This is a genomic window from Acinetobacter sp. SFA (genome assembly GCF_001647535.1).
Classification (GTDB): domain Bacteria; phylum Pseudomonadota; class Gammaproteobacteria; order Pseudomonadales; family Moraxellaceae; genus Acinetobacter; species Acinetobacter pecorum.
On sequence record NZ_LSZI01000003.1, the window covers coordinates 115,344 to 165,587 of the forward strand.

The 50,244-nt window shown below is 43.1% G+C and carries 47 protein-coding genes, 2 tRNA genes and 1 pseudogene (1 of these 50 cut by a window edge); 30 read left to right on the forward strand and 20 right to left on the reverse strand.

Translation table 11 applies throughout. The features are described from left to right. Together AY607_RS02795 and AY607_RS02800 are read right to left on the reverse strand one after the other, a co-directional pair. Positions 1–28: transfer RNA gene (locus AY607_RS02795), tRNA-Gly, on the reverse strand (it extends 48 nt beyond the left edge of the window). Between the two features lie 48 nt (positions 29–76). After that, a tRNA-Gly gene (locus AY607_RS02800) sits at positions 77–149 on the reverse strand. Positions 150–382: 233 nt separating this feature from the next. Between AY607_RS02800 and AY607_RS02805 the strand changes: the two genes are divergently transcribed. The 5 genes from AY607_RS02805 (at position 383) to AY607_RS02825 (ending at position 3,223) form a co-directional block, all read left to right on the forward strand. Beyond that, positions 383–691: a BolA family protein gene (locus AY607_RS02805; RefSeq protein WP_064096927.1), complete on the forward strand. Its 309-nt coding sequence runs from the start codon at positions 383–385 to the stop codon at positions 689–691. A gap of 9 nt (positions 692–700) precedes the next feature. After that, positions 701–1,093, forward strand: a complete 393-nt coding sequence (locus tag AY607_RS02810) for a SirB2 family protein (protein ID WP_064101703.1) — start codon at positions 701–703, stop codon at positions 1,091–1,093. A gap of 96 nt (positions 1,094–1,189) precedes the next feature. Next, a complete protein-coding gene (locus AY607_RS02815) occupies positions 1,190–2,026 on the forward strand; it encodes a ParA family protein (RefSeq protein WP_064101704.1) in 837 nt (278 codons plus the stop codon). 13 nt (positions 2,027–2,039) lie between these two features. Further along, positions 2,040–2,432, forward strand: coding sequence for a hypothetical protein (locus tag AY607_RS02820; RefSeq protein ID WP_064101705.1), 393 nt, complete (start codon positions 2,040–2,042; stop codon positions 2,430–2,432). A gap of 197 nt (positions 2,433–2,629) precedes the next feature. Then, positions 2,630–3,223, forward strand: a complete 594-nt coding sequence (locus AY607_RS02825; RefSeq protein ID WP_064096931.1) for a hypothetical protein — start codon at positions 2,630–2,632, stop codon at positions 3,221–3,223. 21 nt (positions 3,224–3,244) lie between these two features. Here AY607_RS02825 and AY607_RS02830 read toward each other — a convergent pair whose 3' ends face one another. Continuing rightward, on the reverse strand, positions 3,245–3,883 hold the full coding sequence (locus tag AY607_RS02830) for a DedA family protein (protein WP_064101706.1): 639 nt from the start codon (positions 3,881–3,883) through the stop codon (positions 3,245–3,247). A gap of 271 nt (positions 3,884–4,154) precedes the next feature. On the opposite strand from AY607_RS02830, the gene AY607_RS02835 reads away from it, so the two are divergent. Then, positions 4,155–4,517, forward strand: coding sequence for a NirD/YgiW/YdeI family stress tolerance protein (locus AY607_RS02835; RefSeq protein ID WP_064096933.1), 363 nt, complete (start codon positions 4,155–4,157; stop codon positions 4,515–4,517). A 191-nt stretch (positions 4,518–4,708) separates the two neighbouring features. Continuing rightward, positions 4,709–6,277, forward strand: coding sequence for a glutamine-hydrolyzing GMP synthase (gene guaA / locus AY607_RS02840; RefSeq protein WP_064101707.1), 1,569 nt, complete (start codon positions 4,709–4,711; stop codon positions 6,275–6,277). Positions 6,278–6,418: 141 nt separating this feature from the next. Here guaA and AY607_RS15355 read toward each other — a convergent pair. Together AY607_RS15355 and AY607_RS02850 are read right to left on the reverse strand one after the other, a co-directional pair. After that, positions 6,419–7,636, reverse strand: a pseudogene (locus tag AY607_RS15355) (GGDEF domain-containing protein). A 193-nt stretch (positions 7,637–7,829) separates the two neighbouring features. Further along, complete coding sequence (locus AY607_RS02850; RefSeq protein WP_064101708.1) at positions 7,830–9,152, reverse strand: GGDEF domain-containing protein; 1,323 nt, start codon at positions 9,150–9,152, stop codon at positions 7,830–7,832. A 501-nt stretch (positions 9,153–9,653) separates the two neighbouring features. On the opposite strand from AY607_RS02850, the gene AY607_RS02855 reads away from it, so the two are divergent. Both AY607_RS02855 and AY607_RS02860 read left to right on the forward strand, forming a co-directional pair. Beyond that, on the forward strand, positions 9,654–10,601 hold the full coding sequence (locus AY607_RS02855) for a pirin family protein (protein ID WP_064101709.1): 948 nt from the start codon (positions 9,654–9,656) through the stop codon (positions 10,599–10,601). 159 nt (positions 10,602–10,760) lie between these two features. Continuing rightward, on the forward strand, positions 10,761–11,411 hold the full coding sequence (locus tag AY607_RS02860; RefSeq protein ID WP_064101710.1) for a glutathione S-transferase family protein: 651 nt from the start codon (positions 10,761–10,763) through the stop codon (positions 11,409–11,411). Between the two features lie 48 nt (positions 11,412–11,459). On the opposite strand, the gene phoR is transcribed toward AY607_RS02860, so the two are convergent. The 3 genes from phoR to AY607_RS02875 all read right to left on the reverse strand — a co-directional run bounded on the left by phoR (position 11,460) and on the right by AY607_RS02875 (position 14,484). Beyond that, positions 11,460–12,818 (reverse strand): phosphate regulon sensor histidine kinase PhoR, encoded by a 1,359-nt coding sequence (phoR, locus tag AY607_RS02865; protein WP_064101711.1) that lies wholly within the window; start codon positions 12,816–12,818, stop codon positions 11,460–11,462. Between the two features lie 26 nt (positions 12,819–12,844). Next, the gene (gene phoB / locus AY607_RS02870; RefSeq protein WP_064096938.1) at positions 12,845–13,555 is read right to left on the reverse strand and encodes a phosphate regulon transcriptional regulator PhoB; all 711 of its coding nucleotides are present in this window, start codon (positions 13,553–13,555) and stop codon (positions 12,845–12,847) included. A gap of 251 nt (positions 13,556–13,806) precedes the next feature. After that, on the reverse strand, positions 13,807–14,484 hold the full coding sequence (locus AY607_RS02875; protein ID WP_064096939.1) for a TetR/AcrR family transcriptional regulator: 678 nt from the start codon (positions 14,482–14,484) through the stop codon (positions 13,807–13,809). 224 nt (positions 14,485–14,708) lie between these two features. Between AY607_RS02875 and AY607_RS02880 the strand changes: the two genes are divergently transcribed. Beyond that, positions 14,709–15,557 (forward strand): SDR family NAD(P)-dependent oxidoreductase, encoded by an 849-nt coding sequence (locus AY607_RS02880; RefSeq protein WP_064101712.1) that lies wholly within the window; start codon positions 14,709–14,711, stop codon positions 15,555–15,557. A gap of 118 nt (positions 15,558–15,675) precedes the next feature. Here AY607_RS02880 and AY607_RS02885 read toward each other — a convergent pair whose 3' ends face one another. Both AY607_RS02885 and AY607_RS02890 read right to left on the reverse strand, forming a co-directional pair. Continuing rightward, positions 15,676–17,040, reverse strand: coding sequence for an MATE family efflux transporter (locus tag AY607_RS02885; RefSeq protein ID WP_064101713.1), 1,365 nt, complete (start codon positions 17,038–17,040; stop codon positions 15,676–15,678). Between the two features lie 132 nt (positions 17,041–17,172). Beyond that, positions 17,173–18,327 (reverse strand): methionine aminotransferase, encoded by a 1,155-nt coding sequence (locus AY607_RS02890; protein ID WP_064101714.1) that lies wholly within the window; start codon positions 18,325–18,327, stop codon positions 17,173–17,175. Positions 18,328–18,573: 246 nt separating this feature from the next. Here AY607_RS02890 and AY607_RS02895 point away from each other — a divergent pair, with 246 nt between their 5' ends. The 3 genes from AY607_RS02895 to AY607_RS02905 are packed head-to-tail and all read left to right on the forward strand — an operon-like array spanning position 18,574 to position 24,459. Further along, the gene (locus tag AY607_RS02895) at positions 18,574–21,375 is read left to right on the forward strand and encodes a type VI secretion system Vgr family protein (protein ID WP_064101715.1); all 2,802 of its coding nucleotides are present in this window, start codon (positions 18,574–18,576) and stop codon (positions 21,373–21,375) included. 15 nt (positions 21,376–21,390) lie between these two features. Beyond that, on the forward strand, positions 21,391–23,577 hold the full coding sequence (locus AY607_RS02900; RefSeq protein WP_064101716.1) for a LysM peptidoglycan-binding domain-containing protein: 2,187 nt from the start codon (positions 21,391–21,393) through the stop codon (positions 23,575–23,577). Between the two features lie 9 nt (positions 23,578–23,586). Beyond that, a complete protein-coding gene (locus AY607_RS02905; RefSeq protein ID WP_064101717.1) occupies positions 23,587–24,459 on the forward strand; it encodes a hypothetical protein in 873 nt (290 codons plus the stop codon). Between the two features lie 44 nt (positions 24,460–24,503). Here the strand turns inward: AY607_RS02905 and AY607_RS02910 are convergent, their stop codons facing one another. After that, positions 24,504–25,424, reverse strand: coding sequence for a Dyp-type peroxidase (locus tag AY607_RS02910; protein ID WP_064101718.1), 921 nt, complete (start codon positions 25,422–25,424; stop codon positions 24,504–24,506). Between the two features lie 161 nt (positions 25,425–25,585). On the opposite strand from AY607_RS02910, the gene AY607_RS02915 reads away from it, so the two are divergent. After that, positions 25,586–26,206: a LysE family transporter gene (locus AY607_RS02915; protein WP_064101719.1), complete on the forward strand. Its 621-nt coding sequence runs from the start codon at positions 25,586–25,588 to the stop codon at positions 26,204–26,206. 89 nt (positions 26,207–26,295) lie between these two features. On the opposite strand, the gene znuB is transcribed toward AY607_RS02915, so the two are convergent. Genes znuB through AY607_RS02930 form a run of 3 tightly spaced genes read right to left on the reverse strand, consistent with a single transcriptional unit; the run spans position 26,296 to position 28,361 of the window. Further along, positions 26,296–27,096, reverse strand: a complete 801-nt coding sequence (gene znuB, locus AY607_RS02920) for a zinc ABC transporter permease subunit ZnuB (protein WP_064101720.1) — start codon at positions 27,094–27,096, stop codon at positions 26,296–26,298. 3 nt (positions 27,097–27,099) lie between these two features. Further along, complete coding sequence (gene znuC / locus AY607_RS02925) at positions 27,100–27,882, reverse strand: zinc ABC transporter ATP-binding protein ZnuC (protein ID WP_064101721.1); 783 nt, start codon at positions 27,880–27,882, stop codon at positions 27,100–27,102. After that, positions 27,864–28,361 (reverse strand): transcriptional repressor, encoded by a 498-nt coding sequence (locus AY607_RS02930; protein WP_064096950.1) that lies wholly within the window; start codon positions 28,359–28,361, stop codon positions 27,864–27,866. The genes znuC and AY607_RS02930 overlap by 19 nt, the downstream gene beginning before the upstream one ends. 147 nt (positions 28,362–28,508) lie before the next feature. Here AY607_RS02930 and AY607_RS02935 point away from each other — a divergent pair, with 147 nt between their 5' ends. The 10 genes from AY607_RS02935 (at position 28,509) to AY607_RS02980 (ending at position 36,700) form a co-directional block, all read left to right on the forward strand. Further along, a complete protein-coding gene (locus tag AY607_RS02935) occupies positions 28,509–29,345 on the forward strand; it encodes a metal ABC transporter solute-binding protein, Zn/Mn family (RefSeq protein ID WP_064096951.1) in 837 nt (278 codons plus the stop codon). A 174-nt stretch (positions 29,346–29,519) separates the two neighbouring features. Further along, positions 29,520–29,912: an ATP synthase subunit I gene (locus AY607_RS02940; RefSeq protein ID WP_064101722.1), complete on the forward strand. Its 393-nt coding sequence runs from the start codon at positions 29,520–29,522 to the stop codon at positions 29,910–29,912. Between the two features lie 111 nt (positions 29,913–30,023). Then, entirely contained in the window at positions 30,024–30,899 is an 876-nt protein-coding gene (gene atpB, locus AY607_RS02945) for a F0F1 ATP synthase subunit A (protein ID WP_064096953.1), read from the forward strand. 83 nt (positions 30,900–30,982) lie between these two features. After that, a complete protein-coding gene (gene atpE / locus AY607_RS02950; protein ID WP_000424060.1) occupies positions 30,983–31,228 on the forward strand; it encodes a F0F1 ATP synthase subunit C in 246 nt (81 codons plus the stop codon). A gap of 39 nt (positions 31,229–31,267) precedes the next feature. Then, positions 31,268–31,738 (forward strand): F0F1 ATP synthase subunit B, encoded by a 471-nt coding sequence (locus AY607_RS02955; protein WP_064096954.1) that lies wholly within the window; start codon positions 31,268–31,270, stop codon positions 31,736–31,738. A 12-nt stretch (positions 31,739–31,750) separates the two neighbouring features. Then, positions 31,751–32,287 (forward strand): F0F1 ATP synthase subunit delta, encoded by a 537-nt coding sequence (locus AY607_RS02960; RefSeq protein WP_064101723.1) that lies wholly within the window; start codon positions 31,751–31,753, stop codon positions 32,285–32,287. A gap of 43 nt (positions 32,288–32,330) precedes the next feature. Continuing rightward, positions 32,331–33,875, forward strand: a complete 1,545-nt coding sequence (gene atpA, locus AY607_RS02965; protein ID WP_005094547.1) for a F0F1 ATP synthase subunit alpha — start codon at positions 32,331–32,333, stop codon at positions 33,873–33,875. Positions 33,876–33,963: 88 nt separating this feature from the next. Further along, the gene (atpG, locus tag AY607_RS02970; RefSeq protein WP_004280996.1) at positions 33,964–34,833 is read left to right on the forward strand and encodes a F0F1 ATP synthase subunit gamma; all 870 of its coding nucleotides are present in this window, start codon (positions 33,964–33,966) and stop codon (positions 34,831–34,833) included. A 26-nt stretch (positions 34,834–34,859) separates the two neighbouring features. Continuing rightward, complete coding sequence (gene atpD, locus AY607_RS02975; RefSeq protein WP_064101724.1) at positions 34,860–36,254, forward strand: F0F1 ATP synthase subunit beta; 1,395 nt, start codon at positions 34,860–34,862, stop codon at positions 36,252–36,254. Positions 36,255–36,280: 26 nt separating this feature from the next. Further along, positions 36,281–36,700, forward strand: coding sequence for a F0F1 ATP synthase subunit epsilon (locus AY607_RS02980; RefSeq protein ID WP_064096955.1), 420 nt, complete (start codon positions 36,281–36,283; stop codon positions 36,698–36,700). A 50-nt stretch (positions 36,701–36,750) separates the two neighbouring features. Here AY607_RS02980 and AY607_RS02985 read toward each other — a convergent pair whose 3' ends face one another. Next, positions 36,751–37,389, reverse strand: a complete 639-nt coding sequence (locus AY607_RS02985) for a hypothetical protein (protein ID WP_064101725.1) — start codon at positions 37,387–37,389, stop codon at positions 36,751–36,753. Positions 37,390–37,751: 362 nt separating this feature from the next. Between AY607_RS02985 and AY607_RS02990 the strand changes: the two genes are divergently transcribed. After that, complete coding sequence (locus AY607_RS02990) at positions 37,752–39,128, forward strand: NAD-dependent succinate-semialdehyde dehydrogenase (protein WP_064101726.1); 1,377 nt, start codon at positions 37,752–37,754, stop codon at positions 39,126–39,128. Positions 39,129–39,529: 401 nt separating this feature from the next. Further along, complete coding sequence (gene adhP / locus AY607_RS02995) at positions 39,530–40,561, forward strand: alcohol dehydrogenase AdhP (protein ID WP_064101727.1); 1,032 nt, start codon at positions 39,530–39,532, stop codon at positions 40,559–40,561. Positions 40,562–40,637: 76 nt separating this feature from the next. Here the strand turns inward: adhP and AY607_RS03000 are convergent, their stop codons facing one another. Next, the gene (locus AY607_RS03000; RefSeq protein WP_064096959.1) at positions 40,638–41,213 is read right to left on the reverse strand and encodes a hypothetical protein; all 576 of its coding nucleotides are present in this window, start codon (positions 41,211–41,213) and stop codon (positions 40,638–40,640) included. Positions 41,214–41,625: 412 nt separating this feature from the next. Then, the gene (locus tag AY607_RS03005) at positions 41,626–42,171 is read right to left on the reverse strand and encodes a glutathione peroxidase (RefSeq protein ID WP_064096960.1); all 546 of its coding nucleotides are present in this window, start codon (positions 42,169–42,171) and stop codon (positions 41,626–41,628) included. A 189-nt stretch (positions 42,172–42,360) separates the two neighbouring features. Between AY607_RS03005 and AY607_RS03010 the strand changes: the two genes are divergently transcribed. Beyond that, positions 42,361–43,269, forward strand: a complete 909-nt coding sequence (locus AY607_RS03010; protein ID WP_064101741.1) for a DMT family transporter — start codon at positions 42,361–42,363, stop codon at positions 43,267–43,269. A gap of 432 nt (positions 43,270–43,701) precedes the next feature. Here the strand turns inward: AY607_RS03010 and AY607_RS03015 are convergent, their stop codons facing one another. Genes AY607_RS03015 through AY607_RS03025 form a run of 3 tightly spaced genes read right to left on the reverse strand, consistent with a single transcriptional unit; the run spans position 43,702 to position 46,662 of the window. After that, positions 43,702–44,271: an L-threonylcarbamoyladenylate synthase gene (locus AY607_RS03015; protein WP_064101728.1), complete on the reverse strand. Its 570-nt coding sequence runs from the start codon at positions 44,269–44,271 to the stop codon at positions 43,702–43,704. Between the two features lie 40 nt (positions 44,272–44,311). Next, a complete protein-coding gene (dprA, locus tag AY607_RS03020; protein ID WP_064101729.1) occupies positions 44,312–45,451 on the reverse strand; it encodes a DNA-processing protein DprA in 1,140 nt (379 codons plus the stop codon). 56 nt (positions 45,452–45,507) lie between these two features. Then, complete coding sequence (locus AY607_RS03025) at positions 45,508–46,662, reverse strand: LysM peptidoglycan-binding domain-containing protein (protein ID WP_064101730.1); 1,155 nt, start codon at positions 46,660–46,662, stop codon at positions 45,508–45,510. Positions 46,663–46,783: 121 nt separating this feature from the next. Here AY607_RS03025 and def point away from each other — a divergent pair, with 121 nt between their 5' ends. The 3 genes from def to AY607_RS03040 all read left to right on the forward strand — a co-directional run bounded on the left by def (position 46,784) and on the right by AY607_RS03040 (position 49,929). Next, the gene (gene def / locus AY607_RS03030; RefSeq protein WP_004644875.1) at positions 46,784–47,314 is read left to right on the forward strand and encodes a peptide deformylase; all 531 of its coding nucleotides are present in this window, start codon (positions 46,784–46,786) and stop codon (positions 47,312–47,314) included. A 91-nt stretch (positions 47,315–47,405) separates the two neighbouring features. Then, the gene (locus AY607_RS03035) at positions 47,406–47,825 is read left to right on the forward strand and encodes a DUF2946 family protein (RefSeq protein WP_064101731.1); all 420 of its coding nucleotides are present in this window, start codon (positions 47,406–47,408) and stop codon (positions 47,823–47,825) included. Between the two features lie 73 nt (positions 47,826–47,898). Beyond that, the gene (locus tag AY607_RS03040) at positions 47,899–49,929 is read left to right on the forward strand and encodes a TonB-dependent copper receptor (protein ID WP_064101732.1); all 2,031 of its coding nucleotides are present in this window, start codon (positions 47,899–47,901) and stop codon (positions 49,927–49,929) included. Positions 49,930–50,244 lie beyond the last annotated feature (315 nt).

A 50,244-nucleotide genomic window follows, 5' to 3' on the forward strand; every position in this document is an offset into this window, starting at 1 on the left:
TATGCTCTACCAACTGAGCTATTCCCGCGGAGTCTATAAAGTTTTTTAAATGAAAAAACTAAATGAAAAAATTTTGAGCGGGAAAGGAGACTCGAACTCCCGACCCCAACCTTGGCAAGGTTATGCTCTACCAACTGAGCTATTCCCGCATGCCGTGTATAATACAGCATGCAAAAATGAGGTCAACACCTTTGTTAAAAATCTTGCATCAATTGCATAAAATAAAATCAAAATCCTTTGGATTAGACATTAAATAGCCAATATTTATCTGGTAGTTTATAAAACTTAGCCACAATCAACGGATTGCACCCATATAGACTGCCAAAATACTTCGCAGAACAAGGTATACTGAAACCATATTTTTCAAAATTGGAGTCCGGCCATGAGCTTAGAACAACAACTGAAAGACCGTTTGGCACAATTATCCCCAACCTATTTGGAAGTAGTTAATGAGTCCTCGGGCCATGGCGGTTATTTCCCGGGAAAAGAATCGCATTTTAAAACCGTCATTGTCAGTCAGGCTTTTGCCGGTTTGCGCCCCGTCCAGCGTCATCAGAAAGTTTATGCTGCTGCGGGTGATCTGCTGTCGAAAGACAAGATTCATGCGCTGGCGATTCATGCATTTTTACCTGAAGAATGGACAGGACAGGATACGAGCAGTCCTGCTTGTGCCCATGCACCAAAAAACTAAGAGGAAATGATGGAAACCCAACTTTTAGTCAAGATTATCCATATGTCGGTAGCAGGACTGGCAATTGTCGCCATTCTTGCCCGTGCCTTGACCTTGTTTGTCGGCACACAGGGAAATATGCCTAATCCGGTAGCACGCACCGCATTAGTGGCTTTGCAGCATTTCGCCATCACGGTGATTGTACTGACCGGTATCGTGTCGCTTTTCCTTAAAGATTTTGATGTGCAGCCCTGGTTCTATGCCAAAGTTATTTTATTTTTGGTACTGGTGTCCTCTCTAGGCAAAGCCTATAAAAAAGATGATTCGATTTTGCTGGTACAGCGTCGGGCTGGCTTATTTATTGCTGTGGTTTCATTGATGTCTATTCTGGCCCTGGTGATGATCAAGCCGAATTTTGGCTAAAAGCAGACTGGCTATGACGATCAGCATAACCATTACATCTGAATAATTAAAAAGTACAAATGTAGTAAAAGTAATTAAAAATTGACAGGAGGGGACATGCGTACACGTGTGGTATTTAATCAAAAAGGTGGGGTGGGCAAGTCGAGTATTACCGTCAATCTGGCAGCGATCAGCGCATATCAGGGCTTAAGAACCTTGTTGATCGACCTGGATCCGCAGGCTAACTCCAGCCAGTATGTGCTAGGCGATGATGCGACGTATTCCAGTGACAAGCCTGCACTCGAACCGAATATCGAAAACTATTTTGAAGATGTACTCGGCAACCAGCAAAGTAAGGGGCTGCTCGGCAATGCCATTGGCTCGATTTTAAAAAGTCGTAGCAAAGGTCTGGAAAGCTATGTGCATCAATCCTCTTTTAAGCATCTGGATGTTATTCCGGCCAGCCCTACACTTGGGACATTGGCTCATGCCCTGGAATCCAAGCACAAGATTTACAAGTTAAGAGATGCCTTGCAACAACTGTCGGGACATTATGACCGGGTGTTTATTGATACACCGCCTGCATTCAATTTCTTTACCCTCTCCGCACTCATTGCAGCAGATCGCGTGCTGATTCCTTTCGACTGTGACGTATTTTCTAAACGCGCCCTGCAGACCCTGATTGAAAATGTGATTGAAACCCAAGATGACCATAATGAAAATTTGGAAATTGAAGGCATTGTCGTCAACCAGTTTCAGGCACAGGCCAAATTACCGCGTGAAGTGGTACAGCAGCTCAAAGATGAAGGCTTACCGGTGCTTGACAGTATGTTGCCACCGTCGATCTTGATGAAAGAATCTCATCAGAAAAATCTGCCTTTGATTCATTTGGCTACTGATCATAAATTGACTCAGGCCTATCAATCGTTGTTCAATGAGATAGAGCAGAATTAAGATCGAGTTAGCTATGAAACTTGTGAAAATCGGCCTGAGTATTGCTGCACTTGCATTACTCAGTGCTTGTGCAACGACGGTAAAACCGACTTATGTGTCGCCAACCCTGTATCAGACTTTGGGTTGCTCGCAACTACAGGGTGAATATAACCGTATTCAGCAGTATATTGATAATGGTGTCGAACCACCGAAACGTACTGGCATGGGTGTAGGTGTGGGTCTTGGCGGTGGTTGGGGCAGTCACGGTGGTTGGGGTATTGGTCCGAGTATCTCAGTCAATATGGGACAGTCATCTGATACCAAAAGAACCGAACTGGCACGACTTTTAGGCGAGCAGGAAGCGATTGTCCAGGCTGCACGTTATAAGAACTGCCCGATGATCGTGCGGCAGGCGATACCTAAATAAATCATTCTATATTAAAAGGATGAATGCTGACTTCGGGTCGGCATTTTTTATTGCTTTCACCAAGAATAGAGCGGTTTAAATTAAGATAAAACTCACGTGAAATTGACCGGCCTGTATAGAAGTCTGAAATTTTTAAGCTTGTCATGATATTCGCATATTGATTAAGCTAGAACATAGGCCCGGAATAGTTCATCGCGATGATTGAAAATTGGTTATTTGTTTTAGGACTTATTGCTGTGCTGATGGTTCCAGGGCCGGCCAATGCCCTGGTGGCCAGTTCCGCTTATCAGCAGGGACGGCCCAAAACCAGTCTTTATCTTCCTGCCATTCTGATGGGCTATTTTTATGCCATTAATGTCTGGGCTTTGTTGATTCATCTGGCTTCACCGATCTGGCCAAATTTTAAAGGTGTGGTCTATGTACTGAGTACCATCTGTGTGGGCTGGATGACCTTGCATTTATATAAGGCCCAACAGTTAGAGCGCTATAATAAGAACCATCCTCAGATTCGTCCTTGGCAAATGTTTAGGGCCACCTTAAAAAATCCTAAAGCAGCCCTGTTGGCCTCAGGAATTTTACCCATGGAAACCTGGCAAAGTCCGACCAACTTCGTGCTGGTTTTTGCTGCCTTTAGCTTGAGTACCATTCCTGTAGGGGTTTTCTGGATGATTTTTGGTCAGGCAATTTTGAGCAGTCATTCTGAAAAAATAAAAGCCGGCCTCATTTATAAAGGCGCGGCTCTGTTTGTCCTGCTTTGTCTGATCCCACTCCTGATCAAGCTGTGGGATTAAATGCGCAGGCTATAAAAAATATTAAGCTGTTGTGCTTTTTTTAAGCTTTTGTTGAATAAAGCCAATCACACCTGGCAATACACTTAAAATAATGATGCCGAAAATCAGATAGGTAAAATTGTCTTTAACAATCGGCATATTGCCAAACATATAACCCAAGATTACAAATGAGCTAATCCAGGCAAATGCCCCGACCACATTATAGGTCAGGAAATATTTGTAATTCATGCTGCCAGCACCGGCTACAAAGGGTGCAAAGGTACGGGCAAAAGGAATAAAACGCGCAAAAATAATGGTTTTACCCCCATGTCTGGCAAAGAATTGCTGAGTCGCCAATAAATGTTTTTGATTGATAAAGCGTGATTCAATCTCGAACACCCGAGGTCCAATATATTTACCAATGTGATAATTCAGGGTATCACCCAGCACTGCCGCAACAAATAGGAGCGGAATCAGCACCCAGGGATCCATCGCACCTGTAGACGCTGCCAAAGCACCTGCTGCAAATAACAAGCTGTCACCAGGCAGGAACGGCATGACCACCAAACCTGTTTCCACAAAGATAATCAGGAAAAGAATGGCATAAATCCAGATCCCGTAATTGGTGATAAATTCAAGCAAGTGATCATCAACATGCAAGATAAAATCAATCAGTTCCATGAGCCCAGTACAAGCAAAAGTGTGCTCAAATCCTAACAGCGATCACCTCTAAAGTCAGTAATAAAAGTCGACTATTTTGCGGCTTATTTTTCTGCTTTCAGGCTAATCCTGTCATTTTAAAAATGGATGTATCAGCGTATTTACAGATTTTTATTGGAGCTTTCTGAGCAGACTACACAAGGTCATCATGGTGTTACATAACTTCTGCAGCGTCTGCTCCAGCTTTCTGTTTAGATCATGGAATCATCATAAAAATAGCAGGTCAAAACATATGAAAAAATATATTCTTGTGACACTAGTTCTGGCAGCTGTCAGTCCGGCACTTTGGGCTAAATCCGATCAGGCTGTTCTGGCAGAAGCCAAAAAGAATGTGGTCAGTATTGCTCAGGCACACAAAATGAAAGATGAAACCGGCGTGACCTTAACAGGCCAGATCGTCAAACAGCGTGCAGCGCAAAGTGATGAATTTGAATTAAAAGATAAAACCGGCAGCATCATGATTGATGTGGATGATGACCACTGGAAAAGATTAAAACTCAAAGCAGGCGACCGGGTGAAAGTCTGGGGCGAGGTCGATACGCACCGCAATAAACCCACCGATATTGAAGTGATTCAGATTGAACACCTGAAATAAACCATTCATTTGGCTGGAACAGGAAAGCAGCGGAAGTCTGCTCTCCTGTGAACCAGCCAAAAATGAAGCCATCAATTTCTATAATTTCTTAACTGTTTAATATTTAAACGCTTTGGAATAGTGTGCTTAAATGCAAGAAAAATGCTAGAATACGGCGCTTATCTTTCGTTTGCCTTTCATAGTTGTTCGTCATGACTACCAATACTCAAATTACTGAAGATCGTATCCTGATTCTGGATTTCGGTTCTCAATATAGTCAGCTCATCGCACGTCGTGTTCGTGAAGCTGGTGTATATTCTGAAATGTATGCCTATGATATGTCTGAAGAAGACATTCGTGCATTTAATCCAAACGGTATCATCTTGTCTGGTGGACCTGAGAGTGTTCACCTAGAAGGCAGCCCGCGTGCGCCACAAGTGGTATTCGAACTGGGTGTGCCGGTATTGGGTATTTGTTATGGCCTGCAAACCATGTGCGAACAGCTTGGCGGTAAAGTTGAGCCGGGTCATGTACACGAATTTGGCTATGCAGAAGTAGATATTGTCGTACGTGACAAGCTGATCGGTAATTTACAGGACCGTGAAAACCAGTTGCATGTCTGGATGAGCCATGGTGACAAGGTTGCCCGTATTCCAGAAGGCTTCCAGATCACTGCACAAACTCCAAGCTGTCCAATTGCGATGGTTTCTGACGAAACTCGCCGTTTCTATGGTATTCAGTTCCATCCTGAAGTGACACATACTTCTAAAGGCGCAGAATTACTGTCGAACTTCGTTCATCAAATTTGTGGTTGTCGCGGTCTGTGGACACCAGAACACATTATTGATCTACGTGTAGAACAGCTTCGCCAACAGATTGGTGATGAAAAAGTATTACTTGGTCTTTCTGGCGGTGTGGATTCATCTGTAGTGGCAGCACTGTTGCATAAAGCAATTGGTGATCAGTTGACTTGTGTGTTTGTAGACAATGGTCTGCTTCGTTTGAACGAAGGCGATCAAGTGATGCAAATGTTTGCAGATAACATGGGTATCCGCGTGATTCGTGCCGCTGCAGAAGAGCGTTTCCTGACTGCACTTGCAGGTGAGGTTGATCCTGAAGCAAAACGTAAGATTATTGGCCGTGAATTTATTGCAGTCTTCGCTGAAGAGGCACGTAAATTAGATGGCGTAAAATTCCTGGCTCAAGGTACGATTTATCCGGACGTGATTGAATCTGCCGCAAGCAAGCAGGGCAAGGCGCATGTGATTAAATCGCATCACAATGTGGGTGGGTTGCCGGCAGACCTGGCGTTTGAACTGGTTGAACCGTTACGTGACCTGTTTAAAGATGAAGTACGTAAATTGGGTACGACTTTAGGTTTGCCACACAGCATGATCTATCGTCATCCATTCCCGGGCCCAGGTCTTGGTGTGCGTATCCTGGGTGAAGTGAAAAAAGAATATGCAGACATTTTACGTCTTGCGGATGACATTTTCATGCAGGAATTGCGTGCCAGCGGTTGGTATGATAAAACGGCTCAAGCCTTTGCAGTATTCCAGCCAGTGAAATCGGTGGGTGTAGTCGGTGATGGCCGTCGTTATGCATGGGTGATTGCACTGCGTGCGGTAGAAACCGTGGACTTTATGACGGCTCGTTTCGCGCATCTTCCTTATGATTTAGTCGATAAAATCTCGACCCGTATCATGAACGAAATTGCTGAAGTTTCTCGTGTTGTGTATGACGTATCGTCTAAACCACCTGCAACGATTGAATGGGAGTAATTTAGGGGTTTCGGACAGCACTGCTGTCCGTCTAAATTACGCCAAGCGCTATGCTCGCGGCAGTTTAGGAATCTAAACTTTCCAAATTAAAGAAGAGTGCTTAGGCGCTCTTTTTTATACTTTTTTAAATAGATAAGAGACTTAAGCCGGCTTAACCTGCCAGTTTTGCAGCTCTCCATCTAAACTCTGATCTGGATCATAAGCCTCAACCCGATTCCGACCATTGGCTTTAGCCTGATATAAGGCGATATCAGCCTGTTTAATCAGGGTCAGTAAATCGGTTTCACAGCTTTCCAGAATGGCAGCACCAATAGAAATACTAAAACTGAAACGATGTTGACTGTCTAGGTCGATCACGATATTTTCAATTTTATGCCTTAAACGTTCAGCAATTTTTAAAGCATCATCGAGAGAAGTTTCAGGTAAAAAAGCAATAAATTCCTCGCCTCCATAGCGCGCCAGAATATCATGCTGCCGCATTTCACTATGGGTGCTTAGTGCTATCGTTTGTAAGACCTGATCTCCAATATCATGCCCATAACGGTCATTAATCTGCTTGAAATGATCAACATCAAATACCAGTAAGCTCATGGGTGCAGGTCGAGCAAGATTCTGCTGTACCAGTTGTTGAGCCAGTTATTCAAAACATCGACGGTTGTTCAGGCCAGTGAGTGAGTCAGTATGTGCCATATTTTCAAAGGCCTGACGATTATATTCATTCAGGGTATATTGCAGGAATACAATGCGTGATTTTAAGGTCGAGTTCCAGCTGATATAAAGACTGAAGGTTAATACCGGCAGATAAATCAAGGAAAATAAAAATATCTGATACGGGTCAGCATGGGTATTGAAATATACACCAAGATAAATAACCAGAGTAATCAGGCCTGAAGTAATCAAAGACGGCCAGAAACGGATCTGTACACACAAATTGGCCAACACAATAAAGACCAGGGATGCATATTGATAAATAAGGACAGAGGCACTTTCGGACTGATTCAGGTTAAAGAACCAGATGGCACTTGCACCAATAACTGAAGTGGGCAAGAGCAGATCAAAGACAGGCAGATTGCGGTAAGAATGATACATCCAGATCGTCACCATGACGATCAGAAGGGTATAGCTGATTTTGGTCAAAATGAGCAAAGTAAGGATATCGTTGAGTACCACAATATCGGCAAGGGTATAGGATGCATAGGCCAGCTGTGCAAATAAATTAACCTGTAATAGGTATTTTAAAGTAAGTTGTTTTTGATGAGCATAATAAGCTGGTTTTAAGGGTGCAGGAATACGAACAAGCGGCTCTTGAAGAGCCTCCTGAATCAAGCTACGAGATTCTTTTTCATAATCATGAGGCATGCAGCCTTCCCAACTTAAAATTTATAAAAATGAATAAGATGAAATTTATATATAGTTGTATAAAAAATATTCTATTCTTTTGTTAAATTTTTTAAAAGTGAAGAAACAAATTTATTTGATCAGGTGAAAATATCTGATTAATACTTCTCAGGATGAGCTTGGCTTGTTATAACAAACCAATCTGGGTTCAACTTTAATTTGTGGCTGATTGAACTGGCTGAGTGCTCGATTTAAATACATTCCAGGGATTGTCTGTTGCAGGCTTGGCCTGATCCAGTATGTCGGGATGATAGACTTCAATCCGGTTGCGTCCAGTTTTTTTGGCCTGATATAAAGCAATATCCGCTTGTTTGATCAGGTCTTCCAGAGTTTGGGTATGTGATTCCAGTTCTGCTATCCCGATCGAAATAGTAAATCGGATGGCATGATTAGGTTTGACATAAATGTACTGCTTTTGAATAGCACAACGAATTCGCTCTGCAATCACCAGGCTGTCTTGTAGCTGAGTATCCTCCAGAAGGGCGATAAATTCTTCCCCGCCAAAACGTGCCAGTACATCGCTATGTCGCATTTCTTTACGGGTCACTTCAGCAATGAGTTGCAATACCCGATCACCAACATCATGTCCATAGCTATCATTAATATTCTTAAAATGATCAACATCAAACATCAGCAGGCAGCTACTGGCATGTTTAGGCCACTGATGAATTGAGCGTTCAGCCATATCGACAAAATGGCGACGATTATATAGCTGGGTCAAATCATCGGTATGTGCGAGATTTTTTAAGGTTTGATAGTTCCATTCGTCAAGTAGGGAGCGCAGAAACGAACGTCGAACATTTAGAATATTATTCCAGTTAATATAGATACTAAAAAACCAGAGAGGACTAAAAACTACTGCAAAAATAAAAGCTTGAGATGTACTCATTAACTGATTGGCCCCCAGCATGATAAACAGGGCAATCAAGATGGAACAATAGACCGCGACTTTAAACTGGGTCTGTATACAGAGATTGGCGACAAGAATAAAAATCGCAGAGGCATAAATATAGGTGGCCACATGAGGACTACTTGAAAGTACCAGTAAGCCAATCCAGGCCGCTGCGGCCACAGTCGTACCTATAGGCACGATTCTATCCAGAACCTGAATGTTTTTATATTTTTTAAACAGGTAATAACAGCAAAACAGTGCGCCCAGAACCAGAACCACACGTATCAGCCCGGACATAAAAAACATGTCTGGAATAATCAGAATATCGGCAAAAAAATACAGAAGAAATGCTATTTGCGCCAGATAGTTAATTTGACGCAAATTTTGATGACTATGGGTATAGACATAATCATAGAAATATTGCTGAAACGGAGCAGGAATACGGGCATGCGGATCTGTCAGCGCCTGTTCAATCAGCTGACGGTTTTTCAGATCACATTCAGATAGTTTTAGTGATTTATCAGTCGTCGAATTTTGAAAAGATACATTCGTCGTTGAATATATATTCTCATTCTTAGCAGACATGTCCTGGTCCAGTATTATTTTTATAGGTGCCTATTATGCCGTGATTGAATAAAAAATAACCTCCCAAAAATTGGGTATCCGGAAGGTTTTTACATTTAAAACGTAACAAAATTTGTGTTTTTTAATAATGGAAGTATTTGAAATACATGAAAAATCATCTTATTTTCCAGAATTTAAAAAACTATTCATTCGTTTCACGTGAAACATGGTTGCGCAATACTTCTTTGTATAACCCCATATCATCTCCTTAAGCCAGGTAGCTGCATCAAAAATTTTTAAGCTAACTCAAGTATTTGTATTTACAATACAAATCGTATCAGCTGTTCAGATTTTAAATAGGGTAGCCATTAGAATACTTAATACGTATCTAAATATTTCTAGAGATAGATTTTGAATCTAGACCCTGTACATTGTCCTGAGCAAGGGGCATTTTGGATCAGTCTAATGTGAATGTCTCACCCACTCCGGAACTAGAATGAAAATGCCGAGGTAAACTCAGCCATGTCGACCAATAGTGATATTGAACTGTCCAATTCTGATGATTGTGAAAAGTATGTAAACCGGTTTATTCAGGAATTTCCTTTACGCCGCGCAGAAATCGGGCAGGGTACCGTGATTAAACGTGCCTTGCCAAGCAGACACAAGCGCATGATAGGTGCCTGGTGTTTTCTCGACCACGCCGGTCCGGCCAGTTTCCCGCAAGGAGATGGTCTGGATATCGGACCACATCCGCATATCGGGCTGCAGACTTTTACCTGGATGATCGAGGGCAGCATGATGCACAATGACAGTCTGGGAAATCAGCAATTGATTCGTCCCAAGCAGGTCAATCTGATGACCTCGGGCTATGGTATTTCACATACTGAAGTCTCTCCGGAAAGTGAGACCCATATGCATGCAGCACAGTTGTGGATTGCCTTGCCGGATGACAAGATCAATATGGCACCCGGGTTTGACCATTATCCTGAATTACCGGTGGTCAATGAGCAGGGTATCGAATTTACCGTGCTGGTTGGAGAATATTTAAATACCAGATCGCCGGTTAAAGTGCATAGTGAATTGCTGGGCGTGGATCTGTATGCAGATGAAAGTGGCAGTATGCGCTTGCCACTGAATCCGAAATTTGAATATGGCTTTATGGTCCTTGAAGGTACGGCCAGTATAAATGGACATGAACTGACAGAGGATAATATGCTGATCCTGGAGCCGGGGTTGCAACAGGTCAATGCTGAAATTCATGCCGGAAGCCGGGTGTTATTGATTGGAGGAGAGCCATTTGAAAGCCCGATTTTATTATGGTGGAATCTGGTCGGGCGTACGGTAGAGGACCTTAAAATTGCACGGGAACAATGGATAGAAGGGCATGAACGTTTTGGTTCTATTCCAGCCTATGATGGGCCACGTTTAGAAGCTCCTGCATTTCCAGAGCGGATGCGTGCTTCACGATAAATGCTAAAATGATGGGAATATAAAGCGCTGGCTGAATTGAACTCAAAGAGTGAATCTGCAACATGGGATACATATCATTACAGTCATCAAAAAATGAGCTGGAGTCGGCTGCTTTTTGCTATGCTCAATGAGCAAGAACAATAAAATCATGAGTCTAATATGCGTGTTTTACATCATCTCGAACAATCACGGTCATTTCGTATCCTGTGGGCCATGGAAGAGTTAGGACTGGATTACGAGGTTAAATACTATAAGCGTCAGCCCAATCTTTCTGCGCCACCGGCCTTAAAACAGATCCATCCATTGGGCAAAGCTCCGATTCTGGTCGATCAGGGTCAGGTACTGGCGGAATCTGCAGCGATCCTGGAATATTTACAGGAAACCTATGACGAACAGCAGCAGTTTCGTCCCGAAGATCCTGCCGACAAGGCCCAGTACCGTTACTGGATGCATTATGCGGAAGGTTCGTTAATGCCGCTGCTGGTGATGCAACTGGTGATGACCACTGTACCAAAACATACCCCGTTGCTGATTCGGCCTGTAGCCAAGAAAATCTGTGATGGAGTGAAGAAACAGTTTGTACAGAGCCGCTTAAAAGATCATATCCAGTTTCTGGAAAGCTATTTGAGCGAGCATGATTATTTTGCCGGACATTTCAGTTTTTCCGATATTCAGATGAGTTTTCCTTTGGAAGCGATGCAGAGCCGGACAGGCCAAAGTTATCCGGTCATTCAAGCCTATCTGAAACGGGTCTCACAACGTGCAGCCTATGCGCGTGCACTGAGCAGGGAAAAACAGATCAGCTCTTAAATGCTTAAAAGAAAAGGTGCCGATGGCACCTTTTTTGATTTTGTGAGATTAGTCCGGGAAGCTGAGACGTTCTTTGGGGAAAACTACCTTAAACGTGGAACCTTGGTTTTCTTTGGACTGGATTTCCAGATGTGCCTGATGTTGCATCAGCACATGTTTGACGATGGCAAGTCCCAAACCGGTACCGCCAGTACGGCGGCTGCGGTCTGAATCGATGCGGTAAAAACGCTCGGTCAGACGTGGCAGATGCTTGGGATCAATGCCGATACCGTTATCTTGCACCACAAAATAGGCCGATTCACCATCATCATGCCAGCCGATAGTGATGGTGCCACCTTTAGGCGTATATTTGATGGCATTGGTGATCAGATTACTAAAAGCGCTGGCCAGTTCCATGTCTGAACCGATCAGATCGCAATGGCTGTCAATGTCCAGATTCAGGGTATGACCATAATCCATATTATAGGCCTGGGCATCATCGAACAGCTGGTTCATCAGACTCGGCATTTCAATGATCTGATTTTTGGCAATATTCTTGTCATTTTCCAGACGCGATAGTAACAGCAGGTCATTGACCAGTGCATTCATGCGTCGGGTCTGCGACTGCATCTGATCAAAGGCGCGTTTCCAGCGTGGATTGATGTCTTCCTGATCGGTAAAGGTTTCAATATATCCACTAAGCACGGTCAAAGGAGTCCGCAGTTCATGGGAAATATTATCGACAAAATCTTTACGCATCTGTTCCAGATTATGCATCCGGGTGACATCATAAGCGACCAGTACCCGGCTTTCTCCGCCAAAACGGGTCATTTTGACCTGTACATAATGGTCTTCAAACAGTGAAGAACGCATTTTCAGGCCGTCTGGAGATTCATCAATATGATGATAATATTCAATGAAATTCGGTTGGCGCAGCAAGGTCAGGATATTACGGCCACGGTCATCACTCGAGATTCCGAGCAGACGTTCCGCAGCAGGATTCCACCATTCAATCTGCTGGTTTTCATCAATTAAAACGACAGCTTCTTGCAAGGCTACCAGAGAAGACTGTGCACGATCGATCAGTTCAACCATTTCTGCCTGAACAATCCGTTCCTGACGCTGGGCGCGGTAAACATTGAAAAGCAGTGCACCCCAAATTCCGCCAATATTGGGCGGAACATCATAGGGGCGGTTGGAAATCCATTCATTGACCAGGTATAAAGAACGCATCTGGGTCGCAAAGAACGCCACGAAGGCGATTACGATACAAATCCAGAAATACCCAATTCCAAAACCGATAAAGCTGGCGATAATCAGAAAAAAAGCCAGCAGGCGTAAATCCTGTTTGGCAAAATCCCATAAACTGCTGTAACGGATTCTTTTGTGCTCGCGTGCCAGTTCGGGGACAGGGTAGGGTTCATACATAAAACAAGATTTACCTTAAATGATATTTAACCTAAAGCGACATCGGAACGGGTCGAGAAACGATAACCTGTACCACGTACAGTCTGTACATAACGGTCCACGCCATAGGGTTCCAGCACCTTGCGCAGGCGACGGATATGCACATCAATGGTCCGGTCTTCAATATAGACGTTACCGCCCCACACCTGATCCAGCAATTGCGCACGGGTATAGGCACGTTCCGGATGGGTCATGAAGAATGCCAGCAAACGGTATTCGGTTGGTCCCATTTCCAGAATATTATTGCCAAAATTCACCCGCTGGCTGACCGGATCCAGAATCAGTCCGTTAGCATCAATGGTTTTTTCACCACTCAGGGCATTGGCACGGCGCAATACCGCTTTAATCCGGGAAACCAGTTCCCGGGTCGAGAACGGTTTGGTCATGTAGTCATCGGCACCGGCATCCAGACCTTGTACCTTGTGGTCTTCTTCACCGCGTGCTGTCAGCATGATCACCGGGATTTCAGACAGGCTTTCATCACGTTTCAGACGACGACATAAGTCCACACCGCTGACACCACCTGGCATCATCCAGTCCAGCAAAATCAGTGCCGGACGCTGATCCACAATCATCTGATGCGCCTGCTTGGCATCTTCTGCCTGCAAGCACTGAAAACCGGCCATATCCAGAGAGGTATGGATCATTTCCCGAATCGGGAGCTCGTCATCGACGATTAATATGTAGTCATCTTTCACAACGCAATACCCTATTTCATGTAAACGGTGAGCCGTTTTATATTTATGACAGGCTTATTACAAAGACTAATTATGACAGTATCATTGCAGAAAGGGAAAAACTGCTGAAATTCACAAAGATTTGTGACAAATGTCGCGCAGAAAATTGTTAAAAAATCATAAATTAATTTTACCTGTTTTCGTAGTAAAGCATAAATTCACAACTTCACTGGAAAACCCATAAAACCTATTGAATAAAGATGATTTAACAGCTATTTTTTCTCGGAAAATGACTCTAATAGTGCTAAAAAAACCACACTGCAGGATGATAAAACCTCCTCAAGCGAATGCTTAAAACCGCTCATCACCCAACGAATGGCAATTTGGGTGACATAACCATTTAAACCGGTCGACACCAGGGAAATTTCCTGCTCGCTACGATTTAACTGCGGCATCATTAACATGACAAAAGCATGAATCATACGGTCGAAACGCGACATGGTTTCATGAATGGTAGCCTGATTATGCAGTTCCTGTACCAGCATGGCATCAATATAAATGATCCTGGCCATACGTGGATTGTCACGCAAGGTGGTGAGTAGGGCCGTCAAACCGGCTTCGATCATTTTTTTCGGATCACTCGATGCCTGCATCATGGCCTGCATCACATTCTGTTGCAGTTCATCAATCAGTTTCAAAAAAATGGTCTGAAACAGATCTTCGCTTTTCTTGAAAGATTCATAAAAATAACGTTCAGTCAGTTTGGCTTCATTGCAGATATCTTTGACCGTGACTGAAAAAAAGCCATAACTGCCATAGGCTTCAATGCCAGCTTCGATCAACTTTTCACGACGCGCCTGCTGCCGTTCCGCCATCGACAAGCCTTTAAACTGACGTTGTCTGGTTTTGGCGGCTCGTGGTTTCACTGCTGAGTCGATTGAATCGGTCATAAGGCCTGAGTGCTCATCTGTATAAAGATTTTGAATATCTTAGCAATAAATCACGCTTAGACCTACATGAGAAATTCTATCCCGAAAGTTGGCCTCTAAGGACATGGGATAATTATTGACAATCCGTATTGTCAAAACTATATTGAGGATCTGTGCTAGCTCCTGAAACAACAGAACAAGATCCTGCTGTCATGGAATGGCAGTAGTTTACATAAGGAAATTGAATGAAAAATTTTAACAATAAAGTTGCCGCAATTACCGGGGCCGGTTCAGGTATTGGTCAGCAACTGGCGGTATTACTGGCCCAGCAGGGTTGTCATCTGGCACTGAGTGATATCAATGAACAGGGTCTGGCACAAACCGTGGAATTACTCCAAGGGACTGATGTTCGTGTGACTATCCAGAAAGTGAACGTGGCTGATCTGGAACAGGTGCGTAACTGGGCAGCACAGGTTGAACAGGATCATGGCAGTATCAATATGATCTTTAACAATGCAGGCGTTGCACTAGGTTCAACTGTGGAAGGGGCATCTTATGAAGAACTGGAATGGATTGTCGGAATCAATTTCTGGGGTGTGGTGTATGGCACCAAAGAATTTCTGCCACTGATCAAGAAAACTGGCGATGGCCATATTATCAATATTTCCAGCCTGTTTGGTTTAACGGCTCAACCGACCCAGTCTGCTTATAATGCGACCAAGTTTGCAGTGCGTGGTTTTACTGAATCCCTGCGTCAGGAACTGGACATGGAAAATTGCGGAGTCAGTGCGCTCTGTGTGCATCCGGGCGGGATCCGTACCAACATTGCCAATGCAGCAAAAATGAATAACAGCCTGCTGACTTTAGGTATGAATCCGGAAAAATCGGCCCGTAATTTTAATAAATTATTGCGTTGCCCACCTGCAGAAGCTGCACGTCAAATTCTGGAGGCGGTACAAAAAGACAAGCGCCGTCTACTCATCGGCAATGATGCCAAAGCCATTGATTTAATTCAGCGAATCTTGCCGACCGGTTATCAGCATGTCACTGCATTGGCGACCCAATTTGGTAAAAGAAAGAAAAAGTCTGCTTAAGAAATTATAAAACAGACCCGCGAAAGCGGGTTTTCTTTTATGGCAATAATCATAGTCTGACTCTTTAGCAGGTCAGTATCTGAGGTAATGTAAGGCTTTTGAATTATAAAATTTTTATCTAGATCAAGGTCTCAATGGTCTTTTTCTTCCAGACAAACTGATAATACAGTCCCTGCAAAATACACATGCTGACAAAGGCCAATGCATAGGCATACCAGATACCTTCCAGGCCCCACCACCGGCTAAACAGATAAGCGGCGGGAACTTCAATACATAGAATGGCGAAAATATTAATCAGCATTGGCATAGTTACCGTACCACTCGAACGCATGATCGAAGCAAAAATGGCACTGGCACCAAAAAACAGAATTGCCCACAGAACAATGAACAGCAGTTTTTGACCGAGCACCACCACCTGGGGATCGGTAATAAACAGCGCCATCAGATATTTGGAAAACAGGTAAGCCAGAATCACCAGACCACCGGTGAACAGGATATTCATAATGAGCGCAGTGCGGGTAACTTTATTCAGCAGATCCGATTTGCCTGCACCAATGGCTTGAGCAGCAAATACAGATGCAGCAATCGCAATCGATAAGGCGGGGAACTGAATATAATTTAAGACCTGATTGACTGCGCCATAAGCGGCTGTTGCTTCTGCACCATAACGGTTAACCAGTCCGACAATTACCAGTCCGGCAACTGAAGTCGTGACCATTTGTACACCAGTTGGAACTCCCAGTTTAAGGATGGTTTTGCTCAACTGTGGCTGATGACGAATATTTTTTAATAAAGCCCAGTCGAGCTTGAGCGGATGCTGCTTACGCTTCAGATACAAAATCAAAAATACCAGAACTGCGAGATTTCCCAGAATGGTAGCAAGTGCCGGTGAAATAATGCCCATTTTAGGAAAGCCGAAATAACCGCCAATCAGGACCGGTGTCACCACCAGACCCACCCCAATGGTGATGACGGAAGCAAATAGGGGTGTGGTACTGTCTCCGACACCACGCAGAATAGAGGTATAAACAATATAGATAAAAATTAAGGGGCTACCTACTAGCATCCACTGCACATAAGGCAGGGACAAATGCATTACATCCGGATCTGTGCCGAGTGCCAAGAGAATATTTTCAGCAAAAATCACCCCAAAAAGTGCAATCAAACTGCCGCCAATCAAGGTCATAAATAAAGTTGAACCCACCACACAGCGGACTTTTTCTATATTTTTTCCGCCCCAGGCCTGGCCAATCAATACGGTAGAGCCGGCGGATAAGCCAATCACAAAAGCCATCAGACAAAACAGGATTGGAAAAAATACTGCAACAGCAGCAATGGCGTTAACGCCTAGCATTTGCCCCACAAATATTGTATTGACCGTGCCAGAAAGGCTTTGCAGGATATTGGTCACAATCAATGGCACCAGAAAAACCAGAAAGGCTTTCCATAAATTCTCTTGGTGAATCAATGCTTGCTGTGCCATGCGACATCCTGTTATTGGATTATTATCTACTTATTTATTGCTGTAACTATTATTGGCTAGAGTATAGAAAAAAGCCTTAGCTTTTAGGTAAATAAGGTACTTATTTTATAAGGTTTTTAGTTAAAAGATGAGTTAAACCTTTGAAAGGATTTGACCTGCCTGGATCAGAGTTTGTTCTTTTTTTGCAAAGCAGAACCTGAGCAGACGTAAATCGGCAGGAGGGTGCTGGTAGAATGCGGAGACTGGAATCGCGACAATCCCATGTTGTTCTGCCAGAAAATGGCACATGGACAAATCATCGAGCTCAGGCCGAATCTCTGAATAATCTAAGTTCTGGAAATAAGTTCCTTGAGAGGGTGTCCACTTAAAGCGTGACATTTCAATGGATGAGTTAAATAAATCCCGTTTGTTTTGATAGAAAGAGGACAGTCCAGGTATATGCTCAGGATGCAGTTGCATATATTCCGCTAAGGCAACCTGAACGGGCGTCACACCGCAGAAACTGGCAAATTGATAAATCTGTCTGAACATTTTCATGAGTGCCGGTGCAGCAATACAAAATCCGGTTTTCCAGCCCGTGACATGGAAGGTTTTACCAAAAGAACCAATCACGAAGCTACGCTCGCGAAGTTCTGGAAATGACCACGCCGAATGGTGCTGAACGCCGTCAAAAACCAGATGTTCATAGACTTCATCGGACAGCACCACAATATTGCGCTCGCGAATCAGCTCGATCAGTTGCTGCCAGTCTGCCTTGGACCAGACACTCCCACTCGGATTATGCGGAGTATTCACCACAATCATGCGGGTTCGGTGATTAATGGCATCTTTGACCTGATTCCAGTCCACAGAAAAATCAGGATGCTGCAAAGCAATATGCACTGGTTTTGCCCCAACCAGTTGTACCGCAGGTCCATAACTGTCGTAGCTTGGATCGAAAATAATCACTTCTTCCCCGGCGCGTACCGTGGCTTGAATGGCACAAAAAATCGCAATTGTCGCCCCAGGCGTAATCGTGATTTCCTCGACAGGATCAATAATCAGTTGATCACGCTGCTGATAGAGATCTGCCACCAGACTTCGCAAGACTGGCAGACCATCTCCCGGTGCGTACTGGTTAAATCCATTCTGGCTGGCCCGCTTTAAAGCTTCAATCAAGGCAGGAGGCGCTGCAAAGTCCGGAAATCCTTGAGAAAGATTCAAGGCTCCGAGTTTTTGTGCCAAGGCCGACATGGTACTAAAAATGGTCACGCCCAAATCAGGTAATTTAGAAGGGAGTTCCAGCATGTCCTTGGCCTTGAAGAATGAGATCTGAATAAGTGTAGCAGCAAGTTCCGTATAGGATAATCAGAAAAATAGGGAATGTTGGGCAATAGTTTAAATTAAAATGTATCACATGCGATTTAAGATTTTTAATTGAAGGTCCATAAATTAAAGGCCTAATTATGTGAAATGCATCGTAAACTGGACGAAATAGATAACTTTTCCTAAAATCTGCCGCACAATAATAAAGCTTAAAATGATAACTATAAAATGCCAAAACCTATCCATATGCTGCTGGAGCAGCTCGGGCTTAAGCGACAGCATCGTGCGCTACATTTACAGTTTTCACATCCTCCTTTAAATCATCAGGTTTTGATTCAGCGGATTGAGGGTCAGCATCACATCAATCAAGGCCTGCATGCTGAACTGATCTGTCTTTCCACTCATGCTCATATTGCCTTGAAACAATTTATCGGCTGTCGGGTGGCCATTGATCAGGTCACAGACCGGGGTGAACTTTTCCGGACTACGGGCATTATTACTGCAGCCAGCCAAGGACAGAATGATGGAGCTTTGACCCTGTATAAACTGACGCTGAATGATGCGACTGCACTCTGGCAGAAGCGCCGTAACAGTCGGGTTTTTATGAATAAGACGGTGCGCGAAATCAGTGAAATCCTGTTCAGTGAATGGCAAAACAGAAGTGCATTATTCGCGGCCAGTCTCAGCCTGGATTTGACAGGACTCAGCCGGCACTATGATGTCCGGCCTTTTGTGATGCAGTCGAATGAATCGGATTATGATTTTCTGACCCGTTTATGGCGTAGCGAAGGAATTAACTGGCTGATTGATGAAAAGCAATTAACTGTGCCTGTATCAGCCAGCGAGATTCAAGCTCAGCTTTTAAAACTGGTAGATCATTCCCAATATTTTTCAGCTTTAAAACGCCGCTCCATCCGGTTTCATCGTAGTCATGCCACCGAACAGCTCGACACGCTGAACAGTCTGATTGCGGTACGTCAGCTCAATCCGAATAGTACCCAGACCCAGCGCTGGCATGCCCAGCAACTTGCCCAAGATCAAAGCCAGCCTTTATTCAGTAATCATCAGCAAAGTGATATTCACGCAAATGCCACTCTTCAGCTTGAAGATGCGTGGAACATCAGTCCGGCCTGGACCGGCGACTTAAATCATGAGGATCAGGTGACAGTATCTGGTATAGCTCAACTAGACCGACTCAATCAGCAGCTCAGTGACTATCATGCTTTGCAGTCCAAATATTTTAAAGCCAGTAGCAGCGTACGAGATGCTCAGGTCGGATACTGGTTTGAACTGCAACAGCATCCTGAAATTGATCAGCATCCTGCCCATCAACGTGAATTTCTGATTTTAGCTAAGCGGTTTTATAACCAGAACAATTTACCCAAAGACATTTTATCGCAGCTGGACAGTTTGCTTGAGAAGAGTGGTTGGCAGATGACACAGGAGGAACGACAGGCCAATGAACTACAGATTGTGCGCCGCGAAATCCCGGTTGTTCCTGAATATCAGCCTTTCATTCATCGGCCTGCTGCATATCCGCAACGGGCTCGAGTGGTCGGACCTGAAGGTGAAACGATTCATGTCGATGCATGGGGACGGGTGAAAGTTCGTTTTCTGTTTACCCGGAGTGAGGATCATCAGCATGATGGCGGTGCAGGCAGCAATGACAATGATAGCGATTCTGCCTGGGTGGATGTTTTGACCCCTTGGGCGGGTGAAGGCTATGGCATCAGGTTGCATCCGCGAATTGGCGAAATTGTGGTGATTGATTTCTTTGAAGGTGATATCGACCGGCCCTTTGTGGTGGGGCGGATTCATGAAGCAGAACGGCATCCGACCATGTTTGATGCGAAGGGAGAACTTCCTGCGACCAAAAAACTCAGTGGCATCCGTTCTCAGGAGGTCGATGGTGAGGGCTTTAACCAGCTTCGTTTTGATGATACCCCTGAACAGATCAGTGTACAGCTACAAAGTAGTCATGCAGCCAGTCAGCTCAATCTGGGAAATCTAAGCCATCCTAAAGATAGTGAAAGCAGCGATGGTCGGGGAGAAGGTTTTGAGTTAAGAACGGATCATTGGGGTGCCATACGTGCAGGGAAAGGCTTGCTGATTTCCACTTATCGGCAAGAGTCAGCCGCAGGCAATCACTTGGAGGCTGACTCAGCCAAAGAACAGCTTGAATCGAATCTCAATCATAGTAAAGCCTTGAGTGATATTGCTGAACAACAGCAGACTGATCCGCTGCAATTTTTTGATAGTTTAAAACAGTTTCTGAATCAGATTGAAGCTGAAGATCAAGCCAAGGCTGCCGCATTTAAACAGGCGGTGATGCTGTTAACTGCCCCCCAATCGATTGCACTGAGTACAAAGGAAAATATCCATTTATCCGCTGATCAGCAAATCAATCAGAGTGCCGGGGACAATATTCATTTTTCAACCCAGAAATCTTTAGTTGCTCATGCACAGGACAAGATCAGTTTATTTGCTGCTCAAGAGGGTGCAAGTCTCTATGCTGCTAAAGGCAAAATTGAGCTACAAGCCCAAGATGATGCAATTGAAGCGATCGCCCGCAAGGTAATCAAACTTATTTCGACTGAAGACAAGATCGAAATCACCAGTCCGAAGGAGATCGTACTGACCGCTGGAGGGTCTCAAATTAAGATCAATGGTGGTGGAGTAGTGGTCACAACTGGTGGGAAATTTGAGTGTAAGGCAGGGCAGCATAGTTTTATGGAAGGGGCTAAAGTCTCTTATGAAATACCTCAGCTTCCGAATAATGCTTTATATAGCAATAGGCTGGATATATATGATCTATTTTGGCAGTCCGATTTCAGTTCAATAAATTATAAAGCTTTTATTCCTGATACTAATTCGTATATTTCAGGTCAGCTTGATACGCATGGTCGTACTGGAAAAATTACTACAGTTGATCCCTCTAAAGTAGAAATTTTGGTAGGGCTCAATGATGAATGGGGATTAAGTGTCCAAGGTTATGATGTTGATGACCTGATTGAGCAGAATAATAAATAGGATATAAAAATAAAAATGAAAAATAAGTCTTTAGCAACCATACAAATTCTAGATTTGTTAGGTAATCCAATTCCTAAAGTTCAATATGAAGTCAAAAATAGTAAGACAGGTCAACATGTAGTACAGGGTTCTACCAATTCCAAGGGGTGCCTTTATGAAATTCAAAGAGACAAAGGAACGGTTTTAGATATATATGTCAAAAGCCTTTTGGGTGGAGATATGAAAAAAGTTCAGACCTTCATAATGGTAAAAGACCGTATGCTGGTTACGGTTATAAGTCCTAAAATTCTCTTGGATTTAAAAACAGTAGAAAATAATGGAAATAAAGGAAGTTATAAACGTAAAACACATAAAGTTAAAAAAGGTGAAACTTTATCATCTATTGCACAACAGTATCACACCACAATCCGAGTGCTCGAAAGGCTGAATGGGATAAAAGATGTCAATAAAATCAGCATAGGACAAGTAATTAAACTTCCAATTAATATGCCTGCTACAGGAAATAATACAAGTATTGATAGAAAGCCAAACCCTCAAAAAAACGCTTCTCAAAATAATAATTCTCAATCAGCAGAGAAAAGTAAAAAAGAGACTAAACAGGCTGATAAAGGAATTGTGAATATAGTTGAAGAGTATGAGAAGAAAGCATTAGAGCAGCTTAATGAATGGTATGAGGAAGGTAAGAAAGCTTTATCGGATGCAATAAAAATTGATATGAAAGAGGTTCGCAGTCAGGATGGCGGAACACCGAAAACTGATACTTCCAATTTATGTAAAACTAATCCTCAATGTATATCTCAAGGCAAAAGTGAACTTATTAGAGAGGTTAATATCAGGCTAGCAGGCTTTGGTGGCGCATTACCTACAGATGAATTTACTCCTTTAACAGAGGAATGTATAAAACAATTTCAACGGGATTATATGGGGGTTCCTGAAACTGGAAAAATATGCGGAAGTTTTTTAGCAGCTTTAGATAAGTTTTATTATGAATATCCAATTGAAAATTTTATGACTAAAGCTAGTTGTCCCTGTGGTCAGTGTTCAGGTTATGGTAATAATAGAAGAGGTATTAAATCTGGTTTGAATGCTGCTAATGAATATCCAGGGTTGCATAGATCTTTAATATGGATATTAAAAGCATTAAATTTTTATTTAAAAAATGAATTTAAATATAAAGGTCTTGAAGTGGCTTATATAGAATCTGCTTATAGATGTATAGATGATAATAAGAAAAAAGGCAGAACTACAGTAAATCATATGGGTTTAGCATTAGATATACATATTAATAAAAATGGGAAGAGGACTAAGGTTATAGAAGATATAGATTTTATTAGAAAAAAAATTATGACTATAAAAATGAGAGCAAGTGAAGAAAGGGCTTCTGATAAAATATATTTAGAACCAAAAAAATTTAAGAGTGGAGCAAATGGAGCAACTACTTGGGTTCATTTTGATGTGACAAGATTCTCGAGTATTTACTTTAATGATGAATACTTCAAAAAAGAAATTAAAGATCTCAATGGAAATCCGGTAGTTGAGATTATTAAATCACTAAATATGAATTCTATTTTAAATTGTGCAGGAATAATCGTAAATACTTACACTATTTCTAAAATACCAGATCAAACTATTGATGATCTGGTAAAAGAATTAGGGGATGCGATTGCTAGTGGTGAAGGTAGCTATGAAGCTTGGAATGCAGGAGCTCCAGAAGGAAAAAGAGTTAAATACGGAAAAATGAATGACTTGCCAGGTACAATCACTGGAAAAACTATTGATGAAATTTTAGACGCTGCGAAAAAATATAGATGGGATGACAATAGAAGAAGATTTGCCACTGGAAAATATCAAACAATTCCTTCTACTTTAGCAGCAGCTAAAACGAGACTAAATTTGAGTGGTAATGAATTATATGATCCTTCTATGCAAGAAAGAGTCTTTAAGGAGCATTTATTAAGAGGTCGTTCATCTATCTACAGTTTGATTATTAAAGGTGATAAAACTGTAGAGCAGGCCATGGTTGATGCTTCGAAAGAGTGGGCTTCAATTGCTTTACCGAAGGGAGAAAAGAATAAATATGGAATTATTTCTGATGGTAGTATCGGTTATCATGAATCTAACACAAATAAAGCAAATAAACATTCTACCGAAAAAGTTAAAGTTATATTTGAAAAAATACATGCTTATCATTCAAATAAATAGGTTTTAAATATGAAATCCAAATTAATTTTATTATTGTTTTTTAATGGTTTATTATTTTCAAGTTATACATACCCAAAAGAAAATATATTAATAACCTCAAATAATGTGTCAAGATGTTATTTTGAAAGTGAAGTTGTTGATTTTTGTTCTAAGGATAAGATTGAAATCTATAATCAACATATTAAAGATTTACCTAATTTTTCAAATGATAAAATATTATTAATTTTAAATCATAATAGAAATACAGGCAAAGGTGAAAGTAGAGTTGTTAAACTGATAGTTATATTAGATCCTCTAGCAAAAAAAGTAATTCCTATGCCGCAGATGGTAGGTAATTTTGTTGATGATAATTTAAGAGAAATTAGTGATGATCCTGCTATTATAAAATATAATAAAAAAGATAATAAAATTTGTTTATCAGGAACTACCTTTTTTTTAAAAAACAATAATATTAATATTGAAAATGAATGTTATAAGTTTGAGAAAGGGCGTGTAAATAAAATAGAGGGCTTAATATTAAATGGCATTGAAGAATTTTCTAAATTGCCCTATTCATCTGATATTCATTTTAAGTGTATAAATAATATTAGGTTAAATCAATGTAATAACTTGAGATTAATGTCTTCTCAAAAAATATTAAATAAGTATAATTTTATTAACCCTCAAGATGGAATGAGTATTTTTCTGAAAGGAGAAAAAGATTTCTTTTTAATAGTATCTCCGTTTTTTGATGAAGAGGGAGCTAATTTAAGGATTATGAAAGTTAAAAATTTTAATTTAATTTCAGAAAAATATATTTATGCAGGAAAAAATGTAAATATTGATAGGAATTTAAACATAAAATATTTTGAAGGAAATAATAAAAAAGAATTCTCATTCTAAGAATAATTAATTTAAAAAGCCGACTCACGCCGGCTTTTTTATTCTTACCCTTCCAAAACCTCTTCCAGCAACTCCTCACTCGGTGCAAAGTAATAGGCACCATCCAGAGGTGTTACGAAATGCAGTAGACGGTCATGAATCCCATCGCCAGAGGTACCGAACATACGTTCTAACATAGCATCAATAATTTTCAGGTCTTTGGTGTAGGCAATAAAGAATAGCCCCTGGTCACCACGTCCGTCTCCATAAGGCAGAGAATGACGCAGGATTTCCATTTCTTCGCCTTCTTCATCTTCAACTACAGTACGTGCCACGTGCGCATTTTCAGGTTTGACCTCATCATCCAATTCAATTGATTCAAGTTTGGTACGGCCCATAACCTGTTCCTGAGTATCGACTTTTAGCTTTTTCCATTTTTCCAGGTTATGCGCATAACGCTGGGCAAAAATAAACGAACCATCTTGGAAAATACCTGAATCTTCACCTAATAATGCGACTTCAGCACGATCATCCGGGAATTGCGGATTTTCAGTACCATCAATAAATCCGGTTATGTCACGACCATCAAAATAGCGGAAGCAAACCCGTTCATCCAGCACCTGAACCTGGTCCTGAATTCCTTCAAAAAAAGCCTGACTGAGCGCAAAACAGATATCAGCACGGGCACTGGCTATATGAATGATCATATCTGCTGGAACCACAGGCATTTCAAATGAACCATGAATGGGTTCAAGCTGTTTAAACCCTGCAGGACTTTGTGAGTACAGACGTGACCAGAGCTCAGGCCCAAAGGCTACCGCCGTTTTAATTTGTGCTTGAGGATGTTGCGTGATCAGCCGATCACGTGAACTAAACAGATGTTCAAGTTGTTCTTTTAATTTTTCAATACTTAAATCTTTAATACGTAAAACAATAAAGCGGGCATGATCTGAAGGAAGTGGCAAGATTACCGATTGGGCTGTCATTCATGGCTCCTGTAAGAATAAGTCCTGTTTTCTAATTTCTATATTGTGCCTGAAGCCACACAGAGTGAATAGTCCGATGCTTTATATTTAAGCAGGTTTTTAGCCTGATTTTATTGGAATATTCATATAATATTAGGTGGGTTTTGCTGAGTGAAATGTTCATGTCCTATCAAATATGGTTTGCCTATATGCTGGCCTGCTGGGTGATTAGTGTGTCCCCGGGCGCAGGAGCAATTGCATCAATGTCGAGTGGGCTCAACTATGGTTTTCGGCATGGTTACTGGAATGCGCTGGGTTTGCAACTGGCGTTATTGGTGCAGATTGCAGTGGTTGCGGCAGGTGTGGGAGTTTTGTTTGCAACCACACCATGGGCATTTTTGGCGGTGAAATGGTTTGGCGTGGCTTATTTGTTGTATTTGGCATATTTACAGTGGAAAGCACCCGCACAATCTATCGAAATTAAACACGAATTGGCACGTAAATCGGCAGGGAAACTGGTATTACATGGTTTCTTGGTCAATATGAGTAATCCCAAAGCCATCGTATTTTTACTGGCAGTCCTGCCACAATTTCTGGACTTGTCCAAGCCGCAATGGATTCAATATCTGATTATGGCAGCAACGATGGTGACAATTGATCTGATTGTGATGGCCGGTTATACCGGACTGGCGGCTAAAGTTTTAAGGCTACTTAGATCACCGAAACAACAAAAAGTCATGAACCGGACTTTTGCCGGTTTATTTGCTGGCGCAGCATTTTTATTGAGTTTGGTGCATCAATAGAGATTGTTTGCTCTCTCCTTTGGAGAGAGGCTGAATGGGTCAAGAGAAAATAAAAAGTATATGAAAGTTATAATGATGCGAAAGAAAGATTAACTCAGCTTTTTAAACTTCTGGATACAAAAAATTAATGCAAATAGGGTGGCCATGGTCAGGACAATGGTTAGACCTGTTGAAGTGTTGAGGCCTGCACTTGACCAGAGACCTACGGTCACCCCAATTTGTGCAATCACAAAGGCCCAGATCACCATTTGACGAGGGGAGTTTGCCAGTAATCGGGCAGTCAGGGCAGGGATCACCAGTAATGCACCCATCAAGAGTGAACCGACTGCTTTTAGGGCGAGCACGGTAAAGAGTGCTAACAGCAACATGAAAATCAGGCGTTGCCATTTGGCATTGACGCCTTCACTGACCGCCATGTCCGGATCAATTGCAATTTGGATCTGCGCTTGCCAACTTTTATAGAGGACGGCTAAGGCCAGACTAATGACAATGGCAAAAGTCGGTAAGTCAGTCCAGGAAATCGTGAGTAAATCACCAAATAAATAGCTGAGCAGTTCAGGTCTTAAGCTGGGTAAATGCTGGATGAATAACAATCCTGAGCAGAGTAGGGTCGCTGAGCAAAGTGCAAGTAAGGCATCATTGGGCAAGCGAGGATCGTGCAAAATCCAGAGAATTCCGACCAATAATAAGGCAATAAAAGTTACACCCATCCACAGCGGTAAACTTGAAGCGCCGGCAAGCGCTACACCCAATAAAGTGCCGTGTGCCATAGTGTCGGCAAAAAAGGACATACGACGCCACAGCATGAGACAGCCCAGTGGGGCGGTCAAAAAGACCAGTAAGGTTCCCATGATCCATGCAGGTAAAAGGAGAGATAACCAATCCATCATGACTTAAGCTTCCGGCTCGGGGTGGATATGAGGGCGTGAATCATGCTGACAGGGGGTCGAAGAGTCTCCATGAGCACAGTGGTCATGATGATGTTGGTAAAACACCCGATTGGTACCAAAAATAGCTTGGTATTCAGGATGTTGCTGCACGCTTTCTGGCAGGCCGCTACAACAGATATGTTTGTTCAGACAAACGACACGGTGTGTACCCTGCATTACCCATTGCAGGTCATGTGAAACCATGAGAATGGCACAGCCATATTTTTCCGGCAGACTGCGGACATATTCATAGAGTTCCGCTTCGGACTGGATGTCCAGACCCTGCATCGGTTCATCGAGAACTAGAATATCCGGCTGGCGCAACAAGGCGCGAGCCAGCAGTACCCGTTGACGTTCGCCACCAGATAACTGCTGAACTTTGGAGTCTTGTAGGTTATTAATGCCGGTATCGCGAATAATCTCGGTTTTAATTTTGGTTGGGCACTTTTCTAGTGCCAGTAAATCCTTTACCCGTAGCGGCAAGCTATGTGAAGGATTGAATTTCTGTGGCACATAAGAAAATTTGAGCTTGCGCGCAGTCGTGATTTCACCTGATTGCGGTTTCAGAATACCGAGCATGACTTTAATTAAGGTTGACTTACCTGCACCGTTTGGACCAATCAGTGTGACAATTTCTTTCTCTTGTAGCGAGAAATCAATGGCTTTTAGAATATCGCGCTCATCGATTTTGACCCAGATATTGGAAAGCTGAATCAGGGGAGGGGCACTTACGCTTTGTTGCGGCACTGCTGACAAATTCCTGAAATTTCAATAATACTATGATGTGCAGTGAAGTCGTCCGAGCTTGCCAGTGCATCGAGTTGATCCAGTAGACCCTGCGCTGAAGCTTCTTTGACGGCTTTACATCGGGTACAGATTAAAAAAGCGGCCTGATGTCCTTCACGCGGATGGCAACAAGGAATATAGGCATTGATCGAGGTCAGGCGATGAATCAGACCTTTGCTTAATAAAAAATCCAGGGTACGGTAAACCGTTGGGGGGGCCGCAGGGCGATCACTGGCATTTTTCATTTGTGCCAACAGATCATAGGCACCCATTGGGCCATGCGCATTCAGAATGAGTTCCAGCACTTCTTTACGTAAAGGTGTCAGACGTGCACCGCTTGCTGCACAAAGACTTTCAGCTTCGACAAGACGTTGTGCGACATTCGGATGGTCGTGCACGCCGTGCAATGCGTTGTGGTGTTCGTGCGAACAGGAACCCATAGTTCACCTCAAGTGCGAAACTGAAAATTAATAGATTTCAAATCTTAGCATGAAGCGTTCTGAGTTTCGATTGGGCATAGGTATTTTTGTATTTTTGTTATATTATAACACTCACTGATTTTATCGTTTTTTAAGTGATTCCTGCCCATGTTCCGTCTCCTTGCAATCAGTCTGCTGGCCTTGTTCAGCACACTCAGTTGGTCACAAAGTCTGGTGGTGTCTACTCAGCCGATCTATCTGATCGCCAAGAAAGTTACCCAAGGCGTGGAACAGCCGACCTTATTGCTGGCCAATCAGAGCGGACATGATGTGAGTCTTACCCCGGCACATCGTAAAACCATTCAGGATGCGGGCCTGGTCATCTGGCTCGGCAAGGCGCATGAAGCACCATTAGCCAAAGTGCTGAATGAAAGTAATAAAGGTATTGCACTTTTAGACTCCGGGATCTTGACTACCTTGCCGATGCGTAATCCGCGTGGCGAGGCCTTAAAAAATACGGTAGATACGCATGTCTGGCTTGATCCCAACAATGCAGTACGGATTGGTTTCTTTATTGCTGCATTGCGTTCGCAGCAATTACCGAAGCATCGTGAACGCTACTGGAAAAATGCCCGTGACTTTGCACAGAACATGTTTGCTACGGCCCAGCGTTACGGTTCAAGCAGTAAAGCCCAGCCCTATTGGTCCTATCACGATGCCTATCAGTATCTGGAGCGTCCACTGAATTTAAAATTCATGGGGGCATTAACAGATGATCCGCATGTCTCGCCAACTGTGGCACAAATCAAGTTTCTGCAGGATCATCGTCCACAACGTAAAATGTGTCTGCTGGCCGAAGGTCATGCCAGTGAAAATCAGTACCGAAAACTCAAACCGGTGGTGTTCCAGGATGTAGATGAAAGCATGAGCGGTGCAGGGGACTTCGTAGAAGCGTGGCAGCAATTGGCGGCAAAAACTCAAAAATGTGTGATAAATGCGCGCTAATGATTTAAAAAATGCACAGATTTTGATTAGTTTAGCAGCATTGACCCGATTTAAAAAAACGCGACTAAGGTCGGGAAAAGATTGCATGTTCAGGGGTGTAACTCTATAATGCCTGCGATTAAAAATAATCACCTGTTAAACTTGTCAAGCATGATTGCTGTGAGTGAATAAATAATGAGCCGAACTAGTCGCTTGATTGACCGACGATTAGCGAAAGCTTTGGTCCTCCTGCAAGCCTGTATGATCCCTGTTTCAGCCTTGATCGGCTGGGTCGTGAAAGACTCAACCGCAGCCGTGAGTGCAGCATTAGGTGCGCTCGTATGTTGGCTCGCGACTTGTTATTTTTCGTGGCAATCGTTTCGAGCAGCAGGAGCCCGCGCGTCTAAACAAGTTCTTTCGAACATGTATAAAGGCTTAATGGGAAAGTTTGCCATTGTGATTGTTGGTTTCATTTTGATTTTAAGCAATGTTAAGCCGTTGTCAGCGGTGGCGTTGTTTTGTGGTTTTATGCTCGTTCAGGCCATGTCGTGGGTCGCTCCATTTTGGGCGTCACGTCTACAAAAATGAGTATAGGCACAACAAAAAATTGAAAAGTTTTTTAGGAGATGAACGAGATGTCAGGCAGCACGCGATGTTCGTTCACTCTATTTAGTATTTGACATTGACCAGGTGTGATTTATGGCTGCTGAAGAACATGCGCTTACTTCGACCGAGTATATCAAGCATCACTTGACCAACATGACCTATGGCAAGATGCCGGATGGTTCTTGGAAGTTGGCTGAGACTGCTGATGAAGCTCAACAGATGGGGTTCACTGCTATTCACTTGGATTCAATGGGTTGGTCAATCGGCCTTGGTGTCATTTTCTGTTTGCTGTTCTGGATTGTAGCGAAAGCTGCAAATGCTGGTGTTCCAACCAAGTTCCAGTCTGCAATTGAAATGATCATTGAGTTTGTTGACTCAAGTGTTCGCGACACTTTCCATGGCAAATCACGCTTAATTGCACCACTTGCATTGACCATTTTCGTGTGGATTTTCCTCATGAACGCAATGGACTTGATCCCAGTTGACTTTATCCCGTATACAGCTCAATTGATTGGTGCAAACGTGTTTGGTATGGACCCTCATCACGTTTACTTCAAGATTGTTCCATCTACTGACCCTAACATTACCCTTGGTATGTCATTGTCTGTATTTGCACTGATCTTGTTTTACAGTATCCGTGAAAAGGGTATTAGTGGTTTTGTCGGCGAATTGGCACTTAACCCATTCAATCCAAGTAACCCAGTTGCAAAAGCGTTGCTTATTCCAGTGAACTTGATTTTGGAATTGGTAACCTTCCTTGCTCGTCCAGTTTCATTGGCTCTCCGACTGTTCGGTAACATGTATGCAGGTGAGTTAATCTTCATCCTAATCGCGTTATTGCCGTTCTGGATCCAGTGGGCGTTGTCTGTGCCTTGGGCGATCTTCCACATTCTTGTTATTACGCTACAGGCATTCATTTTCATGATGCTGACTATCGTATACTTGAGTATGGCTAGCGAAAAACATTAATGGTATTGCCTGACTGTCACGAGATGGTTGGGCACAGTTTTCTAACTTAATTTGGTATAAAACCTAACCTCTGAGGAATTATCATGGAACTCACTTTAGGTCTAGTTGCAATTGCATCTGCTATCTTGATCGCTTTTGGTGCTTTAGGTACTGCGATTGGTTTTGGTCTTCTAGGCGGCCGTTTCCTTGAAGCTGTAGCTCGTCAACCAGAATTGGCTCCACAACTTCAAACTCGTATGTTCTTAATCGCGGGTCTTCTTGATGCTGTGCCTATGATCGGTGTTGGTATTGGCTTGTTCTTCATCTTCGCTAATCCATTTGTAGGTTAATCAGCTTAATTCCGAAATTCACTATTTGAGGAATTTGCAATGAATATCAACCTCACATTGTTTGGCCAAGCGATTGCATTTGCGATTTTCGTCGCATTCTGCATGAAGTTTGTATGGCCACCACTAATCAATGCGATTAGTGAACGTCAGCGTCGTATCGCTGATGGCTTAAATGCTGCTGAAAAAGCGAAGGCTGACCTTGCAGATGCGCAAGCACAAGTGAAAGCTGAACTGGACGCGGCAAAAGCACAAGCGGCTCAATTGATCGAACAAGCGAACCGTCGTGGTGCACAATTGATCGAAGAAGCGCGTAACCAGGCTGCGGCTGAAGGTGAGCGTATTCGTCAACAGGCTAAAGAAGCTGTTGATACTGAAATCAATTCTGCTCGCGAAGAATTGCGTCAACAAGTGGCTGCTCTTGCAGTGACTGGTGCTGAGAAAATTCTTAGCCAGCAAGTTGATGCAGAAGCTCACAATGCCATGCTGACTCAGCTGGCTGCTAAACTTTAAGAGAGGCGGATTATGGCTGAACTCTTGACGTTGGCACGCCCTTACGCTAAAGCAGCATTTGCTTACGCTTCTGAGCAGGGTGCAACTGACTCTTGGTCGACTGCACTTGAATTGCTCAGTGCTGCGGTGCAAGACGAAGCATTTTCAGCTTATCTAAATCGCCCAGAGCTTACACCTGCTGAGCAGGTGTCTCTTTTTGCTAAAGTTTTAGGTGAAGACCAAACTGCAGCAGTGTCTAACTTCTTGACATTGCTTGCTGAAAACAACCGTTTGGAACTTCTTCCTGAAATCGCTGCAGAATATGAACAGCTCAAATCACAGAATAACAATACTGTGGATGTTGTGATTGAATCAGCATTCCCATTGACTTCTGCCCAAGAACAATTGCTTGCAGATGCGTTGAAAAAACGCTTTAACGCAGCAGTGAATGTTTCTGTGGAAGTGAAACCAGAGCTTATTGCTGGTGTAGTTATTCGTGCAGGCGACCAAGTGATAGATGATTCTGCGCTTAATAAGCTTGAAAAAATGCGTACTCGTCTTCTTGCTTAATAAATAAGAAGACTGAACTTTAAAAAGATTGAGGTATAGCGCAATGCAACAACTGAATCCATCCGAGATCAGTGCGCTCATTAAACAGCGTATCGGCGATCTGGACACCAGCGCAACCGCTAAGAACGAAGGGACCATTGTTATGGTTTCCGACGGTATTGTGCGTATTCACGGCTTAGCTGACGCTATGTACGGTGAAATGATCGAATTCGACGGCGGCCTTTACGGTATGGCACTGAACCTAGAACAGGATTCAGTGGGCGTCGTTGTTTTAGGTAACTACTTGAACCTTCAAGAAGGTCAAAAAGCGCGTTGCACAGGTCGTGTATTAGAAGTTCCGGTTGGTCCAGAACTTTTAGGCCGTGTAGTAGATGCTTTGGGTAACCCGATTGATGGTAAAGGCCCGATCGATGCTAAATTAACTGATGCTGTTGAAAAAGTAGCACCAGGCGTAATTTGGCGTCAGTCAGTGGATCAACCTGTACAAACTGGTTATAAATCAGTAGATACAATGATCCCTGTAGGCCGTGGTCAGCGTGAGTTGATCATTGGTGACCGTCAAACTGGTAAAACAGCAATGGCGATCGACGCGATCATTGCTCAGAAAAACTCTGGCATTAAATGTGTATACGTAGCAATCGGTCAAAAACAATCGACTATCGCTAACGTAGTACGCAAGCTGGAAGAAACTGGCGCTATGGCGTATACCACTGTTGTCGCAGCAGGTGCATCTGATCCAGCAGCAATGCTGTATTTGGCTCCGTACTCTGGCTGTACAATGGGTGAATACTACCGTGACCGTGGTGAAGACGCGTTAATCATTTATGATGACTTGTCTAAGCAAGCTGTTGCGTATCGTCAAATTTCATTGCTTTTACGCCGTCCACCAGGTCGTGAAGCTTATCCAGGTGACGTGTTCTATCTACATTCACGTCTACTTGAACGTGCTTCTCGTGTATCTGCTGACTACGTTGAGAAATTCACTAACGGTGAAGTTAAAGGCCAAACTGGTTCATTAACTGCATTGCCGATTATTGAAACTCAAGCGGGTGACGTATCTGCATTCGTACCAACCAACGTAATTTCGATTACTGATGGTCAGATCTTCCTTGAAACATCATTATTCAACGCAGGTATTCGTCCTGCTGTGAACGCGGGTATCTCTGTATCTCGTGTTGGTGGTTCAGCGCAAACCAAGATCATCAAGAAATTGTCTGGTGGTATCCGTACTGCTTTGGCGCAATACCGTGAATTGGCAGCATTTGCTCAGTTCGCTTCTGATCTTGACGAAGCAACTCGTAAGCAACTTGAACATGGTCAACGTGTAACTGAGTTAATGAAGCAAAAACAATATGCTCCATACTCAATTGCTGACCAGGCTGTTTCAATTTATGCATCTAACGAAGGCTACATGGCTGACGTAGACGTTAAGAAAATCGTAGACTTTGATGCTGCGTTGATTTCTTACTTCCGTTCAGAACATGCTGCGTTAATGCAACAAATCGATGCCTCTGGTGATTACAACAAAGACATCGAAGCTGCAATCAAAGCAGGTATTGAAAGCTTTAAAGCGACTCAAACTTACTAATTTAGCAACTTGCTAGATTAGTGTTGGTTTGGTTCACGGAATCAACCTTCGGAAGCTCGCAAGGGCTTTCGAATACTAGGTTAAGCGTATGGCAAATTTAAAAGAAATTCGCGCCAAAGTAGCTAGTATCAAGAGCACGCAAAAGATTACTCGAGCGATGCAAATGGTAGCAGCTTCTAAGATGCGTCGTGCGCAAGAGCGCATGGCTCAAGGCCGTCCGTATGCCGAAAATATGCACCGTGTAATTGCTCATTTGGTTCAAGCGAATCCTGAATACAAACACCGTTATATGGTTGAACGCCCGGTTAAGCGCGTTGGCTATATTATTGTGTCATCAGATCGTGGCCTTGCTGGTGGTTTGAACATTAACCTGTTCAAAAAAGTGGTTAAACACGTTCAACAGCAACAAGAGCAGTCAATTGAAGTTCAATTTGCTTTAATTGGTCAAAAAGCGGTTTCGTTTTTTAAAAACTACGGCGGTAAAGTGCTTGGGGCGACGACGCAAGTCGGTGATACTCCAAGTCTTGAGCAGTTATCTGGTTCTGTACAGGTGATGTTGGATGCTTATGATAAAGGCGAGTTAGATCGTATTTATCTAGTGTCAAACGGCTTTGTCAATGCCATGACTCAAAATCAAAAGATCGAACAACTTGTTCCTTTGGCTGCTGCTGAAGAAGACAAGACTCTTAACCGTCAATACGGTTGGGATTATATCTACGAGCCTGAAGCTGAAGAGCTTTTAAATGGCTTGTTGGTTCGCTATATCGAGTCTGTGGTGTATCAAGGTGTGATTGAAAACATCGCATGTGAGCAGTCTGCACGTATGGTCGCTATGAAAGCAGCGACAGATAACGCAGGCGAGATCATTAAGAGCCTGCAACTTATTTATAACAAGCTGCGTCAAGCCGCGATTACTCAGGAAATTTCTGAGATCGTTGGTGGTGCCGCTGCCGTTTAACATTATTTTGAATTGAGGAGACAGCAATGAATAGCGGTCGTATCATTCAGATCATCGGCGCGGTTATCGACGTCGAGTTTGAACGCAACAGCGTTCCTAAGATCTATGACGCTCTCCAAGTAGATGGTACTGAAACTACTTTAGAAGTTCAGCAACAGCTTGGTGATGGCGTAGTTCGTACTATTGCAATGGGTTCTACTGAAGGCCTTAAGCGTGGTTTGAACGTAGTTAACACTGGTGCGCCGATTTCTGTACCTGTAGGTACAGCGACTCTAGGCCGTATCATGGACGTTCTTGGTCGCCCAATCGACGAAGCTGGTCCTGTTGCGACTGAAGCACGTTTACCGATTCACCGCGCAGCGCCTTCTTATGCTGAACAAGCGGCTTCTACTGATCTTTTGGAAACTGGTATTAAAGTCATCGACTTGCTATGCCCGTTCGCGAAAGGTGGTAAAGTTGGTCTGTTCGGTGGTGCCGGTGTTGGTAAAACTGTAAACATGATGGAATTGATCAACAACATCGCGAAAGCTCACTCAGGTTTATCTGTGTTTGCTGGTGTTGGTGAGCGTACTCGTGAAGGTAATGACTTCTATCACGAAATGAAAGATTCTAACGTTCTAGACAAAGTAGCAATGGTCTACGGTCAGATGAACGAGCCGCCGGGTAACCGTTTACGCGTAGCGTTGACTGGTTTGACCATGGCTGAATATTTCCGTGACGAGAAAGACGAAAACGGTAAAGGCCGTGACGTACTATTGTTCGTAGATAACATCTATCGTTATACACTAGCGGGTACTGAAGTATCAGCACTTCTAGGTCGTATGCCATCTGCAGTAGGTTACCAGCCTACACTTGCAGAAGAGATGGGTGTTCTTCAAGAACGTATTACATCGACTAAGTCTGGTTCTATTACGTCAATCCAAGCGGTATACGTACCTGCCGATGACTTGACAGATCCATCGCCTGCTACAACGTTTGCTCACTTGGACGCAACTGTTGTATTGAGCCGTGACATCGCATCTTCTGGTATTTACCCAGCGATCGATCCACTAGACTCAACTTCACGCCAGTTAGATCCGTTAGTTGTTGGTCAAGAGCATTATGAAATTGCACGTTCTGTACAGAACGTATTGCAACGTTATAAAGAGCTTAAAGACATCATCGCGATTCTTGGTATGGACGAGCTTGCTGAAGAAGATAAACTGGTTGTTTACCGTGCGCGTAAAATCCAGCGTTTCTTCTCTCAACCGTTCCACGTAGCTGAAGTATTTACTGGTGCTCCTGGTAAATTAGTATCTCTTAAAGAAACGATTCGTGGCTTTAAAGGTCTTCTAGCTGGTGAATACGATCACATCCCAGAACAAGCGTTCTACATGGTTGGTGGTATTGACGAAGTGATTGCTAAAGCTGAGAAACTTTAATTAGTTCCCTAATTTAGGAGATTCTCATGGCGACTATGCAATGTGACGTTGTAAGTGTTCAAGAGTCTTTGTACTCAGGCACTGTAACTATGCTAATTGCTAAAGGTGCTGGCGGTGAGTTAGGTATTATGCCTGGTCACGCTCCGCTGGTAACTTTGCTCCAACCTGGCGCGATCCGCGTTATTTTGGAAAACGGTACAGAAGAATTAATCTATGTATCTGGTGGTGTTCTAGAAGTTCAACCGCATGTTGTTACGGTTCTTGCAGATACTGCAGTCCGTGCAGAAAACTTAGATGAAGCTGCAATTATTGAAGCGCGTAAACACGCTGAACAATTGCTAGCAAATCAAAAGGGCGATTTGGACGCTGCTGCTGCTTTGGCTGCTCTTGCAGAAACTGCTGCACAGTTGGAAACGATCCGCAAAATCAAAAACCGCGCTCAATAAGAGACGGTTCGAGATTGAAGAAACCACCCGAAAGGGTGGTTTTTTTTGGTTCATAGGTTCTTATCATGTTTGTTTTTATATATGTGTTCATAAAAAAAGATTAAGTCTTTTTCTCTGCCATAATTATTGCCAGAACCAAATGTAGCTACTACGTACAAAAAACCAAACTTTTCTAATTCAGATGCTGAAAAGTTACATTCATTATTCTTAAGGTGGTAATCCTTCTTGGATTTGTTCATTTCAAATGATAAGTAGGCTTTTTCTAACCCTTCTAATAAAAATGATGTAAATTGAGGAATAATATGAGCATATCTTAAAAAAGTTTCACGATTTATTTCTTTCGCATCATATAAAAGAGCTAAACGAGCGAGCATTTTAGATTGATGTATTAAATAGGCTTTATCTAAAGCATTAAGTAATTCACCACCTATTTCTAAGTTATTTTGATCCTTGAAGATTTTCAGTAATGTTCCTGATGCTAACTTTTCACCTTCTTTTATAAATTCCAGGATATTTTTCAGTTTTTGCTTTTCATTATAGCTCCTAAAAACTTGATAAATAGCTAAACCTGATGATGCTATTGGAAAAGCTTTTAAAATTTCTTGAAAAATAGTATCAGTCGTTTCTAAAACTGTATTATCAAAATAGTTTTCTGCTGTTTGAATGATATTAGATTTTATTTGACTCATGATAAATTTTCTTTTTTCAAATATATAGATAATGTACTACACACCTGAAAATTTGAAATTTATATTTTTTAGCATCACCTTAAAACAGCTGATTTAGATTATTTGTTTTAGCTTAGAATTTTTGCAAGTATTGATCTTGAGAGTGTTAGTTTTACATTTCTGATTCTTAAATAAATTTCATTTTGTACCGCTCGATATAACTTTTACCCTTTCTCAGTAATATTTTGAACCAATCTGTAAGCAGACACACGCTATAAAAAAATCAATGATAAGTTAAATAATTCGAACAGATACCCGCTTGTTATAGCTTCATTTGACTGGGTTAAGAACATGCAAAACTTATAATTTAAAAAGGGAAAATCATGGCTTATCAATCTATTAATCCATTTACCAATCAAAAATTGAAAGACTACCCCTTCCATAGCGATCAAGATATTCAAGATGCACTCGATACTGCAGAAAAAATCCTGAAATCGGAATGGGCTCAAAAGGCCGATACCCGTATTGAGGTACTGCGCAAGCTGGCTAGCAGTATGCGTGAGCGAAAGTCGGAACTGGCCAAGCTCATGACGCTGGATATGGGTAAACTGATCAAGCAGAGTGAAGGTGAAATCGAAACCTGCGCCAAAATTGCTGAATACTATGCTGATCATGCCAAAGAATTTTTAGCGCCTGTGTCCTACGAAACGGAACTGGGAGAATCCTGGGTTGAGCATCATCCATTGGGCATTGTTATGGCAGTTGAACCGTGGAATTTTCCGTTTTATCAATTAATGCGGGTTTTTGCACCGAACTGTGCCATCGGTAATCCGGTTCTGGCAAAACATGCCGGAATTGTACCGCAATGTGCCGAAGCTTTTGAACAACTGATCTTGGATGCAGGCGCACCCAAAGGTGTCTGGACCAACCTGTTTATTAGCAGTGATCAGGTTGCTGAGGTGATTGCAGATAAACGTGTACGTGGTGTGGCACTCACAGGTTCAGAAGGTGCGGGCAGTGCTGTCGCTGAGCAGGCCGGAAAACATCTTAAAAAATCAACGCTGGAACTGGGCGGTAATGATGTCTTTATTGTGCTGGATGATGCTGATCTGGAAAAGGCCATCAAGATAGGCTGCCAAGCTCGGGTGAACAATACCGGTCAAGTCTGTACAGCAGCCAAGCGCTTTATCCTACATGAAAAAATTGCCGAACAATTCAAGGCTGGCATGATCAAGGTATTTGAAGGGTTAAAAATTGGCGATCCGCTTGATCCTGAAACCACATTGGGTCCACTGTCTTCCGCTGACGCTTTGGAAAAGCTGACTGAACAGGTCGATAAGGCGGTAGAACATGGTGCGAAAGTGGTCACTGGTGGTAAGCCGTATGAGCATGCAGGCAATTTCTATCAGCCGACGATTTTGGAAAATATCAGCCGAGATAATCCGGCCTGGTATGAAGAATTCTTTGGTCCGGTTGCCCAGATTTATGTGGCCAAGGATGAGGATGAGATTGTTTCGATTGCCAATGATTCCAATTATGGTCTGGGTGGCGTGATTCATTCACAAGATATCGAGCGGGCGAAAAAGCTGGCTTCACGTGTCGAAACGGGCATGATCTGGATTAACTGGTATACCGATACTGCACCAGAACTGCCATTTGGCGGAATCAAGAACTCGGGTTATGGTCACGAACTCTCCATTGACGGTTTCAGAGAATTTGTGCAGAAAAAACTGGTCGTCGTCAAAAGCCCGAAAAAATAAGCCCAACACCAAACTAGAAAGCCACTGCTGAAGTGGCTTTCTTTTAATTAGTATTGATTAAATTCCTTTCGAATATGACTAATTATCACCTTATTATAAAGATATGGGCTTAAGAAGATGGAGTCTAAAATTTGAAGCTATCTTATTTGGATAAAAATATTATATCTGCTGATAGTGAATTTAATTAAATCATTATTATTCTTATATTTATGTATAAATAAAAATATTTGTTTTGAGATAGTCGAGCATAATTTAAAAATAACAGCCAAAAGAATTTTAAGAATTTGTAAAGAATAGCTGAGAAATACAATTCTATTGTTGTTGCAGTTTTTCTATTGTCTATAGTTAAGGAGATTATTCAAAAATAATCTGAAATTATAATAATAGAAGAGAGAATTAATATGCCAACAACAATGAAAGCAGCGGTCGTAACTGCATTTAACCAACCCTTAGAAATCCAAGAACTCGACATCCCTCAAGTTAGCCCAGGCAAAATCCTGGTCAAGATCATTGCCACAGGTGTTTGTCATACCGATCTGCATGCCATGCATGGCGACTGGCCGGTGCAACCGAGCTTACCTTTTATTCCCGGGCATGAGGGAGTAGGAGAAGTGATTGAAATAGGTGCAGGCATTGACCATTTAAAAATAGGAGATATTGTCGGTATTCCATGGCTGTATTCGGCGTGTGGCCATTGTGAACATTGTTATGCGGGCTGGGAAACCCTGTGCAGAAAACAGCAAAATTCGGGGTATTCGGTCAACGGCAGCTTTGCTGAATATTGTCTGGCCGATGGAGATTATGTAGGAGTAATTCCAGAGGGAGTAGATTTACTTGAAATTGCACCTATTCTCTGTGCAGGCGTCACTGTCTATAAAGGTCTGAAAATGGCTGATGCCAAAACAGGAGACTGGATGGCAATTTCGGGCATTGGCGGTCTGGGTCATATTGCTGTTCAATATGCCAAAACCATGGGATTTAATGTTATTGCCATAGATGTGGATGACTCAAAACTGGAACTGGCCAAAAATCTGGGTGCTGATGTGGGCATAAATGCACTGAAATCTGATGTAAAAGAAGAAGTGATGAAAGCCACCGGAGAAGGTTGTCATGGGGTATTGGTAACAGCAGTCTCTCCCAAAGCTTTTGAACAGGCAGTCTCGATCGTGCGTCGGGGGGGAACTATGGTGCTAAATGGTTTACCACCAGGCAAGTTTGACTTGTCGATTTTTGATATGGTACTTGACGGCATTACGGTGCGCGGCTCGATAGTGGGTACGCGACTGGATCTCAAGGAAGCATTGGATATTGCTGCCCGGGGTAAGGTTAAGGCACATATTAATGTTGAGCCGCTGCAAAATATCAATGATATTTTTCAGCGTATGGAACAAGGGAAAATTGATGGCCGGATCGTGATCGATATGCGACTTTAATTCCTCATTGAGAGGAAATAAAAGCCAATCTGGTTCTTGCCGGATTGGTTTTTTGATGAAAGGGTTTAAATGAGTTTTAACCTTGTTCCTGCTCGGGATTCTGGATCAGCAAGCCGGCCAGTTTGACCATTTCGGCTTGAACATTGACCATCTGCGATTCAATCTTTTTCAAGTCCACTTGGCTAAAATCTACCTGACCATTCAGGAGGGGAGAAGCCAGCACTTGCTGGTTTGCAGACATCATATTATTACGAATCTGGTCAATTTCCTGACTTTTCAAGTTCAGGTTACCCAGCACCTGATTAAAACTGCTGAGTTGCTGTTGAAGCTGGGTCGCAGTGGATTGCAGCTGCTGGGTATCTTTGGCTTCGACCGCCGTTTGCAGTTCGGTCTGGGTCTGTTTTAACTGTTCCACATAACTGCCGGCCTTGAGCTGCAAGTCGGCGACATCCCGAACCATATAAAACATATTGCCAGATTTAAGCTCATTTGGTGTTGCCGAGCCTTGTGGCTGAGAGGCTGGTTCCAGATCTGACGTTGTTGTATCTGCCTGTTCAGTGGGTGGTTCGACAGCCTGTTCACAGCCCATCAGTAAAATTCCCGAGCTAAATAATGCGAAAGGAAGGACAGCATTGGCAAGAATCTTGGACATGGAATCAGGGTCTCGATACAGGTGATAGAATTTGAATAGTGTTTAATATAAGGATAAACTATGGAGATAAAAAAGATTGTTGCAAACTCATAACAATTCTTCTGGATTTTAAATAATTAGCCAGACAGAAGTGAGAAAAATCTAATAAAAATGAATAAGTAAATATTTTATTTTAAGCGGGGGCGGCTCGTTTGGCCGGCGATTAACTTGAAGACTTTATTGTGTTGGATACTCATTAGACTATTATTTTCCTGCATCCTAAGCAATTGCTGATTGTGCACGGGTTAGTTGAGTCTTTACAAATGTAGGTGAATATTAATTTAGTAAAAATAAGAGTTTTAAATAGAAATAAGTATCCATTATAAAAACGGATACTTATTTTAATCTTAATACTTATTGGAAGAGCAGAGCGTTATTTTGCAAGTTCTGCATTCACCGCATCTACAATCCGTGGATCATCTGCAGTAATGTCCGGTGCAAAACGTGCCACCACTTCGCCATTTTTATTGATCAGGAATTTTTCAAAGTTCCAGAGTACTTCCGGTGGCTGGTTAGGGGTCAGGCCATAATCGACCAGATCTTTCCACCAAGGACCTTCGCCGATACGTTCCGGTACAGCCTGTGTAAGAGTGGTATATAAAGGATGCTTGTCTTCGCCCGCCACAGAGATTTTTGCGAATAACGGAAAGTCGACTTTATAATTCACCGAACAGAATTCCTGAATCTCGGCTTCACTGCCTGGTTCCTGCTCCAAAAAGTTGTTGGCAGGAAAGCCCAGAATTTCCAGACCTTCAGCTTTTTTGTCATCATACAGTTTTTGTAAACCTTCATATTGCGGCGTCAGGCCACATTTAGAAGCGACGTTGACCACCAGCAAAACCTTACCCTGGTACTGGTTTAAAGTGGTTTCTGTTCCGTCAATGGTTTTGACTGGAATGTCATATACAGAGCGAGTCATTAGATTTCCTGTTTATTGCGACTGAATCGGTATTTGTTTTAACGGGTATTCAGATTTAGTACAAGTACAAACAGGTGAGCTGATTTACTTAAGGCAGTAAAATTGCTGCAATATTATGTGAAAAATCTATTATGCTAGGGTGCGAATAGGAATAGCTTAATACAAAACCAGCGACTCATGGATGACAGTATGACACAACAACAAAAAGCAGTCTGGTGGGCCATGGCCTTACCACTGACCGCAGTTTTGATTTGGTCTCTGAATATGACGGTTACCCGTTATGTGGCAGATTATATTTCTCCCATCAGTATCAGTTTTTACCGTTGGGCTTTGGCTTTGCTAATTTTAACTCCCTTCATGTTGCCCAGAGTCAAAGCAGCCTGGCCAGAAATCCGTCCGCATCTCGGACATTTTGCCATTTTGAGTGCGCTGGGAATGGTGCTGTATCAAGGACTGGCTTATAGCTCGGCACACTACACTACTGCCACTAACATGGGGCTGATCAATGCCTTTATTCCTATTTTTACCATTATCGTGGGTATTTTTGTTTTAAGGATTCGCCCGACACAGGCTGCAGTGCTGGGAAGCCTTTTGTCGTTTATTGGCCTGATGTATGTCATGGCGCAAGGGCAGGGCCTGCAGTTCTTAAGCGTAGGTGAAAGTTATATTGGCGATCTGCTGATGTTGATCGCGGTCTTTTTCTATGCCTGTTATGGCGTATTGCTGAAGAAATGGCAGATTCAGATTCCACTACTACTGAGTCTGTATATCCAGATTTTTATGGCTTTTCTTTACCATATTCCTTTGATACTGATTTTAGGTCTGGACAGCATCAATAGCGCGAATGCAGCTAGCATTGTCTATGCCGGAATTTTTCCTTCCATTGCCGCGCCCTTATTCTGGATGATGGCTGTGCAGCAACTTGGTCCAAATCGCAGCAGTATTTTTATGAACCTGATGCCGGTTTTTACCGCAGTAGTCGCATATTTGTGGTTAGGCGAAGCCTGGACCATGTATCACACTATTGGAGGCAGTATTATTTTATTGGGGGTTTTATGGGCGCAATACCCCGGGAAAAGCCAAGTCATAAGGAAGTAGCCCAGTTTTTAAAATCCTTAATTGTTTAAATATTGATCATTTAGGCATGTTTTTTTAATAGAATTCATCTGTTAAATACTGATTTCTGAATGTAACAATAAATAGAAAATTAGCACTTTATTTTAAAATCGGAATGGAATGAGTTAGATATTTTGAATTTTCAATAAAAGTTCTACTTTGTTAATAGAAAAAATGTATTAATTGAGTTTTTTATTGTACTTGTTGTTGTGACTAATTTCTCGCATAATGCGCCCATCGAGAATGATCAAGCAAAAAAAACCTTGTTTTATCAGGCTCCCAGAGATTTTCTGAACCCTCTGGATGTGATTTATGCACATCCTTTTTTATGCTCAGCCATCCCTATATGGTTGAGCTTTTTTTTGTCTTAAAACTTTAGTCGGGTTTGAATATCCCGACTAAATCCGCTAAGTCTCAGTCACGAATAACCGCGCCAGTGAGTGCATCAATAATCCGGCTCGGTTGCTGACTTAAACCAAGGTCGCCATTCAGATAATTCAGGTTCTGGTCAAAATAGCGGAGGGCATCCTGAAGTGAGCGGGCAGGTTCCATACCGGCAGGATTGGCACTGGTCGAAACGATAAAACCACCAAAGGCCTGACACAGTGCCACGCAGAGCGGGTGAGTGGTTACACGTACGGCCACTTGAGTATGCTGACCTTTAATCCAGTCAGGAATCTCTTTATTTGCAGGAAGCAGCCAGGTGGTCGCACGCTCAGCAGGCCTGTCATGGTTCCAGGATTCAATCACTTTTTCACGCATTTCTTCGCTTAAATCCTGTAGCAGATGTTCTACCTGTGAAAGATGAGCTGCTAGCAGAATCACACCTTTCTCAATCGGGCGCTGCTTCAATTCTAAAATCTGATGAAATGCCTGTTCATTATAGGGGTCGCAACCCAAGCCCCAAACAGCCTCTGTGGGATATGCCAAGACTTGTCCGTCTTTAAGCCATGCTGCTGCTTCGGCAACAGAGGTAGTGATCATGTGAATACCTTTATCAAACAACAAAGCGCTATTGTGAACCTTATTTGAGAATCCGACAACGTAGATACAGGCCGGCTTGCTGGGTGCAAAAACCGAGTAACTCCAGTTCCATCAGTTGACTGGTCAAAGCAGATACCTCTTGCTGAACCTGCGTTCCCAGTTGATCCAGACTCTGTCCCACCCAGTCCAGCTGGTTATACAGACTGAGCAGATGTGGCGGGATCTGTTGTGATTCTGCTGCAGCGACTTCCAGTTTGGGAGTATTTTCCAAAGCCTGCCATTGCGTCGCCAGTGCCAGTTCTTCAATTACCTGCTGTGGATGGTCAATCAGAATCGCACCCTCACGAATCAGTTGGTGGCAGCCCTGATGATGCTCACTGTAAATATGTCCCGGAATGGCAAACACGGTTTTGCCTTGCTCGGCTGCCAGTTTAGCCGTAATCAGAGAACCACTTTTTAATGCAGCCTCTGCCACAATGATGCCTAGGCTTAAACCACTGACAATTCGGTTGCGCCGTGGGAAATGGTGCTGCAAAGGCAGTGTATCTGGCAGAAACTCACTGATGACGGCACCGCCATGCTCAATGATTTGCTGGCGCAGTGACTGATGCTGTGCTGGATAGGTTTGATCCAGTCCGGTCGCCATCACTGCAATTGTCCCCTGATGTTGTAGGGCAGCCCGATGAGCTGCTTCATCAATACCATGTGCCAGACCGCTATTGATATAAAAACCCTGTTCACTCAGGTAAAAAGCAAAATCATAAGCTACTTGCCGGCCGTGTGGACTGGGTTTGCGGCTGCCCACAATGGCAATCTGTGCCTGAAGCAGGGTGTCGGGTCTACCCTGACCAAAAATGATTGGGGGTTTATCTGTATAAGGATGCAACTGCTGCGGATAATGCGGATCGCCATGCAATAAAACAAAGTCACTATCCTGCTGGATCTGCTGCAGACAACGCTGAAATTTCTGCTGGGCTTCGGGAAGAGAAAATTCTTTTAAGCGCTGTACATGATTGGCATGAATACCGAGTGCCTGCCAGACAGGGGCTTGATCCGGCTGAATGGCATGGGCCAGTTCGGCATAATGTTGACTGACTTTATGGAAACTCGAAAGAGAATGCTGAACCAGATACCATAACGTAATTGTTTCCAGTTGCGCGCGCGATAACGGGTTCAGCATATTGAGACCTATAAGGTTGTCTTCTTATTATTAAGTTTTTTTATTTAGACAAATATTTATTCATCTAAAAGAGGTGCTTGAATTCCTGCACCAACCTTGATTGGTAATTCGCTCTCCAGCACATAGGCATAGCTCAACTGATCGAAGGTTTTAAATACCATGATCTGGCCAATACGCTCACCTGGCAATTGCACACGTTCTTTAGTTTTAGGATCAGTCACCACTTCACCTTTCTGGTTGACACTAAAGACATGACCCGTCTGAACCCCATGTGCCGTACCACGGTCAATGGTCACAACACTATGACGTGCTGCGGTACCAATTGATCCCAATACGCGAACAATCTGGCCACCGGCAGCAATGTTTTCCGCGCTGGTCGGATAGAACAGGGTTGGTAACATTGGATCATATTCAGGGAGTACACGGTCACCGCGACGTACTTCAGCATTGTAACTGTCCGTCAGTTCAAGTGTGGTGACATCACCTTCGTTACGTACTGCAATACCAGACGCCACCTGTTGCAGCTCAAGTGCAGCAGTATATTTCTTGCCGTTTGCATCCGTAAATACATACGGTTCCGCTTCACGATAAACGGCATAGCGTTGACCAACTTCCAGACCGTTGCCACGTGCATACACTTTCTGGCCTTTGCCTGCCAGTACGCGCTGATCTGCGGTTCCGAGAATATAGGGTGTACCTTGAACTGAATCAGGCGCCATCAGGGTATAACGCTCTAGCCATTGCCTGATATTTTCTAGTGGAATCACGGGAATAGTGTTATTTAAAGATTCAACCCGAATCTGGGGTTGCAGGGTGGTGCTGCCCAGATAGCGGCTGATAATACCCTCACAACCATCCCCTTCGTCTTTACCAATAATTGGACGACCCTGGTAATCACACATGAGCAGGCGGTCACCGGGGAAAATCCAGTGCGGATTTTTCACGTGTTTATTGCTGGCCCAGATTTCCGGCCAACGTACCGGATTTTTCAGGAAGCGTTTTGAGATATCCCAAAGCGTATCGCCTTTTTTCACCACATAAACGTTCGGTGCATTGGCTTTTAATGCCGGTGGATTAACGTTGCGCGCAGGTGCTGCCTCGGCAGAATGAATGGTCCCCATACTGACGCCAACACAGACGGCAAGTGCCAGCATCTGATTTTTAAACCCCAAGGCACTAAAAAATGGCATGCCTTTCAAAACCTTTTTCATTATCATAATTCCTAAAATTATGTGCGTAGTTGCGTTATAATAACGATCTTACACACATTTTTTTGATGAAGCATTCCCTTCATTTGGTTTTTTTGATCAATGGCATAATTGAGGACGCAGTATGGCCTTATTACCTATTTTAAGTTTCCCGGATCCCCGTCTTCGTACCATTGCACAACCTGTCGAAGAAGTGACTGATGAAATTCGTCAGCTCGCTGCGGATATGTTTGAAACCATGTATGAAGCACCAGGTATCGGACTTGCCGCGACTCAGGTGGATCGTCATATTCAGCTGATTGTTATGGATCTGTCTGAAAATAAAGATCAACCGATGGTGTTCATTAACCCCAAAATCACACCATTGACTGAAGAAACGCAGCCCTACGAAGAGGGCTGTCTGTCAGTCCCCCAAATATACGATAAAGTTGATCGTCCGTCACGCGTAAAAATTGAGGCAATTAATCTGGAAGGTCAAGCATTTGAGCTCGATGCTGACGGACTTCTCGCTGTGTGTATCCAACATGAAATGGATCACTTAAATGGCAAGTTATTTGTTGATTATTTATCTCCACTAAAACGCCAGCGTGCCCGTGAAAAAGTGGAAAAACTGGTACGCCAGCGTAATAAAGACAAAGTAGCAGTGAAACGTTAGGATAATTTCAAAGTCTATTTTAATGGCCAAACCAGCCCAATTCTGATTGGGCTTTGCTATACTTGGCCTAGATAAATTTAAGGGCTTGCCTATGGTCCTGCGGGGCGGTCTGCTACTTTCCTTGGTAGCAGTGTTTTTACAGATTGCGGTATTTTTACAGCCTTTATTGCCAAAGCAATATCAAGTTGCTCCGGTCTGTGAAACCATCACGCATGCACTTTTAGACAAATCCTCTGTTGATCATTCTCACCATGCCGAGCAGCACGCTCAGCATTCTGTCACAGCACAGCATATTCCTGCTGATGTCCATGAGCATGATGCCAGCCATCAATGCCAGTACTGTACCGTCTATGGCAACCTGATCTTGCCGCCTGAACTGGACATTAAAGAAGTTCTGGACCGAATCCAGGTCAGACTGCTGGCTTTTGAAAAAACCTTTAAGCATGTCTGGTTTGCTCTGCAGCGGCTGTTCCTGTTACCGCAGGGCAGAGCTCCACCACTGCTTGCATAAATCCACGGTGTTTTTCGTCTGGGTCTTGAGTGACTTAGACCGTGTTCAATTTATGTATTCAGTGAGATAGAAAATGGCTCAGCCTAAGTTTTTTCTACAGCCACTTGCGGCTGCGATTTGTATTGCCTGTTATTCAGCTGCGGTAATGGCCAATGAAGCCATGCCTGTACAAACCATGGCGCCGATTGTGGTGACCTCGACTGCGGGGAATGATGCCAACGGACTGATTGTCCATGCCGATCCTAAACAGCCGATCCAGCCTGTTCCTGCCACAGATGGCGCAGATTATCTGCAAAGCATTGTGGGTTTTAGTTCAGTCAATAGTGGCGCAGGAACCAATGGGGATGTCACTTTCCGCGGTATGTTCGGTTCACGAATTAAAATTTTAACGGATGGCACGGAAAACCTGGGGGCCTGTCCAAGCCGGATGGATTCGCCCACCTCCTATATTTCCCCGGAAAGCTATGACCAGATTTCGGTCATTAAAGGTCCGCAGACGGTGCAATATGCCAATACCGGTTCAGCCGCAACCGTCATTTTTGAGCGTTCACCTGAACAGTTTGATGCAGACAATCACTATCGCGGTCAGGCCAGTGTCCTGCTGGGCTCCTTCGGACGTCTTGACCATAATGTTGAAGTTGCAGCAGGTGATGCACAGAAATATATTCGCCTGAATACCAGCCGCTCTGTTTCAGACAGTTATAAAGATGGTAATGGCACGACTGTTCCTTCCGATTGGGAGCGCTGGAATGCCGACATTGCATTAGGCTGGACACCGGATAGCGATACCTGGGTAGAGTTGACCGGGGGCAAGGCGGATGGTGAAGCTGTGTATGCCGGCCGTGCAATGGATGGCTCCAAGTTTGCCCGTGAAAGTCTGGGTTTGCGTGTTGAAAAGAGAAATGTCAGCGATGTGATCAAGAAAATTGAAGCACAGGTAAACTACAATTTTAATGACCATGTCATGGATAACTATAGTCTGCGCGAGTTCAAGCCTGGCGGTATGATGAGTATGCCTATGGCCACCAATGTGGCGCGTAAGACATTGAATGCGCGTATGGCCGTGACCAGTGAATGGGATAAATTACAGCTGATTACAGGTATCGACAGCCAGAATAATCAGCATAGCAAACGTAACGGAAATCTGATGACAGCGTATCAGAATAAGCCACGTATTAAAGATATGGAGTTCCAGTCGATCGGTGGTTTCGGTGAGCTCAGTTATGAGGTCAGTGATAATCATAAGTTGGTGAGTGGCCTGCGTCTGGATCAGGTCAAAGTAGAAGCAGTGGAGTCAAACCAGGAGCGTAAAAAAACTTTACCAAGCGCTTTTTTGCGTTTTGAGAATCAGCATCCAGACCATGATGATGGCAAGACTTATATGGGTATTGGCTATGTCGAACGTATGCCGGATTACTGGGAGCTGTTCAGTCCAAAATCAGGCAATGGTCATCCAAATACCTTTAAGAACATTGATACTGAAAAAACTTTACAGCTGGATATTGGCTACCAGCATGAACATGGTAATTTCAGTTCATGGGCATCGGCATATGCAGGTGTGATCAATGATTACATCCTCACGACTTACTTGCCGACAGGTAATATGGGAATGTTAGAAGCACATAGCCGAAATGTAGATGCAACAGTGGCAGGTGCAGAAGTCGGAATCGGATATCAGTTTACTGATGCGATTCAGGCTGACCTGAGTGCGATGTATGCCTGGGGTGAAAATACCAGTGACAATACGCCGTTGCCACAGATTTCACCTTTAGAGGCTCGGGTAAATTTACGTTATATCCAGGATAACTATACTTTGGGTGCCTACTGGCGCCTGGTCGATGGCCAGAACCGGATTAGTGAGCGTGAAGGCAATATTGTCGGCTATGATCTTAAGCAAAGTGCTGGTTTTGGTACTCTCTCTTTAAATGGTACATATCATGTAAATGACAACATGGATCTTTCTGTGGGTGTCGATAACGTACTGGACCGTACCTATGCCGAGCATTTGAACAAGATGGGCAGTTCCGGTTTTGGATTTGCTGCCAATGAGCAATTTAATAATATCGGACGGAATTACTGGGCAAGAATCAGTATGAAATTCTAATTTGAACTGAAAACAAACAAAAAGCAGGAGTTTTTTCCTGCTTTTTGTTTATGGTAGTAATTTAAATTCATGTTTATCAGTAAGTTAATATTGTTTTGTTTTGCATTAAATAATAACTCAAACTTTTATTAAAATAATTTTTATAAATAAAACAGTAACTTATGAATTTTATGGATTATAAAATAAACATGCGTTTGTAAAGTTTAAAAAATGGGGTTGCAAGGGATGTGAAATGCTGTAGAATGCACATCCATCGGCGGTGATGAAGATTAAAACTTCTGATAAAACAGTGACTTAGTTAAGATTGATTGAGTT

Coding starts and splice junctions, on each gene's coding strand:
- AY607_RS02805 (WP_064096927.1), top strand. CDS start 383: ATGAGCTTAGAACAACAACTGAAAGACCGTTTGGCACAATTATCCCCA.
- AY607_RS02810 (WP_064101703.1), top strand. CDS start 701: ATGGAAACCCAACTTTTAGTCAAGATTATCCATATGTCGGTAGCAGGA.
- AY607_RS02815 (WP_064101704.1), top strand. CDS start 1,190: ATGCGTACACGTGTGGTATTTAATCAAAAAGGTGGGGTGGGCAAGTCG.
- AY607_RS02820 (WP_064101705.1), top strand. CDS start 2,040: ATGAAACTTGTGAAAATCGGCCTGAGTATTGCTGCACTTGCATTACTC.
- AY607_RS02825 (WP_064096931.1), top strand. CDS start 2,630: ATGATTGAAAATTGGTTATTTGTTTTAGGACTTATTGCTGTGCTGATG.
- AY607_RS02830 (WP_064101706.1), bottom strand. CDS start 3,883: ATGGAACTGATTGATTTTATCTTGCATGTTGATGATCACTTGCTTGAA.
- AY607_RS02835 (WP_064096933.1), top strand. CDS start 4,155: ATGAAAAAATATATTCTTGTGACACTAGTTCTGGCAGCTGTCAGTCCG.
- guaA (WP_064101707.1), top strand. CDS start 4,709: ATGACTACCAATACTCAAATTACTGAAGATCGTATCCTGATTCTGGAT.
- AY607_RS02850 (WP_064101708.1), bottom strand. CDS start 9,152: ATGTCTGCTAAGAATGAGAATATATATTCAACGACGAATGTATCTTTT.
- AY607_RS02855 (WP_064101709.1), top strand. CDS start 9,654: ATGTCGACCAATAGTGATATTGAACTGTCCAATTCTGATGATTGTGAA.
- AY607_RS02860 (WP_064101710.1), top strand. CDS start 10,761: ATGCGTGTTTTACATCATCTCGAACAATCACGGTCATTTCGTATCCTG.
- phoR (WP_064101711.1), bottom strand. CDS start 12,818: ATGTATGAACCCTACCCTGTCCCCGAACTGGCACGCGAGCACAAAAGA.
- AY607_RS02875 (WP_064096939.1), bottom strand. CDS start 14,484: ATGACCGATTCAATCGACTCAGCAGTGAAACCACGAGCCGCCAAAACC.
- AY607_RS02880 (WP_064101712.1), top strand. CDS start 14,709: ATGAAAAATTTTAACAATAAAGTTGCCGCAATTACCGGGGCCGGTTCA.
- AY607_RS02885 (WP_064101713.1), bottom strand. CDS start 17,040: ATGGCACAGCAAGCATTGATTCACCAAGAGAATTTATGGAAAGCCTTT.
- AY607_RS02890 (WP_064101714.1), bottom strand. CDS start 18,327: ATGCTGGAACTCCCTTCTAAATTACCTGATTTGGGCGTGACCATTTTT.
- AY607_RS02895 (WP_064101715.1), top strand. CDS start 18,574: ATGCCAAAACCTATCCATATGCTGCTGGAGCAGCTCGGGCTTAAGCGA.
- AY607_RS02900 (WP_064101716.1), top strand. CDS start 21,391: ATGAAAAATAAGTCTTTAGCAACCATACAAATTCTAGATTTGTTAGGT.
- AY607_RS02905 (WP_064101717.1), top strand. CDS start 23,587: ATGAAATCCAAATTAATTTTATTATTGTTTTTTAATGGTTTATTATTT.
- AY607_RS02910 (WP_064101718.1), bottom strand. CDS start 25,424: ATGACAGCCCAATCGGTAATCTTGCCACTTCCTTCAGATCATGCCCGC.
- AY607_RS02915 (WP_064101719.1), top strand. CDS start 25,586: ATGTCCTATCAAATATGGTTTGCCTATATGCTGGCCTGCTGGGTGATT.
- znuB (WP_064101720.1), bottom strand. CDS start 27,096: ATGATGGATTGGTTATCTCTCCTTTTACCTGCATGGATCATGGGAACC.
- AY607_RS02930 (WP_064096950.1), bottom strand. CDS start 28,361: ATGGGTTCCTGTTCGCACGAACACCACAACGCATTGCACGGCGTGCAC.
- AY607_RS02935 (WP_064096951.1), top strand. CDS start 28,509: ATGTTCCGTCTCCTTGCAATCAGTCTGCTGGCCTTGTTCAGCACACTC.
- AY607_RS02940 (WP_064101722.1), top strand. CDS start 29,520: ATGAGCCGAACTAGTCGCTTGATTGACCGACGATTAGCGAAAGCTTTG.
- atpB (WP_064096953.1), top strand. CDS start 30,024: ATGGCTGCTGAAGAACATGCGCTTACTTCGACCGAGTATATCAAGCAT.
- atpE (WP_000424060.1), top strand. CDS start 30,983: ATGGAACTCACTTTAGGTCTAGTTGCAATTGCATCTGCTATCTTGATC.
- AY607_RS02955 (WP_064096954.1), top strand. CDS start 31,268: ATGAATATCAACCTCACATTGTTTGGCCAAGCGATTGCATTTGCGATT.
- AY607_RS02960 (WP_064101723.1), top strand. CDS start 31,751: ATGGCTGAACTCTTGACGTTGGCACGCCCTTACGCTAAAGCAGCATTT.
- atpA (WP_005094547.1), top strand. CDS start 32,331: ATGCAACAACTGAATCCATCCGAGATCAGTGCGCTCATTAAACAGCGT.
- atpG (WP_004280996.1), top strand. CDS start 33,964: ATGGCAAATTTAAAAGAAATTCGCGCCAAAGTAGCTAGTATCAAGAGC.
- atpD (WP_064101724.1), top strand. CDS start 34,860: ATGAATAGCGGTCGTATCATTCAGATCATCGGCGCGGTTATCGACGTC.
- AY607_RS02980 (WP_064096955.1), top strand. CDS start 36,281: ATGGCGACTATGCAATGTGACGTTGTAAGTGTTCAAGAGTCTTTGTAC.
- AY607_RS02985 (WP_064101725.1), bottom strand. CDS start 37,389: ATGAGTCAAATAAAATCTAATATCATTCAAACAGCAGAAAACTATTTT.
- AY607_RS02990 (WP_064101726.1), top strand. CDS start 37,752: ATGGCTTATCAATCTATTAATCCATTTACCAATCAAAAATTGAAAGAC.
- adhP (WP_064101727.1), top strand. CDS start 39,530: ATGCCAACAACAATGAAAGCAGCGGTCGTAACTGCATTTAACCAACCC.
- AY607_RS03000 (WP_064096959.1), bottom strand. CDS start 41,213: ATGTCCAAGATTCTTGCCAATGCTGTCCTTCCTTTCGCATTATTTAGC.
- AY607_RS03005 (WP_064096960.1), bottom strand. CDS start 42,171: ATGACTCGCTCTGTATATGACATTCCAGTCAAAACCATTGACGGAACA.
- AY607_RS03010 (WP_064101741.1), top strand. CDS start 42,361: ATGACACAACAACAAAAAGCAGTCTGGTGGGCCATGGCCTTACCACTG.
- AY607_RS03015 (WP_064101728.1), bottom strand. CDS start 44,271: ATGATCACTACCTCTGTTGCCGAAGCAGCAGCATGGCTTAAAGACGGA.
- dprA (WP_064101729.1), bottom strand. CDS start 45,451: ATGCTGAACCCGTTATCGCGCGCGCAACTGGAAACAATTACGTTATGG.
- AY607_RS03025 (WP_064101730.1), bottom strand. CDS start 46,662: ATGAAAAAGGTTTTGAAAGGCATGCCATTTTTTAGTGCCTTGGGGTTT.
- def (WP_004644875.1), top strand. CDS start 46,784: ATGGCCTTATTACCTATTTTAAGTTTCCCGGATCCCCGTCTTCGTACC.
- AY607_RS03035 (WP_064101731.1), top strand. CDS start 47,406: ATGGTCCTGCGGGGCGGTCTGCTACTTTCCTTGGTAGCAGTGTTTTTA.
- AY607_RS03040 (WP_064101732.1), top strand. CDS start 47,899: ATGGCTCAGCCTAAGTTTTTTCTACAGCCACTTGCGGCTGCGATTTGT.